60 protein-coding genes and 3 pseudogenes (2 of these 63 only partly in view) are annotated in these 54112 nt (G+C 58.5%); 37 read left to right on the top strand and 26 right to left on the bottom strand.

Annotated elements, in window-relative coordinates:
- Both ACA072_RS17375 and ACA072_RS17370 read right to left on the bottom strand, forming a co-directional pair.
- Nucleotides 1-22, bottom strand: partial view of a carbohydrate kinase family protein gene (locus ACA072_RS17375; protein WP_497625007.1) — the 5' portion only. It extends 875 nt beyond the left edge of the window; 22 of the gene's 897 nt are visible here — the first part of the coding sequence; it begins with the start codon at nt 20-22; its stop codon lies off the left edge, out of view.
- Between the two features lie 50 nt (nt 23-72).
- Nucleotides 73-1023: a cupin domain-containing protein gene (locus ACA072_RS17370; RefSeq protein WP_497619333.1), complete on the bottom strand. Its 951-nt coding sequence runs from the start codon at nt 1021-1023 to the stop codon at nt 73-75.
- A 294-nt stretch (nt 1024-1317) separates the two neighbouring features.
- Between ACA072_RS17370 and ACA072_RS17365 the strand changes: the two genes are divergently transcribed.
- The 5 genes from ACA072_RS17365 (at nt 1318) to ACA072_RS17345 (ending at nt 6730) form a co-directional block, all read left to right on the top strand.
- Nucleotides 1318-2625, top strand: coding sequence for an ABC transporter substrate-binding protein (locus ACA072_RS17365; protein ID WP_497619331.1), 1308 nt, complete (start codon nt 1318-1320; stop codon nt 2623-2625).
- Between the two features lie 226 nt (nt 2626-2851).
- Nucleotides 2852-3778, top strand: a complete 927-nt coding sequence (locus tag ACA072_RS17360; RefSeq protein ID WP_497619329.1) for a carbohydrate ABC transporter permease — start codon at nt 2852-2854, stop codon at nt 3776-3778.
- A 10-nt stretch (nt 3779-3788) separates the two neighbouring features.
- Entirely contained in the window at nt 3789-4619 is an 831-nt protein-coding gene (locus ACA072_RS17355) for a carbohydrate ABC transporter permease (RefSeq protein WP_007936731.1), read from the top strand.
- A gap of 177 nt (nt 4620-4796) precedes the next feature.
- A complete protein-coding gene (locus tag ACA072_RS17350; RefSeq protein ID WP_497619327.1) occupies nt 4797-5894 on the top strand; it encodes an ABC transporter ATP-binding protein in 1098 nt (365 codons plus the stop codon).
- 62 nt (nt 5895-5956) lie between these two features.
- Nucleotides 5957-6730, top strand: coding sequence for an L-iditol 2-dehydrogenase (locus ACA072_RS17345; protein WP_497619325.1), 774 nt, complete (start codon nt 5957-5959; stop codon nt 6728-6730).
- Nucleotides 6731-7001: 271 nt separating this feature from the next.
- Here ACA072_RS17345 and ACA072_RS17340 read toward each other — a convergent pair whose 3' ends face one another.
- Nucleotides 7002-7364, bottom strand: a complete 363-nt coding sequence (locus ACA072_RS17340; RefSeq protein ID WP_497619323.1) for a winged helix-turn-helix transcriptional regulator — start codon at nt 7362-7364, stop codon at nt 7002-7004.
- Nucleotides 7365-7477: 113 nt separating this feature from the next.
- Between ACA072_RS17340 and ACA072_RS17335 the strand changes: the two genes are divergently transcribed.
- The 5 genes and pseudogenes from ACA072_RS17335 (at nt 7478) to ACA072_RS17315 (ending at nt 9857) form a co-directional block, all read left to right on the top strand.
- Complete coding sequence (locus tag ACA072_RS17335; RefSeq protein ID WP_497619321.1) at nt 7478-8212, top strand: SDR family NAD(P)-dependent oxidoreductase; 735 nt, start codon at nt 7478-7480, stop codon at nt 8210-8212.
- Between the two features lie 70 nt (nt 8213-8282).
- Nucleotides 8283-8494 (top strand): annotated as a pseudogene (locus ACA072_RS17330) (NAD(P)-binding domain-containing protein); the annotation flags it as partial.
- A gap of 15 nt (nt 8495-8509) precedes the next feature.
- A complete protein-coding gene (locus tag ACA072_RS17325; protein ID WP_497625059.1) occupies nt 8510-8881 on the top strand; it encodes an NADPH-dependent F420 reductase in 372 nt (123 codons plus the stop codon).
- Between the two features lie 80 nt (nt 8882-8961).
- The gene (locus ACA072_RS17320; protein WP_497619319.1) at nt 8962-9393 is read left to right on the top strand and encodes a nuclear transport factor 2 family protein; all 432 of its coding nucleotides are present in this window, start codon (nt 8962-8964) and stop codon (nt 9391-9393) included.
- Between the two features lie 47 nt (nt 9394-9440).
- Nucleotides 9441-9857, top strand: coding sequence for a nuclear transport factor 2 family protein (locus ACA072_RS17315; protein WP_497619317.1), 417 nt, complete (start codon nt 9441-9443; stop codon nt 9855-9857).
- 59 nt (nt 9858-9916) lie between these two features.
- Here the strand turns inward: ACA072_RS17315 and ACA072_RS17310 are convergent, their stop codons facing one another.
- On the bottom strand, nt 9917-10369 hold the full coding sequence (locus ACA072_RS17310) for a winged helix-turn-helix transcriptional regulator (RefSeq protein ID WP_497619315.1): 453 nt from the start codon (nt 10367-10369) through the stop codon (nt 9917-9919).
- A 146-nt stretch (nt 10370-10515) separates the two neighbouring features.
- Here ACA072_RS17310 and ACA072_RS17305 point away from each other — a divergent pair, with 146 nt between their 5' ends.
- The 5 genes from ACA072_RS17305 to ACA072_RS17285 all read left to right on the top strand — a co-directional run bounded on the left by ACA072_RS17305 (nt 10516) and on the right by ACA072_RS17285 (nt 13140).
- Complete coding sequence (locus tag ACA072_RS17305) at nt 10516-11073, top strand: NmrA family NAD(P)-binding protein (RefSeq protein ID WP_497619313.1); 558 nt, start codon at nt 10516-10518, stop codon at nt 11071-11073.
- Entirely contained in the window at nt 11031-11459 is a 429-nt protein-coding gene (locus tag ACA072_RS17300; RefSeq protein WP_497619311.1) for a Rossmann-fold NAD(P)-binding domain-containing protein, read from the top strand. The genes ACA072_RS17305 and ACA072_RS17300 overlap by 43 nt, the downstream gene beginning before the upstream one ends.
- A gap of 92 nt (nt 11460-11551) precedes the next feature.
- Entirely contained in the window at nt 11552-12172 is a 621-nt protein-coding gene (locus tag ACA072_RS17295) for an NADPH-dependent F420 reductase (RefSeq protein ID WP_497619309.1), read from the top strand.
- Nucleotides 12173-12262: 90 nt separating this feature from the next.
- Nucleotides 12263-12679, top strand: coding sequence for a nuclear transport factor 2 family protein (locus ACA072_RS17290; protein WP_497619307.1), 417 nt, complete (start codon nt 12263-12265; stop codon nt 12677-12679).
- A gap of 32 nt (nt 12680-12711) precedes the next feature.
- A complete protein-coding gene (locus tag ACA072_RS17285; protein ID WP_497619305.1) occupies nt 12712-13140 on the top strand; it encodes an ester cyclase in 429 nt (142 codons plus the stop codon).
- Between the two features lie 130 nt (nt 13141-13270).
- On the opposite strand, the gene ACA072_RS17280 is transcribed toward ACA072_RS17285, so the two are convergent.
- Nucleotides 13271-13633 (bottom strand): DUF6124 family protein, encoded by a 363-nt coding sequence (locus tag ACA072_RS17280; protein ID WP_497619303.1) that lies wholly within the window; start codon nt 13631-13633, stop codon nt 13271-13273.
- A 487-nt stretch (nt 13634-14120) separates the two neighbouring features.
- On the opposite strand from ACA072_RS17280, the gene ACA072_RS17275 reads away from it, so the two are divergent.
- The 3 genes from ACA072_RS17275 (at nt 14121) to ACA072_RS17265 (ending at nt 16003) form a co-directional block, all read left to right on the top strand.
- A complete protein-coding gene (locus tag ACA072_RS17275) occupies nt 14121-14423 on the top strand; it encodes an ArsR/SmtB family transcription factor (protein ID WP_109632588.1) in 303 nt (100 codons plus the stop codon).
- A gap of 204 nt (nt 14424-14627) precedes the next feature.
- Nucleotides 14628-15590, top strand: coding sequence for a zinc-dependent alcohol dehydrogenase family protein (locus tag ACA072_RS17270; RefSeq protein WP_497619301.1), 963 nt, complete (start codon nt 14628-14630; stop codon nt 15588-15590).
- 53 nt (nt 15591-15643) lie between these two features.
- On the top strand, nt 15644-16003 hold the full coding sequence (locus tag ACA072_RS17265) for an antibiotic biosynthesis monooxygenase family protein (RefSeq protein ID WP_497619299.1): 360 nt from the start codon (nt 15644-15646) through the stop codon (nt 16001-16003).
- 97 nt (nt 16004-16100) lie between these two features.
- Here the strand turns inward: ACA072_RS17265 and ACA072_RS17260 are convergent, their stop codons facing one another.
- On the bottom strand, nt 16101-16262 hold the full coding sequence (locus ACA072_RS17260) for a DUF2986 domain-containing protein (protein ID WP_497619298.1): 162 nt from the start codon (nt 16260-16262) through the stop codon (nt 16101-16103).
- Nucleotides 16263-16345: 83 nt separating this feature from the next.
- The gene (locus ACA072_RS17255; RefSeq protein ID WP_497619296.1) at nt 16346-17041 is read right to left on the bottom strand and encodes a tRNA (adenine(22)-N(1))-methyltransferase; all 696 of its coding nucleotides are present in this window, start codon (nt 17039-17041) and stop codon (nt 16346-16348) included.
- A gap of 222 nt (nt 17042-17263) precedes the next feature.
- Here ACA072_RS17255 and ACA072_RS17250 point away from each other — a divergent pair, with 222 nt between their 5' ends.
- Nucleotides 17264-17758, top strand: coding sequence for a cupin domain-containing protein (locus tag ACA072_RS17250; protein WP_497619294.1), 495 nt, complete (start codon nt 17264-17266; stop codon nt 17756-17758).
- Nucleotides 17759-17772: 14 nt separating this feature from the next.
- On the opposite strand, the gene ACA072_RS17245 is transcribed toward ACA072_RS17250, so the two are convergent.
- Nucleotides 17773-18690, bottom strand: coding sequence for a LysR substrate-binding domain-containing protein (locus ACA072_RS17245; protein WP_497619293.1), 918 nt, complete (start codon nt 18688-18690; stop codon nt 17773-17775).
- Nucleotides 18691-19044: 354 nt separating this feature from the next.
- Here ACA072_RS17245 and ACA072_RS17240 point away from each other — a divergent pair, with 354 nt between their 5' ends.
- The 3 genes from ACA072_RS17240 (at nt 19045) to ACA072_RS17230 (ending at nt 21659) form a co-directional block, all read left to right on the top strand.
- Nucleotides 19045-19497, top strand: coding sequence for an Ohr family peroxiredoxin (locus ACA072_RS17240; RefSeq protein WP_497619291.1), 453 nt, complete (start codon nt 19045-19047; stop codon nt 19495-19497).
- A gap of 257 nt (nt 19498-19754) precedes the next feature.
- Complete coding sequence (locus ACA072_RS17235; RefSeq protein ID WP_497619289.1) at nt 19755-20960, top strand: epoxide hydrolase family protein; 1206 nt, start codon at nt 19755-19757, stop codon at nt 20958-20960.
- Nucleotides 20961-21200: 240 nt separating this feature from the next.
- The gene (locus ACA072_RS17230) at nt 21201-21659 is read left to right on the top strand and encodes a MarR family winged helix-turn-helix transcriptional regulator (protein WP_497619287.1); all 459 of its coding nucleotides are present in this window, start codon (nt 21201-21203) and stop codon (nt 21657-21659) included.
- 82 nt (nt 21660-21741) lie between these two features.
- On the opposite strand, the gene ACA072_RS17225 is transcribed toward ACA072_RS17230, so the two are convergent.
- From ACA072_RS17225 to ACA072_RS17205, 5 genes are all read right to left on the bottom strand, one after another.
- On the bottom strand, nt 21742-22194 hold the full coding sequence (locus tag ACA072_RS17225; RefSeq protein WP_497619285.1) for a hypothetical protein: 453 nt from the start codon (nt 22192-22194) through the stop codon (nt 21742-21744).
- A gap of 147 nt (nt 22195-22341) precedes the next feature.
- Nucleotides 22342-23373, bottom strand: a complete 1032-nt coding sequence (gene ahr, locus ACA072_RS17220; RefSeq protein ID WP_497619283.1) for an NADPH-dependent aldehyde reductase Ahr — start codon at nt 23371-23373, stop codon at nt 22342-22344.
- Nucleotides 23374-23591: 218 nt separating this feature from the next.
- Nucleotides 23592-24020, bottom strand: coding sequence for a nuclear transport factor 2 family protein (locus tag ACA072_RS17215; RefSeq protein WP_497619281.1), 429 nt, complete (start codon nt 24018-24020; stop codon nt 23592-23594).
- 199 nt (nt 24021-24219) lie between these two features.
- Nucleotides 24220-24621: a hypothetical protein gene (locus ACA072_RS17210; protein WP_497619279.1), complete on the bottom strand. Its 402-nt coding sequence runs from the start codon at nt 24619-24621 to the stop codon at nt 24220-24222.
- Between the two features lie 131 nt (nt 24622-24752).
- Complete coding sequence (locus ACA072_RS17205) at nt 24753-25325, bottom strand: chorismate mutase (RefSeq protein WP_497619277.1); 573 nt, start codon at nt 25323-25325, stop codon at nt 24753-24755.
- A gap of 191 nt (nt 25326-25516) precedes the next feature.
- Here ACA072_RS17205 and ACA072_RS17200 point away from each other — a divergent pair, with 191 nt between their 5' ends.
- Nucleotides 25517-26422 carry a LysR family transcriptional regulator gene (locus tag ACA072_RS17200; RefSeq protein ID WP_497619274.1) on the top strand — a complete coding sequence of 302 codons (906 nt, stop codon included), beginning with the start codon at nt 25517-25519 and terminating at the stop codon, nt 26420-26422.
- A 3-nt stretch (nt 26423-26425) separates the two neighbouring features.
- Here ACA072_RS17200 and ACA072_RS17195 read toward each other — a convergent pair whose 3' ends face one another.
- Nucleotides 26426-26827 carry a RidA family protein gene (locus tag ACA072_RS17195; protein WP_497619272.1) on the bottom strand — a complete coding sequence of 134 codons (402 nt, stop codon included), beginning with the start codon at nt 26825-26827 and terminating at the stop codon, nt 26426-26428.
- Nucleotides 26828-27027: 200 nt separating this feature from the next.
- Nucleotides 27028-27309 (bottom strand): annotated as a pseudogene (locus tag ACA072_RS17190) (phage infection protein); the annotation flags it as partial.
- 219 nt (nt 27310-27528) lie between these two features.
- Here ACA072_RS17190 and ACA072_RS17185 point away from each other — a divergent pair.
- The 4 genes from ACA072_RS17185 to ACA072_RS17170 all read left to right on the top strand — a co-directional run bounded on the left by ACA072_RS17185 (nt 27529) and on the right by ACA072_RS17170 (nt 32739).
- A complete protein-coding gene (locus ACA072_RS17185) occupies nt 27529-29079 on the top strand; it encodes a T6SS phospholipase effector Tle1-like catalytic domain-containing protein (RefSeq protein WP_497625006.1) in 1551 nt (516 codons plus the stop codon).
- Nucleotides 29079-29735: a DUF2931 family protein gene (locus ACA072_RS17180; RefSeq protein WP_497619270.1), complete on the top strand. Its 657-nt coding sequence runs from the start codon at nt 29079-29081 to the stop codon at nt 29733-29735. The genes ACA072_RS17185 and ACA072_RS17180 overlap by 1 nt, the downstream gene beginning before the upstream one ends.
- Nucleotides 29736-29972: 237 nt before the next feature.
- Complete coding sequence (locus ACA072_RS17175; RefSeq protein ID WP_497619268.1) at nt 29973-31646, top strand: tetratricopeptide repeat protein; 1674 nt, start codon at nt 29973-29975, stop codon at nt 31644-31646.
- A 247-nt stretch (nt 31647-31893) separates the two neighbouring features.
- On the top strand, nt 31894-32739 hold the full coding sequence (locus ACA072_RS17170; RefSeq protein WP_497619266.1) for a helix-turn-helix transcriptional regulator: 846 nt from the start codon (nt 31894-31896) through the stop codon (nt 32737-32739).
- A gap of 46 nt (nt 32740-32785) precedes the next feature.
- Here ACA072_RS17170 and ACA072_RS17165 read toward each other — a convergent pair whose 3' ends face one another.
- The 4 genes from ACA072_RS17165 to ACA072_RS17150 all read right to left on the bottom strand — a co-directional run bounded on the left by ACA072_RS17165 (nt 32786) and on the right by ACA072_RS17150 (nt 35468).
- Complete coding sequence (locus ACA072_RS17165; RefSeq protein WP_497619264.1) at nt 32786-33295, bottom strand: YkgB family protein; 510 nt, start codon at nt 33293-33295, stop codon at nt 32786-32788.
- 208 nt (nt 33296-33503) lie between these two features.
- The gene (locus ACA072_RS17160) at nt 33504-34085 is read right to left on the bottom strand and encodes a hypothetical protein (protein WP_497619262.1); all 582 of its coding nucleotides are present in this window, start codon (nt 34083-34085) and stop codon (nt 33504-33506) included.
- A 285-nt stretch (nt 34086-34370) separates the two neighbouring features.
- Nucleotides 34371-34673: a hypothetical protein gene (locus tag ACA072_RS17155; protein WP_497619260.1), complete on the bottom strand. Its 303-nt coding sequence runs from the start codon at nt 34671-34673 to the stop codon at nt 34371-34373.
- A 120-nt stretch (nt 34674-34793) separates the two neighbouring features.
- Nucleotides 34794-35468, bottom strand: coding sequence for an NADPH-dependent F420 reductase (locus ACA072_RS17150; protein ID WP_497619258.1), 675 nt, complete (start codon nt 35466-35468; stop codon nt 34794-34796).
- A 319-nt stretch (nt 35469-35787) separates the two neighbouring features.
- Here ACA072_RS17150 and ACA072_RS17145 point away from each other — a divergent pair, with 319 nt between their 5' ends.
- Nucleotides 35788-36384, top strand: coding sequence for an eCIS core domain-containing protein (locus ACA072_RS17145; protein WP_497619256.1), 597 nt, complete (start codon nt 35788-35790; stop codon nt 36382-36384).
- 584 nt (nt 36385-36968) lie between these two features.
- A pseudogene (locus ACA072_RS17140) lies at nt 36969-37070 on the top strand (YdeI/OmpD-associated family protein); the annotation flags it as partial.
- A gap of 180 nt (nt 37071-37250) precedes the next feature.
- Here ACA072_RS17140 and ACA072_RS17135 read toward each other — a convergent pair.
- Nucleotides 37251-38303: an alpha/beta hydrolase family protein gene (locus ACA072_RS17135; RefSeq protein WP_497619254.1), complete on the bottom strand. Its 1053-nt coding sequence runs from the start codon at nt 38301-38303 to the stop codon at nt 37251-37253.
- 360 nt (nt 38304-38663) lie between these two features.
- Here ACA072_RS17135 and ACA072_RS17130 point away from each other — a divergent pair, with 360 nt between their 5' ends.
- Nucleotides 38664-39329, top strand: coding sequence for a TIGR02466 family protein (locus ACA072_RS17130; RefSeq protein WP_497619252.1), 666 nt, complete (start codon nt 38664-38666; stop codon nt 39327-39329).
- 77 nt (nt 39330-39406) lie between these two features.
- Here ACA072_RS17130 and ACA072_RS17125 read toward each other — a convergent pair whose 3' ends face one another.
- Both ACA072_RS17125 and ACA072_RS17120 read right to left on the bottom strand, forming a co-directional pair.
- The gene (locus ACA072_RS17125) at nt 39407-39901 is read right to left on the bottom strand and encodes a PaaI family thioesterase (protein WP_497619250.1); all 495 of its coding nucleotides are present in this window, start codon (nt 39899-39901) and stop codon (nt 39407-39409) included.
- Between the two features lie 64 nt (nt 39902-39965).
- On the bottom strand, nt 39966-41546 hold the full coding sequence (locus ACA072_RS17120; RefSeq protein ID WP_497625005.1) for a winged helix-turn-helix domain-containing protein: 1581 nt from the start codon (nt 41544-41546) through the stop codon (nt 39966-39968).
- Between the two features lie 257 nt (nt 41547-41803).
- Here ACA072_RS17120 and ACA072_RS17115 point away from each other — a divergent pair, with 257 nt between their 5' ends.
- The 4 genes from ACA072_RS17115 (at nt 41804) to ACA072_RS17100 (ending at nt 45800) form a co-directional block, all read left to right on the top strand.
- A complete protein-coding gene (locus tag ACA072_RS17115) occupies nt 41804-42565 on the top strand; it encodes an SDR family oxidoreductase (protein ID WP_497619248.1) in 762 nt (253 codons plus the stop codon).
- Nucleotides 42566-42634: 69 nt separating this feature from the next.
- The gene (locus ACA072_RS17110; RefSeq protein WP_497619246.1) at nt 42635-43045 is read left to right on the top strand and encodes a cupin domain-containing protein; all 411 of its coding nucleotides are present in this window, start codon (nt 42635-42637) and stop codon (nt 43043-43045) included.
- Between the two features lie 92 nt (nt 43046-43137).
- Nucleotides 43138-44220, top strand: coding sequence for an HlyD family secretion protein (locus ACA072_RS17105; protein ID WP_497619245.1), 1083 nt, complete (start codon nt 43138-43140; stop codon nt 44218-44220).
- On the top strand, nt 44217-45800 hold the full coding sequence (locus tag ACA072_RS17100) for a DHA2 family efflux MFS transporter permease subunit (RefSeq protein ID WP_497619243.1): 1584 nt from the start codon (nt 44217-44219) through the stop codon (nt 45798-45800). The genes ACA072_RS17105 and ACA072_RS17100 overlap by 4 nt, the downstream gene beginning before the upstream one ends.
- A gap of 10 nt (nt 45801-45810) precedes the next feature.
- Here the strand turns inward: ACA072_RS17100 and ACA072_RS17095 are convergent, their stop codons facing one another.
- Nucleotides 45811-47973: an ATP-binding protein gene (locus ACA072_RS17095; protein WP_497619241.1), complete on the bottom strand. Its 2163-nt coding sequence runs from the start codon at nt 47971-47973 to the stop codon at nt 45811-45813.
- A gap of 121 nt (nt 47974-48094) precedes the next feature.
- Nucleotides 48095-49099, bottom strand: a complete 1005-nt coding sequence (locus ACA072_RS17090) for a LacI family DNA-binding transcriptional regulator (protein ID WP_497625004.1) — start codon at nt 49097-49099, stop codon at nt 48095-48097.
- A gap of 227 nt (nt 49100-49326) precedes the next feature.
- Here ACA072_RS17090 and ACA072_RS17085 point away from each other — a divergent pair, with 227 nt between their 5' ends.
- From ACA072_RS17085 to ACA072_RS17075, 3 genes are read left to right on the top strand one after another with little or no spacing between them, the layout of a single operon-like run.
- Complete coding sequence (locus tag ACA072_RS17085; protein WP_497625003.1) at nt 49327-50466, top strand: Gfo/Idh/MocA family protein; 1140 nt, start codon at nt 49327-49329, stop codon at nt 50464-50466.
- Nucleotides 50463-51560 (top strand): sugar phosphate isomerase/epimerase family protein, encoded by a 1098-nt coding sequence (locus tag ACA072_RS17080; protein WP_497625002.1) that lies wholly within the window; start codon nt 50463-50465, stop codon nt 51558-51560. The genes ACA072_RS17085 and ACA072_RS17080 overlap by 4 nt, the downstream gene beginning before the upstream one ends.
- A gap of 56 nt (nt 51561-51616) precedes the next feature.
- A complete protein-coding gene (locus ACA072_RS17075; protein WP_497619239.1) occupies nt 51617-52849 on the top strand; it encodes a nucleoside permease in 1233 nt (410 codons plus the stop codon).
- An 18-nt stretch (nt 52850-52867) separates the two neighbouring features.
- Here the strand turns inward: ACA072_RS17075 and ACA072_RS17070 are convergent, their stop codons facing one another.
- Nucleotides 52868-53539, bottom strand: coding sequence for a class I SAM-dependent methyltransferase (locus ACA072_RS17070; protein WP_497619237.1), 672 nt, complete (start codon nt 53537-53539; stop codon nt 52868-52870).
- A 99-nt stretch (nt 53540-53638) separates the two neighbouring features.
- A protein-coding gene (locus ACA072_RS17065) for a cytochrome c3 family protein (protein WP_497619235.1) crosses the window boundary here: on the bottom strand, nt 53639-54112 show its 3' portion. 123 nt of this gene lie beyond the right edge of the window; the window shows 474 of its 597 coding nt (coding positions 124-597); the start codon falls outside the window, past its right edge; it ends in the stop codon at nt 53639-53641.

Here is a 54112-nt window from a genome sequence, read left to right as displayed (position 1 = left end):
CGACTGCGCGAGGCAATACCATCGTCATTTCCTCTTTATTGTTGATCTTGCTGAGTGACCCGCGTCGCTCATTCAATGGGCTTTGGTGAACGGCAGGGAGGAGTGCGGACCGTTGCGATTGAACAGGGTCATCGCCGTACCGCGACGGTATTCGCTCGGGGTCTGGTCCATTTCGATACGGAAGTGCCGGTTGAAGTTGGACAGGTTTTCATAGCCCACTTCAAAACAGATGTCCGCCACTGACATCTCGGTTTGCAGCAGTAGCCGGCAGGCGCGCTGAACCCTGAGCTTGCGCATCAGATCGATGAAGCCGTGACCGGTCACTCGCTTGAAGAAACGCGAGAAACCGGGCTCGCTCATGTCCAGGCGCTGGGCAATCACTGATAGGCGAATGTCGCCTGTGAGCTCGGTCAACAGGTAGTCAAAGGCCTTGTGGATGCGCTCGGAGGCGCGGGCGTCCAAGGTCGGCGCGTAGCAGGCGCTGGCGAGCAAATGGACGTCCTGCGACGGCGCTTTCATCAGCGCATTGATCAGTTGCAGAAACAGGATCAGGCGTTCGAGCCCTTGTGCCGGACCAATGTCTTCCAGCAGCTGTGCGGCCCGCGCAGCCGTTGCGCCGGTGAACTCCAGGCCTCGGCGCGCACGTTCAAACAAGTGCTGAAGTTCGCTCAGTTCGGGCATCGTGCCGCGCAAGGCCAGAATCGCCGCGCCGTCGAATTGCAGCACTACGTCGCGTCCGGCCAGGAACTCACCGGGCGCCAGATCGCCTATCCAGTCATGGGGCAGGTCAGGGCCTATCAGCGCGACATGACCGGCGCCGAATGCGCCGATGTAATCGCCCGCAACCAGCTTGCCGCTGCCTTGGCGGATCAGGTGGATTTCGAATTCCGGGTGGTGGTTCCAGCGAGCCAGGGAGTAGGGGTAGTCGTGTTCATACCAGCGAAAACAATGATCGGGCTCGGGAAGGATGACCTCCAGTTCGGCGGGGCGCTGTTCAAACAGCGCTGCTCGGCTATCAGGCATGGCAGGTCTCTTTCTTTGTTATTTGTTGTTCGTATGCAAGCAACATACGCCTTCATGCCCGGCGCTTGCTAGCTCAGGGATTGCCTGGCACTGATACTTTTTTGATCGGCGGGCTGTTTCGCTGCGGTGGTTAAAAAAGTATCGGTTTGCCGTCCTCTGTGCGTTTGTCCCGGGTTTTCCAAGCTGTTGTAATCAAGCCGTCCACCATGGCTGCGCAGTTGTATTTGCCCAGCAGTGGTTAACAACAAAAATAATAGCTCCCGTCGTCCAAGGCGCGGAGCGGAGAGCACTACGATGAACATCCCGAAAGCGCTTGTCCTTTCCGCCGGCCTGTCCTTTGCCCTCGTCAGTCACGCTGCCGAAACGGTCACCATTGCCACTGTGAACAACGGCGACATGATCCGGATGCAGCGGCTCTCCAAGATTTTTGAACAGCAGCACCCTGATGTGAAACTCAACTGGGTGGTGCTGGAAGAAAACGTCCTGCGTCAGCGTCTGACCACTGATATTGCGACTCAGGGTGGCCAATTCGACGTGCTGACAATTGGTACCTATGAAACGCCGCTGTGGGGCGCCAAGCATTGGCTTGAACCGATCACGGCGCTGCCGCCGGCCTACGATCTGGAAGATATCTTCCCGTCGGTACGCCAAGGCCTGTCGGTCGACAACACGCTTTATGCCTTGCCTTTCTACGGCGAAAGCACGATCACCTATTACCGCACCGACCTGTTCAAGGGCGCCGGGTTGACCATGCCGGAGCATCCGACCTGGACCCAGCTCGGCGAGTTTGCCTCCAGGCTGAACGAACCTGATAAAGGGCAGTACGGCATGTGCCTGCGGGGCAAGGCAGGGTGGGGCGAGAACATCGCGTTGTTGAGCACCATGGCCAACGCCTTTGGTGCCCGCTGGTTCGATGAAAAGTGGCAGCCTGAACTTGCCAGCCCGGAGTGGACGGCTGCGGCGCATTTCTACGTGGATACCTTGAAGAAGTACGGGCCGCCCGGCGTATCAAGCAATGGCTTCAACGAGACCCTCGCGCTGTTCAACAGCGGCAAGTGCGCGATCTGGGTGGATGCGAGCGTTGCGGGATCTTTCACGACGGACAAGGAGCAGAGCAAAGTCGTCGACAGCGTGGGCTTTGCCCCGGCACCGACGGAGGTGACCGACAAGGGGTCTTCGTGGCTGTACGCGTGGTCGCTGGCGATACCGGCCACCTCCAAGCATAAAGAGACTGCCAAGGCGTTCATCACGTGGGCTACGTCGAAAGAATACATTCAGCTGGTCGCTGAAAAAGACGGCATCGCCAACGTACCGCCAGGCACGCGTCAATCCACGTACAACGAGGCCTACTTGCAAGCGGCGCCTTTCGCGCAGGTGACTTTGCAGATGATGCAACACGCCGACCCTGCACACCCCTCGATCAAGCCGGTTCCTTACGTCGGCATCCAGTACGTGACCATTCCCGAGTTCCAGGCGATAGGCACCTCCGTGGGGAAACTGTTTTCCGCTGCGCTGACGGGGCAGATGTCGGTCGATCAAGCACTCGCCGCTGCACAGACCTCCACCGAACGCGAGATGAAGCGCGCCGGTTATCCCAAGTAGCTAACGGCGCGGTGGGTGCAACGGTCCTGGCTTGTCTTGATACCGGGTTGCCGCCATCGCGGGCAAGCCACGCTCCCACAGGTACGACGACATCATTGTGGGAGCGGGCTTGCTCGCGAAGAGGCCGGGACATCCGATGCCTCTTCAGCGACTGGAACACCGCTTTCGCGAGCAAGCCCGCTCCCACAGTGGATCTTCACAGGTCTGCATGAATCGGTTAAATGCCATGAATATTTCAACTGCCAAAGCTCACATGGACATCCCCCAGCCGGTGCGTAAAAGCCGGCTGGCCAATCCCGGCTGGTTTCTGGTCAGCCCCTCGGTAGCGCTGTTGCTGCTGTGGATGATTGTGCCGCTGGGCATGACCGTTTACTTCTCGATGATCCGCTACAACCTGCTGTACCCCGGCGAAAACCAATTTGTCGGGCTGGAGAACTTCACGTACTTCCTGACTGACTCCGGGTTCATGCCCGGCGCCACCAACACCCTGTTGCTGGTCGGCAGCGTGCTGCTGATCAGCGTGGTGCTGGGCGTGCTGATCAGCGCCTTGCTGGAGGCCAGTGAGTTTCTCGGTCGCGGCATCGTCCGGGTAATGCTGATCTCGCCGTTTTTCATCATGCCCACCGTCGGCGCGCTGATCTGGAAGAACCTGATTTTCCACCCGGTCTCGGGGATTCTCGCCTACGTCTGGAAACTGTTCGGCGCGCAACCGGTGGACTGGCTGGCGCATTACCCGCTGCTGTCGATCATCATCATCGTGTCCTGGCAATGGCTGCCCTTCGCGATCCTGATCCTGATGACCGCCATGCAGTCCCTCGACCAGGAACAGAAAGAAGCCGCGCGCCTCGATGGTGCCGGGCCGATCGCGATTTTCTGGCACCTGACCCTGCCGCACCTTGCCCGGCCAATTGCGGTGGTGGTGATGATCGAAACCATCTTCCTGCTGTCGGTGTTCGCCGAAATCTTCACCACCACCAACGGTGGTCCCGGCTATGCCTCGACCAACCTCGCGTACCTGATCTACAACCAGGCGCTGGTGCAGTTCGACGTCGGCATGGCGTCCGCCGGCGGCCTGATCGCGGTGGTGATCGCCAACATCGCGGCCATCGTGCTGGTGCGCATGATCGGCAAAAACCTGACCGACAAGACCTGAGGCCTGCGCCATGACCCTTCAACAATCCCGCCGCCTGCAAAGCCTGCTGCTCGGCACCCTGGCCTGGGCCATCGCGATCCTGATCTTCTTCCCGATCTTCTGGATGGTGCTGACCAGTTTCAAAACCGAAATCGATGCGTTCGCCACGCCGCCGCAATTCATCTTCACGCCGACGCTGGAGAACTACCTGCACATCAACGAGCGCAGCGACTACTTCAGCTTCGCCTGGAACTCGGTGGTGATTTCCTTCAGCGCCACGGCCCTGTGCCTGCTGATCGCGGTGCCGGCGGCCTACTCGATGGCGTTCTACGAGACCCAGCGCACCAAAGGCACGCTGCTGTGGATGCTCTCGACCAAAATGCTGCCGCCGGTGGGCGTGCTGATGCCGATCTACCTGCTGGCCAAGAGTTTCGGCCTGCTCGACACACGTATCGCACTGATCGTGATCTACACCCTGATCAACCTGCCGATCGTGGTCTGGATGATTTACACCTACTTCAAGGACATCCCCAAAGACATCCTCGAAGCCGCACGCCTCGACGGCGCCACGCTGTGGCAGGAAATGGTCCGGGTGCTGCTGCCGATCGCCAAGGGCGGACTGGCTTCCACCGTTTTGCTGTCGCTGATCCTGTGCTGGAACGAGGCGTTCTGGTCGCTGAACCTGACCTCATCGAAAGCCGCACCACTGACCGCGTTGATCGCCTCCTACTCAAGTCCCGAAGGCCTGTTCTGGGCCAAGTTGTCGGCGGTGTCGACGCTGGCCTGTGCGCCGATCCTGATCTTCGGCTGGATCAGCCAGAAACAACTGGTCCGCGGCCTGTCGTTCGGCGCCGTGAAATGAAGATCGCCAACCCAACGCGATCCCCTGTGGGAGCGGGCTTGCTCGCGAAAGCGGCGGGTCAGCTTGCATTGATGTTGTATGTGCCGACGTCTTCGTCGGAATGCCGCCCAGAGCAAGCCCGCTCCCACAAAAGCCCGCCCGGCTCAACTGAATAACAACACGCGGAGGCCCATCATCATGGCCAACCTGAAAATCAAGAATCTGCAAAAAGGCTTCGAAGGCTTTTCCATCATCAAAGGCATCGACCTGGAAGTGAACGACAAGGAATTCGTGGTCTTCGTCGGCCCGTCGGGCTGCGGTAAATCCACGTTGCTGCGCCTGATTGCCGGACTGGAAGAAGTCAGCGGCGGCACCATCGAACTGGATGGCCGTGACATTACTGAAGTCAGCCCGGCCAAGCGCGACCTGGCGATGGTGTTCCAGACCTACGCCCTGTACCCGCACATGAGCGTGCGCAAAAACATGTCGTTCGCCCTCGACCTGGCCGGCGTGCCGAAAGCCGAAGTCGAGAAAAAAGTCGGCGAAGCAGCGCGCATCCTTGAACTGGGGCCGATGCTCGAGCGCAAACCGAAGCAGCTGTCCGGCGGCCAGCGTCAACGCGTAGCCATCGGCCGCGCCATCGTGCGCAACCCGAAAATCTTCCTGTTCGACGAACCGCTGTCCAACCTCGACGCCGCGCTACGGGTGCAGATGCGCCTGGAACTGTCGCGCCTGCACAAAGAGCTGCAGGCGACGATGATCTACGTGACTCACGACCAGGTCGAAGCCATGACACTCGCCACCAAAGTGGTGGTGTTGAACGGCGGTCGGATCGAGCAGATCGGCTCGCCACTGGAGCTCTATCACCAGCCTGCCAACCTGTTCGTGGCAGGCTTCCTGGGCACCCCAAAAATGGGTTTTCTCAAGGCCTCCGTGACGTCCAACAGTCATCAGGGTGTCGAGGTCGAGCTGGCCTCCGGTCGACGTCTGCTCATCCCTCGTGATGCAAGCACCTTGGTGGTAGGTAGCGAAGTCACCGTCGGTATACGCCCCGAACACCTGCGTCTGGACGAGCAAGGACAGTTGCCAATCATCACCGACGTCACCGAACGCCTGGGCAGCGACACGTTCTGCCACGTCGTCGCGACCTCTGGTGAGGCACTCACGGTCCGCGTGAATGGTGACTGCGAGGTCGCTTATGGCGAACCGCGCCGGGTTGCGCTGGACGTGCTGCATTGCCACTTGTTCGACGAGCACGGCAAAGCGCTGGCTCCACTGATGCGTCTCGCCGCCTGACCTCTACGCCAACCATGCCCTCGATCGGGCGAACCGAATTTCAGAAAACGGATGAACCATCAATGAAACGACTAGAAGGTAAAAGCGCGCTCGTCACCGGATCTGCCCGAGGCATTGGCCGGTCTTTTGCCCAGGCTTACATTCGCGAGGGGGCGACGGTCGCTATCGCGGACATCAACCTGGAGCGCGCTCAAGCCACGGCCACCGAGCTGGGGCCAAACGCCTACGCTGTCGAGATGGACGTTACCCGCCAGGCGTCCATCGATGCGGCCATTGCCGCTGTCATCGCGCAGACAGGCAAGCTGGATATCTTGATTAACAACGCCGCACTGTTCGACCTTGCGCCCATCATCGATATCACCCGCGACAGCTTCGAGCGCCTGTTTTCGATCAATGTCGCAGGAACGCTTTTCACCCTCCAGGCAGCGGCGCGTCAGATGATCAGTCAGGGCCACGGCGGCAAGATCATCAACATGGCCAGCCAGGCGGGACGAAGAGGGGAGGCCCTCGTGGGTGTGTATTGCGCGACCAAGGCGGCCGTGATCAGCCTTACCCAATCCGCAGGCCTGGACCTGATCAAGCATGGGATCAACGTGAACGCCATCGCGCCAGGCGTCGTCGATGGTGAACATTGGGACGGCGTCGATGCAATGTTTGCCCGCTATGAGAATCGGCCATTGGGTGAAAAGAAAAAGCTCGTGGGTCAGGAAGTGCCCTTTGGGCGGATGGGCACCGCTGACGACCTGACGGGCATGGCGATTTTCCTCGCATCGTCCGAGAGCGAATACGTGGTGGCTCAGACCTACAATGTCGACGGTGGTAACTGGATGAGCTGACATCGCAGCGTTCAGCGCCGGCGTGGCGAAGGTGCAATGCCTTCGCTACGCCGGGTGTAGTGATTACGTCGGTGGTGGGCCGATATCGACCCATAGCTGTCGGTCAGCACCGGCAGAAATCGGCCATATGGACCTTCGACTATCGTTTCAACACAAACATGGGCCAGAGCGCCAAAATCGCGCATCCTGACGCTCAGATCGGAGGAATTCGACCTGCCGACCTCCCACGAATGCGCAGGGTCCTCGGACTCAACAGGTCTTCAGCATCCTGCTAGGGCAACGAGTCGCGCTTGGCGAAGATGCTTGCCATTTCCGCCGCGTTCTCGGTTCCCCAAGTGCACAGCGGGACGATCGCGTCAGACAGGCTGCGACCGAGCAGGGTCAGCGTGTAGTCCACGCGCGGGGGCACTTCTTTGTAGTCGGTCCGCGCCAGCACGTGGTCGGCTTCCAGATCCTTTAATTGCTGGATCAGCACCTTATCGCTAACGCCCGGGATCAAACGCTTGAGCTCGCCGTAGCGCTTCGGGCCGTCACGCAGGAAAAACAAGACCAGCGGTTTCCACTTGCCCGAGATGATGCGCAGCGTGGCGTTGAGCCCGCAACCGGTACCGCAGATTTCAGAAGTCGTCGTCATTTTTTGATACTTACCTAAAGGTGCATACTTGTCCTTAGGTTATCAGAGCTGCATCCTCGTCCTCAAGCAAGCAATTTCCTGCTTGGGTACGAATCCAACGAAGGATGCACGACATGACCAGACTGAATGGAAAGACCGCCGTGATCACCGGCGGCGCTACCGGCATCGGCCGCGCTGCGGCAAAGCGCTTCATCGAGGAGGGCGCCTTTGTCTTCATCTTCGGCCGTCGGCAGGAAGCGCTCGACGCCGCTGTAGCCGAACTCGGGCCCAATGCCCGCGCGGTGAAGGGCTCTGTCTCCGATCTGGCCGACCTCGACCGACTTTACGCGGCGGTGAAGGCCGAGCGCGGAACCCTCGACATCGTCTTCGCCAATGCCGGGGCGGGAAGCCAGCTTGCGCTCGGGAAAATCACCGCCGAGCACATTGACGAAATCTTCGAAACCAACGTGAAGGGTTTGATCTTCACGGTTCAGAAGGCGCTACCTCTGATGGGGCAGGGCGGTTCGATCATTCTGACCGGATCGAGCGCCGGCACCACGGGCGCCCCGGCATTCAGCGTCTACAGCGCAAGCAAGGCGGCAGTGCGCAACCTCGCGCGGACCTGGGCCGAGGACCTGAAGGGTACCGGCATCCGGGTAAACGTTTTGTCGCCCGGACCGACTGCGACCGAGCTTGCGAAGGAAGCGCTAGGCGAGGAAGGCATGAAGGTCTTCGCCTCGATGAATCCGCTTCAGCGCATGGCCGATCCGTCGGAGATCGGAGCGGCGGCCGCGTTTCTCGCATCGCAGGACAGCAGCTTCATGACCGCAAGTGAGGTCGCCGTCGACGGCGGCCTGGCGCAAATCTGACTCGCCACGCCCGCTGGTCACTCCATCGATATTTGGAACCCGCAGGGCGTGGAAAGCCCAAGGAGAATTTATGAACTATGCAATTATCGGCTTCGGCAATATCGGCCAGGCCCTGGCCAAGGCGTTTGCCCGCCATGGCATCGAAGTGTCCGTTGCAACCACGCGCGACCCGCAAAGCTTTGCATCCACTGCGCCGCTATCGGACCCCAGATCATTCCCAAAACACTGGCGCACGCGGTCAAGGCGGACGTCGTCTTTCTGGCTGTCCGTTTCGAGTCGCACCCGGATGTCGCGAAGGTGCTGCCGACCTGGAAGGGAAAGACCATCATCGATGTGACCAATGCCTACGGAGTGTCCCCTGAGGAACTGGGAGGAGAGCCTTCTTCCAGAGTCGTCGCGCAGGCCTTCGCAGGTGGACGACTGGTCAAGGGCTTCAACCATTTGGGCGCCGCCGTCCTTGGCCAGGATCCGACCGTGAAGGGTGGCAGGAGAGTCGTGTTTCTGGCGAGCGACGATGACGGCGCCGCTGCGGAGATTGGTGCGCTGGCGGAAAACCTCGGTTTCTCGCCGATCAACCTGGGCGGGCTTTCGGAAGGTGGGTTGCTTGTGCAGGCGCGCGGAAATAGCTGGGGTCAATTGATCTTCAAGGACTTGGTCAAGTTCGACTGATGAATCGCTATCGCAAATGTTGATGCGGTCCTGGCCACAACTTATGTGACCAGGTAAGTGCTCAATAATGAAGGAGAGGAATGATGATGCTTGATAATGAAAGAATAATCAGAGATCTCTGCGCCGCCGCAGAAGGGCAAGGAACGGACATCGAGAAGTTTGTTTCCATGTTCTCGGAGGAAGGATACATGTGGGATATGGCATCCGGCATGAAGTTTCGCGGGAAAGCCATTGGTGAGTCTATCGCGGGTATGGTCAGTGCGTTCCCCGATGTCCACCGTGAGATATTTAACATCCATGTCGCGGGAGATGTCGTCGTTGTCGAACTCGCGATTCGGGGAACGCACAAAGGTGATCTGCCTCTTGCTTCAGGGACTCTGGCTCCCACGGGCAAGACGATAGATGTCCCGTCCTGCGATGTTTTCCACCTCGAAGGTGGGAAGGTCATCTCTTTCCATTGCTACAACGAGGCTTCCGCGATGCAGCACCAACTTGGCCTTGTACCCGGCTGAATGACCGACACTACGCGATCCAATGTGAACGCAATGGAGACGTCTTTATGAGCATTCAAAAGAATATCCAGATTGTGAAAGACTTTTTTGCAGCAATGGGCGGAGGCGACAGGCAAGGTCTGCTGGCGATGTCTGCCGAAGATATCGAGTGGATCATTCCGGGAGAGGGCTGGCCGCTGGCCGGCACGCACCGAGGGCACGCGGGATTGACACACGTGCTTCAGAAGGCTGCCGCTGAGATGGAAATTTCATCCCCGAAGCCCCCTGAGTTCGTGGCGCAGGGAGACCGGGTACTGGTCGTCGGCTTCGCTACGGGGAAAGTCAAAGCTACGAACCGGACGTTTGAGGACTCTTTTGTCTTCGCCATCACTGTTCGCAATGGCAAGCTGACGAACATCCGGGAGTATGTCGACACCCAAGCAATGGCGCGTGCATCAGAAATGGTCGCGAGCCCTCGGACCTGAGTCATCGGAACCGATACCCACTCATTTACGCGCCGTGACAGGGCGCGTTCGCCGCCTGCTCATCCCCCGCTCTCAGGAAAGATGCACCCACCATTGCGGACCAGCGCCTTCACTTCCTCGCTCACCTGCGTGGGGTTTTGACTGAATCGAGCCACTAAATCCTCGTGGCGCCGCACGTACGACTTTGAATCATGCTTCGCGCTCCAGAGCACAATGTTGATCACAATGGGAATGAGGTCCAGGCCCTTCTCGGTCAACGTGTAAAAGTCCTTGCGCCTGTCGTCGGGGCTGGGCGCCTTCGAGAGAACGCCTTGTTCCTCAAGAAAGGCAAGTCGGGAAGCAAGAACATTGGTCGCGATTCCCTCTTCCGATTTCAGAAACTGGCCGTACGTCTTCTTTCCAACAAAAACGATGTCGCGAATGATCAAGAGGGACCACCGGTCGCCGAAAATCTCCACGCCGTAGTTCACCGCGCAATGGGATCGAAAGTCTTCTTTAAGAGTTGTCTTCATGGTTGGATCTTAGCATCGCTTGCATGTCGCAAGTAAAACCCTGTTGATCACTTGCATTTTGCAAGTAAAGCGACCAGCATGGATCGTACGTTGAGTGCACCCGTGGCGCCATTTCTCGCGTCACTTCACTCACAAGGAGCATTAACATGCACGTTTTCGTCACTGGAGGGACCGGCCATTCCGGTCCGTATATCATTTCCGACCTCATTGCCGCCGGTCACCAGGTCACTGCGCTTGCCCGGTCGGACAAGTCCGCAGAGGCGGTGTCTGCGCTTGGCGCCAAGGTGCGTCGCGGCGACCTCGATGATCTCGACGGGTTAAAAGCGGCGGCAGTGGATTCCGACGGTGTCATTCACGTCGCGCACAGGCAAGACCTGCTTCCCACCGGAGGCCTCGACGCGGTGGCTGCCGCGGAGCAGGCGATCATGCTCGCATACGGCGAGGCACTGAAGGGGACCGGAAAGCCGCTGGTCACGTCTGGAAGTATCGGCTCGCCGGGTTGGGAACATCTTGGCCGTCCAGCAACCGAGGAGGATCCCACCCTTTTTCTGGCGGCGAGAAGTTCAAGGGCACCTTGCGAGTTCGTAACATCGTCGAAACGACCGTACTCGGTCTCGCCAAGCAAGGCGTGCGGTCCTCGGTCGTGCGGATTCCTACCATCATGCACAGCACGACCGACAACGCCGGCTTCCTCCCGATACTGATCGGACTTGCGAAGGAGAAGGGCGTCGTAGGCTATCCCGGTGACGGTAAGAATAACTGGTCGGCCGTGCACGCCCGCGACCTCGCCGCCGTGTTTCGTCTGGCGCTGGAGAAGGGCCCTGCCGGCAAAAATTGGCACGCGGTTGCGGACGAGGCTATTTCGTTCCGCGAGATCGCCGAGGCCATTGGCAGCCGTCTGGGCGTGCCGGCCGTGAGCATTCCAGCGGACGTCCTGATGCTGCCGGGATACTTTGGGTTCCTCGCGAATCTGGTCACGCTGGACCTTCCGGCGTCCAACCTCATCACCCGTCAAATCCTCGGATGGAAGCCTGCTCAACCCGGCCTGCTCGAGGACATGGATAACGGCCATTATTTCCCTGCCGACTGAGTTGAATTGAGTTGAGCAGGCAGCCGGGTCGCAACGGGTCCGGCGGCCCATTGGAGCAACGGAAAACACCCTGATTCACGAGGAAACTGTACATGAGCACTATCAGTATTATCGGTTCAGGAGGCATGGCCGCAGCGATCGCCGGTCGTACCGTCAAAGCTGGACATACCGTTGAAGTGATCAGCCGCGACCCCGCCAAGGCGCAGGCACTGGCCGACAAGCTCGCAGACGGAGCGACCACAGGGACGTACGGGGCCGCGCCGGCCGGCGACATCGTCATCCTCGCCGTGCCGTACACCGGTGCGGCGGCGGTGGTGGCTGATTACGGGGACGCGCTCGACGGCAAGGTGATCATCGACATCACCAACACGGCCTCTCCGGACCTCACGGGCCTCGTCTCTCCCGCCGGCAGTTCTGGTGCGCAGGAGATCGCCAGGATCTTGCCTGCCGGTGCGCATGTCGTGAAGGCGTTCAACACCCTCTTCGGCCACGTCCTTGCCAAGGGTGGGCGCCTCGACGCGTTCATCGCCGCCGACGATCCGGAGGCCAAGGCGCGCGTCTCGACGTTTATCGAGAGTCTAGGGTTGCGTCCGTTGGATGTCGGCGGCCTGCACATGGCCCAGACGCTCGAGGCCCTAGGCCTGATGATGATCGGCCTGGCGAAAAACGGCGCCGGCACTTGGGACATCGCCTTGAATGTCGATATCGGCTGAATCGCCGACACCACGCCCCTCACCGGCAGGCCCACAAGGTATCTGATCAGAACGGACGCGATCAGATGCGAGAGAAACGGAGAGATTTCGATGAACACACAAAAGAATGTCCAGGCTGTTAAGGACTTCTTTACCGCTATGGGCGGCAGCGATAAGCGAGATCTACTGGCGCTGACTTCCGAAGATATTGAATGGATCATTCCGGGCGAGGACTGGCCGCTGGCTGGCACGTATCGCGGGCACGCGGGATTGGCAGATCTGCTTCAGAAGGCTTCCGAAAAGATGGAAACATCAGTCATGGAATTCCATGAATTCGTGGCGCAGGGAGACCGGGTTCTGGTCGTCGGCTTCGCCAAGGGAAAAATTAAAGCCACGAACAGGACGTGGGAGGACGATTGGGTCTTCGCCATTACTGTGCGAAATGGAAAGCTGACGCACATCCGGGAGTATATCGATACGCAAGCACTGGCGTGGGCCTGCGAGATGGACGCGAGCCCCTTGCCCTGAACCATTGAGCCACCCGAAACAATGGAGGATTGATGATGCTTAACAATAAAGAAATTATCAGAGAACTGTACGCCGCCGGGGAGGGAAGCGGGAAGGACATCGCGAAGTTTGTCTCCTTCTTCTCGGAAGAAGGATACATGTGCGACATTCCTACCGGATTGAAATTGCATGGGAAGGCTATTGGCGACGCTATCGACGCATTCGCAAGTGCATTTCCTGATGTTCACCGCGAGCTATTCAACCTCTATGTCGCGGAGAATGTCGTCGTTGTCGAGCTCGCAATTCGCGGGACGCATAAAGGTGAGCTGACACTTGCCTCAGGGACTGTCGCTCCAACGGGCAAGACAATAGATGTTCCGTGCTGTGACGTTTTTCACCTGGAGGGTGGCAAGGTCATATCCTTTAATTGCTACAACGCGGCTTCCGTAATGCAGCAGCAACTTGGCCTTGCCAGCAGCTGATGAGCGGCGCTGGGGACTGCATCCTTGCTTTCAGCGAATGGTAGCTTCTGGCGGAGAGCTGGGTTGTTGGCACAGCTTTCGGTACCGACATAGTGAAGGTGCAATGCCTTCACTATGCCGGTTTCAGTGATTACGTCGGTGGAACGAGGTTATCCAGCATCCGATTCACCGCCAGCTCCCCGAGCATGATGACCTGCTGAAGCGCCAGCAACGTATTGCGATGGGAGCCCTCCATCAACCCCGCGATGTCGCTGGCCATGACACTGGCCGACGCCATCGACTCACACGCTTGCACCAGCAAGGTTTCGTCGTCGACATCCGGGTCAATCATGAAAATGGTGCTGGGTTTGCGTGGTGTGTTGTTCATGAGCGCTGCCGGGTTGAGGTAGAAATTGAGCGCGCGTTCGGCGGCTTCGTGCAGTTTTCTTGAGTCGAGGGTTTCGTAGGGGGAGGCCGGATCGGTGTCCGGTGGATTGGGTGTAACTTTGAACATGATTTGGGTCCTTAAAGTGAGAGCTACCACCGCTTCTCTACTAATAAGGAGAGGTGGCAGCTGTGCGCAGGTTAGTAGACCGGGGACCCAAGGAGCCGGCGCGCCCGAGGGCGCCCTACGCACAGCCACCATAAAGTGCAGGGATGAGATACCTGACTGTCTGATGCGCTATGCGCCTTGGATAAACCACGGGCTACTAAACCCGATCACTGATAATCAGTGACGGGGATCAAGTTACCGAGGGGGTCCAAGACGCACAAGCCGGCGGATTCTGGCGTAACCGTAGGCAACGGCGCAAGGATTTGTAGCCTTTGGGAAGTAACGCGGAGTGTCGTTAAACAACGGCGTTAAACATGCAAGCGCTTGCTTTCAACGTCTGGACGCTGACGGTCTACAGGCACGGCCATCAACCCAAAGCGACCAGCCGTCTGTCATCCCGGCTGCATTCGCACATTGACATATCGGGAAATGCCGATATGATCGCGGCATGGAATTACTCGAAATATTCAAAGCTCTCTCGAACCGTACGCGCCTTGAAATCCTGAAAGGTTTGAAGGACCCAGCCAAGAACTTCCCTCCGCAGGATGAAGGGGACGTTCATACGGTGGGAGTCTGCGTCAGCAGTATTCAAGAAGGTGTCGGACTGTCGCAGTCAACGGTTTCTGATTATCTTGCGACTTTGCAACGGGTGGGCCTGGTCGACGTCACGCGCATCGGTCAGTGGACCTATTACAAGCGGAATGAAGCAACCATCCGTGTTCTAGCGGAGATCATAGGGAAAGAGCTGTAATTTTTTGTCACATTATATCGAAAAATCCCGATATCCCTTTTTGTCGAAATGAGGATTTGCAAATGAGATAGCACACGGAGCGGGTCACGTCCCAGTGCCCGCCGCAGCGGTGAGGATTCTCGCCGTTGAGAAAGAACTGATATTTTTTTGCCACGTCATATCGAAAAATACCGATATCCCTTTTTGTCGAAACGAGGATCAAAAATGAAAGCGTTGATACTTAACTCATTTGGCGGGCCGGAATCGTTCGAGCTGTGCGAGGTGCCCAAGCCAGTTCCCCGTGCGGGACAAGTCCTGGTGCGGGTACACGCAACCTCCATCAATCCGTTGGATTACCAGGTTCGACGTGGCGATTATCCCGACCTGGTGCAACTGCCGGCCATTACCGGACACGACGTATCGGGCGTTGTCGAAGCAGTCGGGCCGGGTGTGACGTCCTTCGTGCCTGGAGACGAAGTCTGGTACACACCGCAAATATTTGACGGGCCAGGAAGTTACGCCGAGTACCACGTTGCGGCCGAAAGCATTATCGGGAAAAAGCCACCATCACTGAGTCATCTTGAGGCGGCAAGCCTGACCCTGGTGGGTGGGACGGCGTGGGAAGCACTGGTCGTGCGTACAGCACTCAGAGTGGGGGAAAGCATCCTGGTACATGGCGGCGCGGGAGGCGTCGGTCATGTGGCGATCCAAATGGCAAAAGCCATGGGGGCAAAGGTGTTCACCACAGTGCGTGAAGCAAACGTTGAGTTCGCTCGAAGTCTGGGTGCCGACGTGATCATCGACTATGAAAAGGAAGATTATGTCGACGCGATCATGCGGGAAACGGGTGGCCGAGGAGTCGATGTCGTGTTCGACACCATCGGCGGCAATACATTGTCGCGCAGTCCCGACGCGCTCGCGCAGCTTGGCCGTGTGGTCTCGATTGTGGACATTGCACAGCCACAAAACGTCGTTCAGGCCTGGGGCAAGAACGCCAGCTATCACTTCGTTTTCACAAGACAAAACCGCGGCAAGCTTGATGAGTTGAGCGCACTGATAGAGCGCGGTCAGCTGCGGCCACATGTTGGCGCCGTCTATTCGCTTGCCGACATTGCGCTCGCCCATGCCCGGCTGGAGAGTCCCAACAACGGTATCCAGGGAAAAATCGCGATTGCAGTCGAGCCATAGGCTCATCCCGTTAGTGCGTATTTTGAACCGTTGAACTCACTTAAAGGCACGCCATGATTTATGAAATCGCTCTTCTCCCGGTACACAAAGAACGGATTGAAACGTTCAGATGTGCATTTGCCGAGGTCGCGCCTTTGCTCACCCGCGCAAAGGGCTACGGCGGCCACTTGCTCGCGCAAGGCATCGAAACCCCGCAGCTATTCAACCTGATCGTGCGCTGGGCTTCACTCGAGGATCACACGCCAGGCTTCGAAGAGAGTGAAGACCATCGGATGTTCATGATGGGCTTGCAGGAATATTTTTCGGAAGAACCGACGGTCTATCACATTGAGGGGGCCGCTTTTGCTACAGGCGAACATCATGAACCTGACAGTGCCGTTGGCATGAGTAATATCCGTACTAAAAGTTTGTAGCTTTGAAGCGACTGGGCCGTTTTCGGAAATGTGCAGTCTTGTTGTCGACTGATTTGTAGTGATCGGGAGCGGCCCGGTGGCGCTTACGGCAGTTCAATCAGCTCTCAGAGGCGACGATTGAGTCGTCACTGGATTCAGCCGCCAGTTTCAATCGGTCGGCTTTACTGATGTATTTGGTCTTGTTTGCCGGTGCCAATTTGGCACTGGCCTTTTTGGCGTGCGCCTTTAACAACTGCTTTATCTTTTTTTGACGATTCATGTTTTCCACTCAACTTGAAATTCTTGAATGATGCCTTGCCTGATCGACGCTCGGCGACTGTTCGTACAAACCCTGCAACCGGCTCACGCCAGCAGTTCGGTAATCCATCGGGCCTGCCGGGCGACGTCTTGCATCTTCTCTTCGGGAACGGCCTGCCGCGCTCGGGCGAAGTGGGTCAGGGTTTGCTGCTTGTGGCGCAGTATGCGCTGCCACTTGACCAGGAACGCCGGGCTGCGTGTCTGCATTTGCAGCGGGCCGAAGTACAGCTCTTCGGCGGTGTACATCACCGGTCCGGCGCGCTCGGCGACGATGATCTCGTAGAAGAAGCGGTTTTCCCGCAGCAGTTCCTCGCAGAGGATGCGGTAACCGTTGTCCATCAGCCATTGGCGCAGGGGTTGTTCGCCGCCGTTGGGCTGCAGGATCAGGCGTTCCTGGCCGCTCAGGTGCGCCTTGCCGCTGTCGAGGATGTCGCGGATCGTCTCGCCGCCCATGCCGCAGATGCTGATCGCCGTGATCCGGTCTTCCGGCTCGATGGCCGCCAGGCCATTGGCCAGGCGCACGGTGATGTGCGGGTCCAGGCCACTCTCGCGCACGGTGCGTTCGGCCGAGTGGAACGGCGTCAACGCCACTTCGCCGGCCACTGCCGACGCGATGGCGCCCCGGCGCATCAACGCCACCGGCAGGTAGCCGTGGTCCGAGCCAATATCGGCCAGGTGCGCACCGGCCGGCACATGCGCCGCCACGCGCTCCAGGCGCATGGACAATGTCTGTTCGTTCAACCGCAACCCCTTTTCACCACGAACGTCCGGCAGGTTGGCCGAATCGGGCCGCCATTCTGTCGAGCAATGCCGTGCATTTCAAATTCTTGCGACCGGGGCCATGGCTCGACCCGGCTATTGAACTGATTACATTGCGTATCAACTGAAATGCGCATCAGCGGCATTATCACAACAGGGGGCGACAACTACATTAGAGAGGACATTTTTTCTCAGGGGCCTCTCATGATTCAGAGCATGATGAAAACTGCTTGCCTGACCACTTTTCTTGTCGTGTGTGCAGCCATGCCGGTCGTTCAAGCACAACCCTTACCGCTCGGTAAAACCGGTGCCTTGTATAACGAAAACGTGGAGTGGCGTAGCTTTCCGGCGTTTCCGAAAGAAGTAAAACTGGCGGTCCTGGTCGGTGATCCTGGCAAGCCAGGCCCCTATGTTGTGCGAGTCAAAGTGCCGAACGGCACGAAATTAATGCCCCATACCCATCCTGAAGACCGTATCTACACCGTTATGTCCGGCGTGTTTTACATTGGTTTTGGGACTGTGTTTGATCCCGACAAGCTGGTCGCATATGGCCCGGGCAGTGTGGTGGTGCTCCCAGCCAAAACTCCGCATTTTCATTGGGCCAGATCGGGGGAATACATCTCTCAGGTTTATGGAACAGGTCCACTGGGGCTTGAGTACCTTGATAGCCGAGACGATCCACGTCATGCGTCAAAATAAATAAAACAAGCGGCTCATCCCTTGGCTCGGTGACGCAAGCGCGAGTACGAAATCAACATGCTGGTCAGTTCCTGCGTGACTTGGGTGAAGGGCGAAACCCGGCGGCTGATCAGGCACACCTCACGCGACTCCAACAGCTCCGGAATCGAAATGCTGATCAGCGACGAGGAAAACAGCTTCATGCCGGGAAGCATGCCGGGCTCTATGGTCAGGTATTCCGTCTCGGAAATGATGTGCAGGATTTCCAGCAGCGATTCGGTCGTGATCGCGATCTTCGGAGGCGGCAAGCCCTGGGCGTTGAACAGCTCGATCAGACGGCGCTCCGCGCTGCCGACGACTCCGGCCGGCCGGACGCTGATCCACTGGCAATCGGCCAAATCGCGCACTGATCGAGCACCCGCCAAGGGATGGCCCTTGCGCGCAATGACGCTGGTTTTCGAGCTGTAAAGACGTTCGATGTGCAGGTCGATATCGCAGACGTCGGGGTTCAGTGGACCCATCACAAAGTCGAGTCGGCCAGCGCGAATCATCTCGATCAGCGTCCGGGTTTTTCCGCTGGCGACGTGCAGCTGCACCTTTGGAAATCGGCGGGTAAAACTGCTGAAGACCGGCATCAGGCACGCGGCCATGGGTTCTGCGGTGACACCCAGGGCGATCTGGCCTTCGGGCGTTCCATTCCACTGCCGGACGTCTTGTACCGCACGATCGCAATCGAGAATGATCGAGCGTGCCCGGGTCAAGAAAACCTTGCCGGCCAGGGTCAGGCTGATGCCTTGATTGGAGCGCACCAACAAGGTGACCCCGAGCTCTCTTTCCAGACTTTGAACCGATTCCGTCAACGTGCTCTGGGCGGCGTCCAGTTCTCGTGCCGCCGAACGAAAGCTGCCCCTGTCGACGACTGAGCAGAACGCTCGCAGCTGGATCAGCTTCATGAAGCCGTGATCCAGTTGTTGCCGTTGTGGCCACGGGAAGCGTGAGGGGTATTGCTCAACTGGGTGTGGCTGCTTCCGGTGTTCATGGCTGGATCTCCAAACGGCAAAGTTGTGATGGTCAGTTATCGTAATCGATTAGATCGCATGCGATCTATAAATAATCTCCCAAAGACCCGGTGATGTCAAAGCGGACGTTGCGCTTTGGTGACGAACGGTGGTGGGCGGAAAAGCCGAAGGTGATCGCTTTTTCCGTTCTTCTCGACGTCTCGTTCGTACCTATAAAATCAATGCCATCAGATAGTTACGTGCTTTTATGCTATTTGATTCTCAATAAAAAATCTCAAGGAATCACCCATGAGCAACATTGAAAAAGTCCTGGTTACTGGCATTACCCACACCTCGCTGAGCAGCTCTGGCAACACTTCTCGCGGGCACAACGGCAACCTCGACATCGAGCTCTCTACGCCCGGGAGCGCCAAACCGGCCCATGTATTCGCCGCCACCCAACCGCACCCGACGGCCGAGCAGTTGTTTGCCGGGGCCTGGTCCGCCTGCTACATCGCCGCCGTTGGCCTGGCGGGCAAAACGTTGAAGGTGACGATTCCGGCCGACGTGTCCGTCGAGATCGAGGTCGATCTGGGGCAGACCGGCAACGCTTACCTCTTGCAGGCTCGGTTCAATGTGCGGCTGCCAGGTCTGCCGCATGAGGTCGCTTGCGCTGTCGCACATGCTGCGGACCAGATGTGCCCTTACTCGAAGGCGACACGCGGCAATATCGACGTTTCATTTAATGTGCAGTCGGCGTGATTGAACTTGCTGCTTAGTTAACCAGGCTAAAAAACACCGATCCAGGTTTGTGACAGCTCCCGCTGTAAATACCCATTTGTCGTTAGGGTCCCTTCAATCAAAGAGGGATCTGCGTATGGCTGCGCGCCTCAGGAGCCTGTATGTCAAGACACATCAAACAACTTTCCCTGACCAGACGTAACTTTTGCGGCGCTGTTGCAGTGGCATGTGCCACAGCACCGCTAGGGTTACTCGGCTTTTCAACCAGGACTGACGCTATGACTAATACTTCAACAAAAACCGATAGTGTTTCCGCTGAAATACGTCCCTTTCATTTCAGCGCCAAAGAGTCTGAACTTTCAGAGTTGCGTAGACGTATAGAAGCAACAAGATGGCCGGACAAGGAAACAGTCAATGATTCCTCTCAGGGTGTACAACTGGCGACGATCCAGAAGCTGGCCAGGCACTGGGCGACCCACTATGACTGGCGGGTAATCGAATCCAGAATAAACGCCGTTCCAAACTTCATCACGAATATTGATGGCCTGGATATCCACTTTATTCATGTCCGCTCAAAACACGAGAATGCGTTGCCCCTGTTGATGGCGCACGGCTGGCCTGGTTCGGTGATCGAGTTGATGAAAGTCATCGGGCCACTCACTGATCCTGAGGCGCACGGCGGCAGTGCCTCCGATGCGTTCAGCCTGGTGATTCCGTCGATGCCGGGTTACGGCTTTTCGGAGAAACCGACCGTGGCCGGCTGGAATCCCGATCGTATCGCCGATGCCTACATCGAGCTGATGAAGCGTCTCGGCTACACAACGTATGGCGCGCAAGGTGGTGACTGGGGTTCTATCGTTGTCGACCTGATGGGTGCAAAGGCGCCACCTGGCTTGATCGGTATTCATTCGAACATGCCCGGCGTCATCCCGCCTGAACTGGATGCGGCGTTGTTTCGCGGCGAGCCGGTACCCAGTGGACTTTCTGCGGAAGAGCAGCGAGCGGCTGATCAACTTGCCAATACGTACAAGCACATCGGCTACGCCATCATGATGGGGGATCGGCCTCAATCGCTGACAGGCCTCAATGATTCACCCGTTGGGCTGGCCGCCTTCATGCTGGATCACGATCCGAAAAGCTACGAGATGATTGCGCGATCCATTGACGGGCAACCGGAAGGCCTCACACCCGATGATGTCCTCGACAACATCACGCTGTTCTGGCTGACCCAAACGGCCGTTTCCTCGGGGCGGCTCTATTGGGAAAACAAATCAACATTCTTCGCCGTCAAAGGCGTCAACATCCCGGTCGCGGTGAGCGTGTTCCCTGATGAGCTGTATACGGCGCCGAAAAGTTGGTCGCACAAGGCCTATCCCAAACTGGTGCATTACAACGAACTTCCCAAAGGTGGGCACTTTGCTGCGTGGGAGCAGCCGGCGTTGTTTTCGCAGGAAGTACGGGCCGGGTTCAAGTCGCTGAGGTAAGTGACCAGCCTACGGGCATCCAGGAACTGATCTCGCAATGATCAGGGTGGCCCGGTTCGGGTCGTTGATCGTCTTGCGTGAAAGTGATCCGAACCGAGCAACCCGGGGGCATTCCGGTGAACCAGTCGTCGGCCATCACAGGTGTTGACGACGGCCAAGGCAATGGGCACTTCCGATACCATCGTATGCGATGTATAGTCTGGCTTTGCAGTCCATCCTCTTTGGCCACAGAGAATGCTCATGAAATCCACCAAAAAGACAGCTGCCCTCGACCTGAAGCTTTCCGACTTCCTGTGTTTTGCGGTCTATTCCTCTAACCTCGCGTTCGGCAAGGCTTACAAGCCGATGCTCGAACGGCTCGGGCTCACCTACACGCAATACATCACCCTTGTTGTGCTGTGGGAAGAAGACAACCAGACCGTGGGCAGCCTCGGCGAAAAGCTGTTCCTCGAATCCAACACCCTCACGCCGATCCTGAAGAAACTGGAAGCGATGGGTTATCTGCTGCGCCAGCGCGACCCGGAAGACGAGCGCCAGGTACGCATCAGCCTCACAAACGAGGGACGAAAACTGCGTGAAGGCCTTACGGAAGAAGGCTTCCCGCAAACCGGCCTTGATCCCGACGAATTCGTGCAAATGCAGCAAGCCATTGTGAAATTACGGGACAACCTGATCCGTACTACGAAAGACAGGGAGTAAGCCGTTTCGAATGCAGGGGATGCGGCGCACCCGACTGACTCAAAATAATGAATCTGTCCCGTTATCGCATTCTCTCCAGTGGCTACTTCACTGCGCCTCCCGGCCTGATATCTCCGCAAAAAATATCGACGTTGCCACTCTCCGGAGCCGTTCGCACGACGATGTAATACCCACCGGAAAGCAGATCCGGCAGGGCGATCGGTGCACTTCTTGAGAACGACCAGCCGCGTACGGCTTCGCGCTTGGTGTTGACCTTGTCGTTCATTGCAAAGGCCACTGGCCCGGGTTGCTGGCAACTGCCTTTATGAATGAAAGAGTAGAGACGCAAGGGCAGGGTGGCTCCGCTTGGCGCGCCACTGATGAAGAAGCTGAGCCCGGTTTGTTTGTCCCAGTTTGTCAGGGTTACATTGCCGATCTGCCCGGTGTTCTGCCGGGTGGCAACCAACGGGACAGACACGCCATGGTCGGTCGAAGTGGTACAGCCGAACAGGCTTGCGCTGATCATCAGGGTTGCAAGCGAATGTCTGAGGTTCATTGCCAACTCCTGCGTAAGAACTGCAATGGGTGATTAGCGGGTATAGCTCATTACAGTTTCGTTCGCCCGACAACCTGCTCTTGAGTCTCGACGGATAACGCGTTCCAGGGGCTCGGGTGTCTGGTTATCCATATCAGCGTTGGTCCTTCATTTGCTCGCATCCAGCACCACGCGGTAACGCGCTTTGCCGCTGCGCAGGTGATCGATGGCTTCGTTGACCCGGCTCATGGGAAAGAGCTCGACCTGCGGCAGGATCTGGTGACGTGCGCAGAATTCCAGCATGGTCGCCGTGGTACTCGGCGAGCCGACCGGCGAGGCGGACAGGGTCTTTTGCTGGGGGATCAGGTTGAACACATGCACGGGGATAGCGTCGGGCACGATGCCGACAAAGTGCAGGCGTCCCTTGCCGCGCAGGGTGGCGAGCATGGCCGCCCAGTCGAGGTTGGCGTTGGCGGTGACCAGCAGGAAATCCAGGGTGCCGGCAATGGCTTTCAGCGCATCACTGTCGGTCGAGGCGACGACGTTGTGCGCGCCGAGGCGCCGGGCTTCGTCGGTCTTGTTCAACGACGAGGTAAACGCCGTGACCTCGCAGCCCCAGGCGTTGAGAAAGCGCAGTGCCAGATGACCGAGGCCTCCAATGCCCACTACGCCGACCCGGTCAGTGGGTTTGACGCCGAACTCCACCAGCGGATTGAATACCGTGGAGCCAGCGCAAAACAGCGGACCGGCCATCGACGGGTCGAGTTCACCCGGTATAGCCAGCGCCCAGGCCCAGTGCGAACGCAGGCGATCGGCAAAGCCGCCGTTGCTGCCAATGATGGTGGGTTTGGCCGTGCCGCACAGATGGTGGGCGCCGCCGATACACGAAGAGCAATGCATACAGCTTCCCTTGTACCAGCCGATGCCCACCCGTTGTCCCACCTGGAGACCGCGGACTTGCGCCCCCACTCGCACAATGCTGCCGACCACCTCGTGGCCAGGGATGAAGGGGTAGCTGCTGACACCCCATTCGTTGTCGATCAGCGACTGGTCGGAGTGGCAGACGCCGCAATATTCCACCGCGACTTCCACCTCCTCATCCCCCAATGGGCCGGGGTCGTAGCTGTAACGCTCCAGGGGCGCGCGGGCGGCCATTGAGGCCCAGCCGGTGAAGGACGTGACTTCGGTACTATCGCTCATGGGAGACCTCCAGATCAGGAGACACAAGGGGGGCTGCTCAGGCGTCGCTGCGGAGCATGGGAAGTGCGGCGACCGCATAAAAGGATAGTCCGGGATCTGGAACCGAGGGCGCGGCCCGACAATCAGTTCTTCCGCGTTGCCATTGCGCCTTGATCGCGATCTGCACCCGCAAGCGAGGTGCCAAGCCGCAGCACCTCACTCTGAACGATGCAACACAATCAGGCTTTGCTGGCCGCCAGATAAGCGCCAAGGCGTTGTCCCATCTGCTCGCCCAAGGCTTGCAAGGCACTGAATGGACGGACCATCACCTCGAACTCGACGATTTTCCCTTGTTCATTGAACCGGATCATGTCGATGCCCTTGAGCTCTTTACCGCTGACTTTGGCGCTGAACTCCAGGACAACGCTCAAGCCATCGGCGGTCGACAGTTCGCGGTGGTAGGCAAAATCCTCAAACACCTTGACGACCGTGTTGAGAATCATCGAGACGACGGGCGCCCCCGGGTAAGGCTTGTGAGCCATTGGTGAGCGGAATATCGCTTGTGGGTCCAACAATTCGGGCAGGGCGCGCAAGTCACCCTTGCGGATCATGTCGTGCCATTGGCTCAGGGACTTTGCGGCGTTGGGATGCAGGTTCAGTTCAGACATGTTCAACTCCTGTATTTTTGTTGTTCTAATGAAACGCTTCATTGCTGCACATGCAGAGTTGCCCGATGGCTTGCTGCAGAACTTCAATAGTGCCGTGAGGATCGACTGGCGGCTATGCGAATTTATTAAAAGTAGCTCACGAAAAAGCCCGGCTGTTTAGGCCGGGCTTTTCGTTGAGTATTGCTGTGGAGCCATTCATTTATGCAACGCGGTTTTCGATCAGACGGTCAGAACCACCTTCGGCAACGCGGTTTTCGATCAGACGGTCGGAGCCACCCTCAGCAACGCGGTTTTCGATAAGACGGTCGGAGCCACCCTCAGCAACGCGGTTTTCGATCAGACGGTCGGAGCCACCTTCGGCAACGCGGTTTTCGATCAGACGGTCAGAGCCACCTTCGGCAACGCGGTTTTCGATCAGACGGTCGGAGCCACCTTCGGCAACGCGGTTTTCGATCAGACGGTCAGAGCCACCTTCGGCCACGCGGTGTTCGATCAGACGATCCGAGCCGCCTTCAGCGACAACCGGGAGAGCAGAAGAAGCGGCGAAAGCGTTAACTGCAAAAACCGAGAAAGCGATGCTGAGAAGGATTTGGCGTTTCATGATTTTGTGCTCCGGGGTGTAGTTGTTTGGTATGGAGGCGATGTTACGCCCCGGAGGTTTTAAGAGAACTTCATTGAGTTAATGGTGACTATTGATGCAGTCAATGGCTGACCGAAACGGGTGTCGCCCTGTCACTGATCAGCGACACACAATTCCCCGGTAGCGCGGATCAATGCCTGACCATGCAGTTGATCCTTGATCAGGCCGGCTCGCGCTTCACCCAACCAGTCCGGGCAGTTCGGGTCTTTGCGATAGGGCGCGAAGTCGGCGTATTGCTGAAGCAGGCGACTTTGCAGCTCATCCAGCTGTGGCCTGATCTGCTTGGCGAGGTCCGGCCGTGGTGTGTCAGGCGCCTTGCCGGCCGCTCGCCAATTGGCGAGCAGCCCGTACTGCACCAGCTTGTTGGCTTCAATCTGTGCGGCGATCAACTCAGCGATCTGTTCCGGGTCCAGTTTTCGTTTAACGGCCATTTTCCTGGCATTGGCAATGACTTGTGCTTCGCGGACACTGTCCTGGATCGCTTTGCCACTGTCCCACTTGGTCAGCGCCACCAGATCAGCAATGTTCAGGCGCTCGTTCATCGTCACCAGCAGCGGTTGCAAACTGTCGGGCACCGGGGAGGGCGTGCTTGCCTGTGCGCCGCCAGCGAGTAAACCGATCAGGGCGCAGGTCAGCAGCTGCGGGATGCGTGGGGAGCGGGGCATAAGCAAAACCTCTTTAGAACTCGGGATTTTCAATCAGGTGACGTGTATCACAGGTGGACGCCAAGCATACAACGCTTGGAGCGCCTGCTGAGTTAGACTCAAACGCAGAACAAACCTACTGGTTTCAGTCAACACTGTGCAGATTCATGGACAGTAGGGCTGGATGTTCATCATCAAGCGGGTAGACCACAGTGAATCAACTTTTAGCAATGCGTGCATTTGTACGTGTTGTGGAAACAGGCTCTTTCAGCCGGGCTGCCGACCAACTGGCGCTTCCGCGTTCGACAGTCAGCAAGTTGATCAGCGACCTCGAAAAGCACCTTGGCATCAAGCTGATGCACCGAACTACCCGCGCGGTCGCCGCCACGTCGGACGGGCTGGAATATTACAGTCATGCGGCGCGCCTGATGGCCGAACTGGACTCCGTGGACACCGCCGCGCGCGGTAAAAAGCTCAAGCCCGGCGGACACCTGAGGGTCGATGCGCCGGCTTCATTCGCCAATTGCCTGTTGATACCCGCGTTGCCTGATTTTCATCGCGAGTATCCCGATATCACCGTCGCTTTAGGTATCAGCGACCGGCCAGTCAATATCGTTGGCGAGGGCGTGGATTGCGTGATTCGTGCGGGTGAACTGGAGGACATGACGATGATCGGGCGCAAGCTGGTCGACCTTCACTACGTCACCTGCGCGACCCCGGTCTATCTTGAACGCATGGGCATGCCTTTTTCTCCCATGGATCTCAGGACAAACCATGTTCAGGCCGGCTACTTTTTTGCCGCGACGGGCAAACCGGAACCCTTGATTTTCGAGAACGGCACTCATCGATATGAGGTCGGAGACTGCGAATTCTCGACGAATGACGGTAACGGTCTTAAAGAAATGATGCTCGCGGGCTTGGGCATCGGGCAGCACTTCAAGCGCATCGTTCAGCCTTATCTGGACACTGGCGAGTTAGTTGCGGTTTTGGAAGACTGGTCTCGACCCGCCATGTCGTTCCATGTCCTCTATCCACCCAATCGACATCAAAATGCCCGGCTGAAGGTTTTTATCGATTGGGTGATTCAGACATTCCGAGAGGCGTCGCCTGCCCATTGAAACTCAAGGAACAATGGCGGTAACGCGGATTTCAATGCGCATCGTTGGAAGTCCAAGTGACGCGACTCCGAGTTGCGTCCAGACGGGAGCGTGGTTGGGCATGTAATGCCGATACAGCCTGGCCATCGTCTCGTTAACGATCGGGGGGAAACCTCCGACATGGTAAGAATTGACGTGGACCACATGCTCCCAACGGGCACCCGCCGTTGCCAGGGTTCGCTCCAGGTTTTGAAACGCCTGGGCAATCTCGTCCTCGATTGAATCGGGAATCTGCAGGTCGTCATCCCAACCGCCTTGGCCTGATGTCTCCACGCGATCGCCAATTTTTACCGCTTGCGAGTAGTGCAAGGCATTGAGCAGGGTTTCCCCATAACCGGGGGTAACAAAAAACTCGGGCTTGTTCATTGTGTTCCTCTGTTCAGTTTGATGGCCGGTAGAGGCTTCTACCTGTTACTGATGCTAATAGACTGAAAAGAGGATCAATAGCCGCTAAAGCTGACATGACTATCCATCTGCATGGATAGTTGGATTGACGTCGTGCACGAAAAAGCCCGGCTGATGAGGCCGGGCTTTTCGTTGAGTATTGCGGTGAAACCATGCATTTATGCAGCGCGGCTTTCGATCAGACGGTCGGAACCACCTTCGGCAACGCGGTTTTCGATCAAACGGTCAGAGCCACCTTCGGCAACGCGGTTCTCGATCAAACGGTCGGAGCCACCTTCGGCAACGCGGTTTTCAATCAAACGATCCGAACCACCTTCCGCCACACGACTTTCAAACAGACGATCCGAGCCGCCTTCAGCGACAACCGGGTGAGCAGAAGAAGCGGCGAAAGCGTTAACTGCAAAAACCGAGAAAGCGATGCTGAGAAGGATTTGGCGTTTCATGATTTTGTGCTCCGGGGTGTAGTTGTTTGGTATGGAGCCGATCTTACGCCGCGGATTTTTTATGAGAACTTCATTGAGTTGATGGTGACTATCGACGTCGGCAATGGATGGACGACGTTAAAATTCCCTTGGGTGATGGCCTCTGGCTACTCGTTGCTTGATTGGATCCACAGTGGCACCCTCAGCGCCCGCTGTACCAAGGAGCCAGGTGATCAAGGAATGAGTGGATACGTCCCCAACCCCCCGAAAAACTACCGATACGACGAAGCCAAACCCGTCGACATCCATGCCCAACGCTGGGCGGAATACGAGAAACACGGCAAGGCACCGGCGCCTGCGAAAGAAAAAGTCCGGGTCGGGCTACGCATTGGGGTTTTCTTTGACGGGACGCTGAACAATGCCGGCAACTCGGCCTCAGGACTGCTTTGCGGCGCGCATCATCCGATCCAGCCAGCGGATGTTGATGCGAGCTGCAAGCCGTATATGGCGGATCCCGAGGGGAGTTATGGGAATGATATGAGTAACGTTTCCAAGTTGTTTGATCTCTACCCCGCAGCGAAAGACGTCGAGGGTGAAGGTACCGTCAGACTCTCCTTACGCAGCCTCTACGTTGAGGGCATTGGTACGACCGGAGGAGCAGAAGATAAGTTATTGAATGCAGCCACCGGACGTGGTGACACCGGTGTAGCGGCCAAAGTCCAGCAAGCATTTTCCGACCTGAATGACTTGATAAAAGAACTCGTTGATAAGAGTCCTGGTTGCGAAATCACCTCGCTGACCTTCGACACCTTTGGCTTCAGTCGGGGTGCCGCGGCGGCCCGGCACTTTGCGAATGAGATAGTGCGTTGCAAGCAAGGACCGTTAGGGGAAGTGCTACGTAGAAACCCCAAAGGATTCAGTTCCAGCTTTGGCAATCAGTTCAACACTGAAATCATCATGGGCTTTGTCGGTTTATTCGACACCGTACCTTCCGTGGCGGGACTGACGAATTTTGGAAATATCCAAAGCCCGGTTGCTCCTGGGATCAAACTGTATCTGGATCGCCGATACTTTACCGATGTGGTCCAACTTGTCGCACGTGACGAACACCGAGCGAATTTCGCATTGAGTACAGTTGTTCCCGCTCATCTGGAAATACCTTTACCCGGCGTGCATTCAGATTTAGGTGGTGGCTATCGCGAAGTCGTGGAGGAGTGTGTGCTGGTTAATCCAATGCAAGCGCTTACGGTGCCGCATGGTACGGATATCTGCTCCACTTCCATTTACCTGGATGTCCAACAACAGAAAGCAAGCATGGTGGCCAAGGGGTGGCCCGAATTTATGCTGGAAATTGTGACCCCGACGCCAAGCGTCGCGCCTGATTGGGAGCAGGAGAAGTCAGGACCGAAAAAGTTGAGGGTGTATGCAGGCTTGCAGCTCAAGCGGACGGTCAGTAGCAAACTGGCTGTAATTTACCTGCGTTTGATGCATAAATTGGCCAAGGAGAAAGGTGTGCAGTTTGAGGTGATCGACGAGAATGACCCTGCTTATAGCGTGCCTCCTGAACTTCAGCCTTTCTGTGACAGAGTACTCGCTGGTGAGTACAAGCCAGAACCCGATGAAGAAGAACTATTGAAACTCAAATACGTGCATATGTCCGCCAACTGGAACAACCCCATTGGTGGAACCCGTGAGCAGGGCATAACTCTCCGATACGCAAATGCACCCACCGACGACGGCTTACGGGTGCGTCATCCTCACGTAGCTGATTCCCTTTGGAGAACATTTTGATGCGCGCATTGGTTTTTTTGCTGGGCGCACTTCTGATCTCCGCTTGTCAGGCCGCAGCACCGCCTTCTGGTAAAAACGACCCGAAGAATCAATGGTGGAGCCTCAGTTTTGTCGAGCCCACTTATATGAAGGTCTGGGTCGAAGACACGGCAGTTGAAGACATCAACGGGAAGCTGTTTCGCCGTACCGGTGGCGGTACAGCAGCAAGTGATGAGCCCGCAGGTGACGCTGAGTTTGCTCGCGGCTGGGGCGAAAAAATCAGCAGTAGCACTCGCGGTGTAGTCGGTGCGGATTTGCCCAAACGTATTTATGTTCGTTGGCAGTCGGTAGTCGAGCCGCAAACTTATCGAGCATGGGTCGACATTCCTGAAGAGGCTCGACAAATCTTGCATGCCTCAGTGAATGAACGTTGTCCATCCAGTTCTGAGGAGACGGCCAACTACAGAGCCAAGGTTTATCTTGGGCTCGCGCCTGGAGGCATCGTGCAGGTGTGGGTACTGGACAAATGTATGAAATCTATCAAAGTTGCCCACGCCCAAGCGGAGATTGAGCCTTTGGGGCCTCACCTTGGGAAATCTGGGGGCAAATATTATCCGCTATCCGAAAAGTCAAAAAACTACGTCAAGAAGTACGGCATCCCTTACGGCAGTTGGTAAGACCCAACACACCAATAAAAAAACGGGCGCCTCCTTGGAGCCCGTTTCATTTACTCCACAAACCCGGAATATCAGCCGTCGCAAACCTGTCGTCGGCTACACCGCTCACCCACGATCGCAGGGCTATGCTTTACCTCCTCAGCTATCAACGGTCTCCAGGAAATCAGCCCGCTTCATCCGTCCCCGCCTACAAGCATTTCCTGCGAGGTTTCATGCTCTGGTCGAGAGGATAAACCGATGCATGACTATTACGATCTGGGCACCTACAGCCGTCCGATAACGACCCATTCGCCCCAGGCCCAGCTCTGGTTCGGCCGCGGTCTGATCTGGTGCTACGGCTACAACCACGACGAATCCATCCGCTGTTTCCACCAGGCCATCGAACACGACAGCGATTGCGCGATGGCCTACTGGGGCATCGCCTACGCCTCCGGCCCCAACTACAACAAGCGCTGGGATGCATTCATCGAACAAGAGTTGAAAGAAGCCGTGGCCCGTGCCCGGCTGGCGACGCACACCGCGCTGGCGCATCTCGACAGGGCAAAACCGGTGGAGCAGGCACTGATCCGGGCGCTGGAAAAACGCTACCAGGCTGATGAGGCGACCAGCCTTGAGCAACTCTTCGCCTGGAATGACGCCTATGCGGCGGCCATGCGCGATGTCTACAAAACCTTCCCTGATGATCCCGACGTCGTGGCGCTGTTTGCCGAAGCGTTGATCGACCGCACGCCCTGGCAATTATGGGACCTGAAAACCGGCACGCCGGCACCGGATGCCGACACGCTTGAGGCGGTGGCCGTGCTGGAGACAGCGCTGCGGCGGATGGAGCAGCACGGCGATGCGCCGCATCCAGGCGTGCTGCATATGTACGTGCACACGATGGAAATGTCGCCTTACCCGGAGCGGGCGTTGCGCGCCGGCGATGTCCTGCGCGACCTGGTGCCGGACGCCGGGCATTTGCGCCACATGCCGTCGCACATTGATGTGCTGTGTGGCGATTACCGTGGGGCCCTGATCACCAACAGCCGGGCGATCCAGGCGGACAGCAAGTACCTGCAACACGAAGGGCCCATCAATTTCTACACCCTGTACCGAAGCCACAACTACCACTTCAAACTCTATTCGGCGATGTTCCTCGGGCAGTACCAACCGGCCCTGGACGCTGCCGATCAATTGATCGCGACCATCAAGGAAGAACTGCTGCGCGTGGAGCAGCCCCCCATGGCTGACTGGCTGGAGGGCTTCGTGTCGATGAAGGTCCACGTGCAGATCCGCTTCGGCAAATGGCAGGACATACTCGCTACGCCGCTGCCGAACGACCAGGCACTGTACTGCGTGACCACGGCGATGCTGCATTACGCCAGAGGCGTGGCGCACGCGGCCTGCGGGCATGTCGCCGCGGCAGAAACCGAGCAGCAACTCTTCATTAACGCCCTGACCCGAGTGCCGCCAACACGCTACATCTTCAACAACACCTGCCTCGATATCCTGGCGGTAGCCGGCGCCATGTTGCGCGGCGAAATCGAGTACCGCAAAGGCAACCACGACAGCGCATTCGCCCACCTGCGGGAGGCGCTGGCACTGGACGACAACCTGCCTTATGACGAGCCGTGGGGCTGGATGCAACCGGTCCGGCACGCACTGGGTGCGCTGCTTCTGGAACAGGGCAGGGTAGAAGATGCCTTGCAGGCCTATCGGGCCGATCTCGGGCTGGATAACACACTCAGCCGCGCGTCCTGGCATCTGGACAATGTGTGGAGCCTCCACGGGTATGTGGAATGCCTGAAACGCCTGGGGCGGGACGCTGAAGCCGCGGCTGCCAAGACTCGGCTCGACCTGGCCATGGCACGGGCTGATGTGGAAATTACGGCATCGTGTTTTTGCCGGGTAGGTGAGCGGTGTTGCAAGTGATGCACAGGAGCCCGGCGGGTCAGGCCGAAACACTGTGCACTTAAGACAATCTTCAGGCGAGCAAGAAACCTGTGGCGAGGGGGCAAGCCCCCTCGCCACAAAATGTAGGTGCCAGCGCTTAAGTGGACAGCATTAAATGAGTCAGGCCGAGCGTTTCATTGAACGCCCAATGGAAAATGAGCCCAATCGGACCGCAAACCGTCGGTGATATGCTGCTTCGTGTCTACACATCGCCCAGAGATCGCCCATGGATCGCTTGTCTACCTTGTTGTCGCAGTTCGGCGTACGCGCAAACCTGTTTTACAACGGCAAGCTGTGCGGCATGGCGGCATACGATGGCGCTGACCAGCGCGGTCATATTCATCTGCTTCAGGCCGGTGCCGTCACGTTGCTGGGGCTCGATCGCAAGGACGTGCGGCTGACCCGGCCCAGTCTGATTTTTTTGCCACGCCCGCGCCGCCATCAACTGTTCGCCGGTGAGCCTGAAGGGGCTCAACTTCTGTGTGCATCGATGGAGTTTGAGGGCGGTATTGATAATCCTCTGTCGGCTTCATTGCCCGATGTGCTGGTGCTGTCCCTGGATGAGCTACCGCTGCTGGCCGATACGCTGAAATGGATGTTCGTCGAGGCGGCCGGTGGACATTGCGGCAGGGAAGCCGCGCTGGATCGCTTGTTCGAATTGCTGATCATCTTGCTGTTTCGGCATCTGCTCGACCACCACCAACTACGTACCGGAATGATGGCCGGGCTGGCCGATTCGCGCCTGGCTCGCTCGCTGGTCCAGATACACAACGCCCCTCATCGTCCTTGGTCGATTGCCGAGCTTGCGAGCGAGTCGAACATGTCGCGCGCGGCCTATGCCGTGCATTTCCGGGCCGTCATCGGACAGAAACCGGCAGATTATTTGTTGAGTTGGCGTATCAGTATGGCGCAGAAGCGTTTGCGTGAAGGGCGACCGATTACCCTGATTGCCGCCGAGGTCGGTTATGAAAGCCCTTCGGCGCTTGCCCGCGCGTTTCGGCGCAAGACGGGCTACAGCCCCCGGGACTGGATGAAGGATTCGGCAGGAGAGGGTGATGGGGAAATGGCCTGAAAACATCGAGTGGTTTCAGGCCATTTCTGGAGGAGACACCATCGTTTTATCGGCTTTCCAGCGCAGTCAGGGAATGTCCGGCCACGAACACAGAGGCGGCAAGCAACCCGATGTCTTTCAGGAGAAACTGACCAGGCGCGACCGAAATGGCCGGGAAACCGAGGCCGGGTTCAATCACGCCGGGTGTCGAGAACATGAAGCTCAAGGTGGTGAAAAACAGCCCGGCAGACAACGCACCACCGACCAACGACAGCTTGGGTGACAGCAGGCGGCCAGCGATCAACACACCGATCGAGACTTCCAGGATGCCGAGCAGACTGGAGAACGTATCGACACTGAAAATGTTATAGACCCAACCCAGGAAAGGACTGTTGCTCACCAGCGGCACCAGGCCCTCGGCTTCGTAGTGTGTAAATTTCATGCCGCCGAACCAGAAGTAAATGAGGGCCAGTGCAGCGTAAGCGCCGTAGGTGCCGATCGCCGTGGTTCTAGCCCCGAGCGATACTTTTGGAGCGACGCCGTTCGTTCTGTCGTTCTCAATGTTCAAGGTAGTCATGATTCAGGCTTCCAATAGTGTGGGGATTCAAACCCAGCGCGGTTTACGTTGGGAGTGGACACAGTGTTGCCTTTGATCCCACGCTCGTGGCTTCTGAACGTATTGAGAACTGTGCAGATCGTCTTGACTCGGTTCTCCTGAGGCCACGCCTGCCAACTGAGGTACTTGGCGGTGCTTTCACCGCTCGGCTACGTCCCGTGTGTCTATGCTAAGTCAGCTCAAATCGCTCTAACGAATAATCCTTGCCTGCCAAGGTAAGCTCAAAAGTGGTGGCACCGAACGTACCCCGTGTCACTTTTTGCTTCACAAGTCGTTTAGCTTGGAGTTGTTTGAGGCCGGCTTCTACTTCTAGTGTGCTGAGTGAGACAAGTTTGCAAACCGAGTTTAAGTTTGCAATTTTTCTGAAGTTCGCATGATAGGCCAACGCTTCCATTAGTAACGTTTGGTTATCTGTCAACTGTGGAAACTGAGGGTTGTTCATTTTGTAAATTTTTCGCTCTATCTCATGCAGCTCGCCGTAAGCTCCCTCAGTGTTGCGGGCGTAGTAAATCGCTAGAGACACGGTGCTGATTGAAATCGCGATAATCATCAGCAGCGACCAATTCGGCATGGGCGTTTCCGTCAAAAGCCAATCCCGAAAATGTAGCAACCCGTTCGTGGTAGCTGCCATCAATGTCAGGTCGAAGTACGTGTCGAGCAGCTTTATGGCAGCCCAGGCGACAAGGAAAATTCCAGCCGAGCAGGCCATAGCCTTGAACATGAGCGGGGGGCGCGTACCGTGTGCTGCCATGCTTCTCGTCTCTAGTGAAGAAACAGATGCTATCAGCATAGCAGTGGAAAAGTGGCTGTCTGGCAGCCGACCTGCAAGGTCAGCTATTGGCCGATTTAAGCCTGTCAGCAAGCGCCATTTCGGTTCTTGCACAATGGCATTGCGGGCAAAGCTGCACTACCGTGTAGGTGTAAGCCGTCGTGCCGCAGTCCTAGAGAGGTGGGTTTCATGAACAACATCATCTACATCGTCGGGTTAGTGGTAGTCGTCGTGGTGATCCTGTCTTTCCTCGGATTTGCATAGGTTTCAATTCCTGCACTCCGCCAATACCACTTGGCAGGTGTTCGGCGTGCCACCGGATCGGCCGGCATAGCGAATGCAATTATCCATGGATTTTTTGCGCGCCATGCTCAAGGTGGTGCCCCAGGCCAGGCCGCCTTCCCCGGCGGTAGGGAGCGCTTTTGCGTAGCAGGCCGAGCCTACGTTCGAGGCCGAATAGCGAGCAGCGGAAGTTTTGCCTGAACATCCCGCGATCAGCGCCAGGCTGATGAGCAGCAGCAGGGAAGGGATGAGCCATGACGAACATTGGCGTGCTGCTTTAACGGTCATCCCGTTTCCCCTGTATCAAGAGGCGTGTTTGGGTCCTGCTCTATACAGATTAGACGGTGTCGGGCCTGGGCTTGTATCAGTTTCAATACTTGGCGAGTTTCAGTACTCCGGCATTGCGCGCTAACGCCCGAGTTTTTGCTTGAGATCGGCTTCACTCCAGACGCCACTGAGCGGACCGCCCGGCAAACCTTCATTGGCTCGCGCCAGCGGGAAAATCACCGGCACAAATCCGGCATCTCGCACTAACCGGGCACCGACATCCCGGGCCTGGGCATCGTCGACGAAAACGGGAATGGCCTTGTCCTTTCCCGACAGGTCTTTCATTGATGCGAAGCCAATGGCGTTGAACGCCCGCGCCAGGTGCACGCCGGGCAGGTATTGCTGGTCTGCCGAGGCGACGCCCAGATCCAGCGCCTTGCGCCCGATGTCTCCGTCTCGACCGCTGAAGGGGTTGCTGGTGCTGAACAGTACTTTGCCGTCCAGCTTGCCTTTCAACTGTTCGGACAGCACCGGCATTGCGCCGTAGGGAACGCTCAACACGATCACATCGCCCCATGCTGCGGCATCGCCGACCGTGCCCGCCCGAGCGTTGGGGCCGGCCGCCTTGACCAGGTCCCTCAGCTCCTCGGGGTGGCGTGACGAAAACATTACCGAGTGCCCGGCCTTAACCCATAACGTGCCAAGCGTACCGCCAACCTTACCGGCGCCAATCACGCTGATCTTGAGAGTGTCCGCCATCGCCTGACTGGCGCAGAGGATCAGGACGGCGAACATCAGAGAGAAGATTCTGGACATGCACTGCGCTCCTCGGTTGCAAAGCGGTCGTGGAATAACCGTAGTAGAGCCAGCGTATAAACGATGCGGTCGGGCAGGGATATTTGATGAACGGAGAGATGCAGGTTCAGCAGGGGCAGCTATTGTCTAGGTGTTCACCTCGCCAGTTGCCGCCCAACCAGCTCGTCCCTGAGGCGGCTGGCGGGGTGGACTCTCTTTGGAGCTTTCAAATAGTGCTGGCTGCACCGCGGCTGTGGCATGGGGAACGGACTACCCCTAAGGGGGCTGCTCGGGACTACGCTGAAACTATGTCGTGCAGCGTTCTTCCCTGGAGCGCCCAATGCCGCCCATCACCACGCGCCTGGTGGCGCTGTTCGTGCTTTGCCTGACGCTCGAAGTGCCAGCCCAGGACAGCGCCTGCCCTGCTGGCGAGAAGCAAGTGTGCCTGGACGAATGCATCTGCCTGCCAGACCTGGGACCGCTGCTCGGCCCCCTGCCTGATGACATCTACCAGATCGCGTCACCGGCCCTGGCGCTGTGGCTGACCCAGGCCCGCGCTGATGCGGCCGTCAACGGAACCCAACCCATTCCACCGCACCTCCGGGAGAAACTGCTGCGCTGGTACGACCCCGGCGTCCTTGATGCCGCCCGCTACAAAGTCAGCGACAACGGTCAATTCAACGCCGCCACCGCCATGCTGCAAAATCCCGATGTCGGCGCCGTGACGCTGATCGACATCATCCTCTTCCGGGATGCGCAAACCGCAGAAGAGAGCATCGCGCTCTGGGCCCACGAACTCAAGCATGTGCAGCAGTATCAGGAGTGGGGGGTAGAAGGGTTTGCCCAGCGATATACGCAAGATTTCAATGCGGTGGAGGCACCGGCTTATGCCATACAGGCAGAAGTCAGGCGGTGGGTGCGAGACGGGACGCTCTGAAGGGGCGTGGATGCGTTATGGAGCATGCTCAGGAGCGCCTTTACAGCTGACGGCTTCTGGCTGATGGTGACGAAGGGTCGCAATCGACCCAAAGCTGTTCTCAGAGCGCTAAAACTGAGGTTGTCACTCGTCAAACAGAATCCAGCCATGGCAAATGCGGTCAACGTCTTTTGCCGTAAAAATAATTCGAGTTCCTCTGGGTCAAATTTTTGTACAGCCAGTGTCCAGGAACAGGGCCTCTCGTTATCACGTATTCCAAGCGGTACTTTCGAACAGCGAATTTGAAAGGCGAGGCGCGCCGGCTGCTGACCAGTACATTGCTTATCAGCGCTTCATCAGCGCTACGGTGAATGTTTCGCTTGCCCGGGAAAGCCAGTTGGCGTTTCACTATTTCAGCGGGCAAGCAGGCTCTCTGCCCGGAATCAAGGAGAACACCTCACGTAAAAAGATGGCCATTTTGCAGCTAAAGAAATGTCCATCCAACACACCGTGCCGCGTATGTCGCCAACTAGTAGTTAGGCGTATGAGTTGGAGGAGTTGCCATGACAACAATCGATGTGAAATCCCGATTCGAAGCAAAGCTTGCCTGCGATATGCTTGCATCCGGCAAGAAGCAGGTTTGCTGTTTCGACCCGTCTGGCTACTGCGGTAAAGCCTTCCGTGCGCCCGAGGCCGAAAATTTTTAATGGAACATTCCGTTGAATGCGCTCGACAAGGCGCTCAACACTGCTCGCTTCGCTCACCGGGACCGGCTAAAGCCGGCTCTTTAGCGCTCATTCCCGGACAACCGTTCTGACAGCTTGCGCGGGTGCTGGAACTGCTCCAGCGATTTTTTGTTGAGCTGCAGCAGTTCCCATACCACGATTTTACAAACTGCCTACTTTGTAGATAGAGGACTGAAGAAACTCGTCGATCAGCGATGCAACCTGTTGTTGGATCACCCCACGTGGGCGAGCGCCGTCGCCATCCCGGCAAATGATGCCATCGCCTGGAACATCTTCTTCGAGCAGTGCCTCCGCACCCGGTTTGCACACTGACAAGAAGCTGAAGTGGCTTGCGTCGCTGATCTCGACGTAACGGCTTGACGCCGGCGGCAGTCGTTTGGCCAGGTTGGCAGATTCCAACTCGGCGGGAAGGTCGCGCGACGGTACGCCGGCAGCGATCACCAGTGTTGGTACAGTAAGCCCGGCCAGGCTTTCGTCGGTCATGCCCCGTGAAAGCCCCAGGTCCAATGTCACCACGGCAGTGACGCGTTTATCGCGCCAATCGGCGGTCAACGCGGCCTTTGATTCTGCGGTGCTTGCGGGGTTTATCTTTCCGTAGACCGTGCAACTTGCTAGTTGCGGGTGGGCTTTGCAGTCACGGACGAAGCGGTCTGGATCGAAGCGAGAACCGGCGATCTCCAGGGCGGTCCAGCCGCCGAGTGAATGGCCCACCACTGCAATTCGGCCATCTGTGACCACGCCGAATTTCTCAGGTTGAGTCGTGACGCTATCAATGGCTCGAGTCAAATCAACGGGCCGCTGCCACAACTGTGCCGCTGCTTGAGGGCTGCGGTCATGAGTGGTGGTGCCAGGGTGATTGATGGCGGCGACGATGTAACCCTTTTGAGCCAGAGCACTGGCAAGCCAGATCTGGTTGCTCCAGTTACCCCTGTACCCGTGGGAGAGCACCAACAATGGATGCTTGCCAGCAGCGGGCGGTGCGTCACGAACGGCAGAAGCCCCGACGAACACCACATCATCGCCAATCAGTTGCGTGGCGGCGGTCGTTGCACTGGGGTACCAGACGACCATCTCCAGTGCGCGGTCATTCTGCGGGTCTTCCAGTGTGGAGGAGTGGAAGCCGACAGGGTTCTCGTCAGCGAGTGCGATAGTCGTCAGCCAGGTCAACAGCAGGGCGGTAAAAGCTATTTTCAATGTCGTTTCTTCCTTGATTAGACGAGTGCATGGCAACCTGAATCCGCCCTCAGCGCATCCACTTTCGTAGGGCGTCGAGGCGAGTGGCTGCATATAAGCACAGACATTAAAGCCCACACTCGAACGGCTGCGCATAACTTTTATCGTCAGCTCTGTTCGCGGTGTTTAGTGAGATGGCTGAGCGTCCTGTCCGCGATGGACCTTCACTGGTTGAATCCACAGACGAGTGCTAACGGTCACTCTTTAGAGTCGCTCGGCTGCGTTCAAGTATAACTACACCGTTTTTCACAAAGGTTTACATCAGTCCTCAATTTCAATCGGTATAGTTTTTTGCAACTTGCGCAACCTGGAAAAGACGCAATGCAGTCGAGCAACACTCTAATAGATCCTGAACTGATAAAGATTCGACGACTGTTCGCAACCCCCCTCGCGAGTATCCAATACCCCGACGCAGAAAGGCTCAATGCTGAATTGAAAGCTATCGTCACACGTCGTATGGCGCAAGATCGCAGCGGTGCCCAGCGTAGCAATGACGGCGGCTGGCAGTCCGCGAACGATTTCCCTGAATGGGGAGGGGAGGCTTGCGATGCTTTGGTTAAGTTTGCTACAGAGTTCGCCATTCAACTGACGGCGGTTCATAGCGAACAATATGGATTAACCGAGCCCGGTTTCGATTGGAAACTCAACGCCTGGGCAAATGTGAATGAGGCAGGCCACAGCAATTCACTCCATGGGCACCCTGGTGCGTTTTGGTCAGGAGTCTACTGGGTCGATGCCGGCGGCCGAGAGGACGATCCCGCGGTGGGAGGTGATCTGGAATTTGTAGACCCGCGCGGTATGGTGGCATCGACCTACAATCCGGCCCTGCGAATGAGAGTCGAAGATTGCCTGACAGCCGGGTTTAGTTGTACGTGTGCCGCCAGAAGTGGAACGTTCATCATGTTTCCGTCATGGCTGATGCATTCAGTGCGACGTTTCGAAGGAACGAGACCGCGAATCTCCATAGCGTTTAACTTTGGTGTTTAAGGCGATTCGATTGACTTGAATCGCCAGGAGGAATAAAGACAGCGCCGGGCTGACTGTCTCCAGAGCCTGGAAACAAACTACCGACTGTGCGCCGCAGCCGCCAATTGCCCGGTATCCACGCGCACAAAAACAGAGTCGCCAACCGCCGTGAGCACGTCCCCGGCGTAGACCTCGCAGATCACACGGGTTTTGCGCCCGACGTCTCCTTCCACTCGGGCACGTAGCGTCAACGGTACGCCCATCGGTGTCGGTTTGATGAACTTGATGCCAAGGTTGCCGGTGACGCAATTGATGCGGGGAAGGCTGGCGGTTTCGCGGTTTTCCGTCCGGTAGTGATACGCCATCGCCGTCCAGTTTGAATGGCAGTCGACCAGCATCGCGATCAAGCCACCGTACACCAGATCCGGCCAGCCACAATACATGGGATCAGGCATGTGTTCGGCCAAGACATGCACGCCGTCTTCATCCCAGAAGCTCTTGATGTGGAGCCCGTGCGGATTGCTGCTGCCGCAGCCATAGCAAACGCCATCAGGCGCGGCGTTGTCTTGCAGGGAGGTGTCGAGACTGGACATAACGGGGTCTTCCTCAAACAGGGGAACCAAACCTGGCGGATTTTAACGCTGCAGCGGGCCGCGGTCACTCGGGCAATCCGGCCAGTAGCAGTCCATCGGCGAACCGCGCAAGATCTTCGGGCCGCTGGATGGGCAGCCATTCCTTCAGCTTCGAGACGCGCAACGCTGGATCAAGTTCGCGCAGGCGCTGCATGGCCTGGCTGGCTTTGTCCATGCGTCCGCTGAGCGCATGACTGGCCGCCAACAGGGCCACCGTTGGCAGGAGGCTGGGCAGGTTTCCCAGCGCCTTTTCCGCCCAGGACGACGCAACGTCGTAGCGCCCGGCGAAGAAATGCGCGAGGGCCATCCCCACCTGCATCCGGAACATTTCCGGATCCAGCGGACTCAAGCGCACGGCATGGGTCAAATGCTCAATCGCATCTTCTGTTTCACCGTGCAGGGCGCGCAGGATGCCGCCCAGATACCAGGCCGGGGCGAGGTTGGGGTTGAGCAAACGTGCCCTGTCGAGCAGCGCGATGCCGCCATCGATATCGCCGGCGAGATGGGCCAGTGCATGTCCGCCGCGCGTCAGCGCCACCGCATCATCCCGGCCGAGCGCCACCGCCAGGCGCGCGAGTCGCGTGCCCTCGGCGATTTCTTGTGTTCGATCGGTCATCCAGCCATTCAACTTGCGCCAGAAATGGCACCAGGCAGCCATGCCATAGGCCGATGCAAATTCCGCATCGAGCTCGATCGCGGTATAGAACAACGGCAGCGCTTCCTCGATGGCTTCCCGGGTGCCACTGTGCAGTTTCGCCATGCCGCGCAGGTAGTAATCGTAGGCGTCCAGGCTGTCGGTCGGCTTGCGCTTGGCGCGCTCGATTTCCGCCCGTTCCAGCTGTGGCGCGATGGCGCCGACGACGCTTTCGGCGATCTGGTCCTGCAGTTCAAAAATGTCGTCGAGCAGGCCTTCGAAGCGTTCCGCCCAGATATGCGTCCCGCTCGTCACATCGATGAGCTGCCCGGTGATGCGTACCTTGTTCCCGGATTTGCGTACGCTGCCTTCCAGCACGTAGCGCACGCCGAGTTCCTGGCCAACGCCTTTGACGTCCACCGCGCGGCCCTTGTAGGTAAAGCTCGAATTGCGTGCGATGACGAACAGCCAACGGATCCGCGAGAGGGCGGCGATGATGTCCTCGACCATGCCGTCGGCGAAATAATCCTGCTCCGGATCGCCGCTCAGATTGTGAAAGGGCAAGACGGTGATGGAGGGTTTTTCCGGCAGGACGAGCGGGGCGCCAGGCAATGGTTTTTGGTCAACAAGCGGGCGTTCGTCGAGGCCTGCTTCGCCGGTCTCGGCGACCTTGATCTCACCGACGAAGCGGTAACCCTTGCGGGCGACCGTGCGCACCAGGCGCTGTTCTTCGCCGGTATCGCCAATGGCCTTGCGCACGGCATTGATGTGGCTGGTGATCGTCGATTCCGAAACGATCCGGCCGCTCCAGACTGCGTTGAGCAGGTCGTCCTTGCTGACGACGCGATCACGGTTGACGACGAGTTGCAGCAAGAGATCGAAGACCTGGGGCCCGATGGCCACGACTTGCCCGCCCAAGGTCAGTTCCCGGCGCTCCTGGTCGAGCACGTAGTCTTCAAACACGAATGGCAAGGTGAGCATCCCCTGGTCGAGCGCCCTCGACTCCGTGTCCGAGCTGGCGATTGATACGTGGTGTCGATCATACGGCAGCTCGAAATTCGCTGCACCGTCCAGCAGGGGAACCCGTCCCGCTGTTGCGCATTTGGACGAAAAACCAAGGGTGTCCAAAGGCAAACTCAAGGCCGGCACAAGGACTTCCCACGCGCGCGCCGTCACTCTTCTCTCCATCGACCGCAATGGTTGCCGTCGAAAGCGGAGGGAGAGAACCCATGAAGATTGTCGTCATCGGAGGCACCGGCCTCATCGGATCGAAACTTGTGAAACGCCTCCGCGAACGCGGCCATGACGTACTCGCCGCGTCCCCCAGCACGGGGGTGAACGCCGTCACCCGCGAAGGCCTGGCCGCCGCGATGGATGGCACCGAGGTGGTCGTCGACGTGGCCAACGCACCGTCGTGGGAGGATAAGGCCGTCCTCGAATTCTTCGAAACGTCCAGCCGTAACCTGCTGGCGGCCGAAGCGGCCGCGGGTGTTCGTCATCACGTAGCCCTATCGGTTGTCGGCAGCGAACGGCTCCCTGACAGCGGCTATTTCGTGGCCAAGATCGCCCAGGAAGACCTCATCAAGGCGTCCGGCATTCCTTACACCATCCTGCGAGCCACGCAGTTTTTCGAGTTTGTCAGCGGCATCGCGCAGGCAGCCACCGAGGGTGAGCAGATTTGCCTGTCGCCGGCGCTGATTCAGCCGATGGCGTCTGACGACGTGGCGGCGGCGCTCGTCGATGTGGCGCTGGCAGCGCCGGTCAATGGCACGGTTGAAGTCGCCGGGCCCGAGGCCATGCCGCTCGCCGAACTGATCCGGCGCTTTCTGCGCGCCACCCAGGATAACCGCAAGGTCGTGCCGGATGTGCACGCGCGCTATTTCGGCTCCGTACTCGACGATCAATCGCTGACCCCCGGCAAAAAACCGCGCCTGGGCACGATCCGTTTCGAGGACTGGATCGCTCAGTCGACGAGCGAAGCGGGGCGCTGAAGCTTGCGCGAAAGCGTTGACCCGCCATTGGGTCGCGTCCTCATGAATCTACACAGCAGGAGAATTGCCATGTTCAGCCGAATCATCCTGGCCGCGGCCTTCGCCGTGTTCTCGCTCACCGCGTCGGCCGCCGACAAGCCCGCGGGCAAGGTAACGGTGGTGTTCGACCGGCCCATTCCCAACATCCCTGGTAAAAGCATGAGGGGCGTGCTGGTCGAGTACGGGCCGGGTGCCGGGTCGCCGGCGCACCTGCACCCCAAATCGGCCTTCATCTATGCAACGGTCCTTGAAGGGGCGATCCGCAGTCAGGTCAACGGCGCGCCGGAGAAGGTCTACACGGCCGGTGAAAACTTCGTGGAAGAGCCAGGCTCGCATCACCAGGTCAGCGCCAACGCCAGCGACACCCAACCTGCACGTCTGCTGGCGGTGTTCGTTCTCGACACCCGTGAAAAGGAACTCGTCATACCCACCGGGAAGTGAGCCCGTCAACGCGCTCATCGACGCTCGATAGCCGGGTGGCAGGGGACTGCTGCCCGGCTGAAGGTCCTAGGCATCAAACAGGAAATGACAACATGAACTCGCACGCAACCGCCGACGCAAGCACCGAACCCCCTGTAGTCGTGGTGCGGCCAGGCAATAAAAAGAGGGTCGGCATCCTGCTGTGCATCGGCGCCGTGGTGGTCCTGGCGGCCGGATGGGCCATGGCGGTGTCGAGCGGCTCGACCTCGACCGACAACGCGTATGTGCGCGGCGACGTCACCTCGCTCGCCGCCAAGGTCGCCGGTTATGTCATGGCGGTCGAAGTCGAGGACAACCAGGCCGTCCGGGCCGGTGAGGTGTTGTTCCGTATCGATGATCGGGACTACCGCGCGCGGCTGGCGCAAGCCGTGGCCAATGTCAGTGCTGCCCAGGCACGCCTGAGCCATGTCGATGCGCAAACCCATCTCCAGCGCTCCCTGATTCGACAGGCCGAAGCCCAACGACGATCGGCCGCTGCCGAGATGAACCTGGCGACCAAGACCCACGATCGCAGCCGCAAACTGATCATCAGCAACGCTGTCAGCCAGGCCCTGGTCGATGAAACCGGGGCGGCACGCTCGAAAACCGAGGCGTCGGTCTCCGCCGCGTCGGCCACGGTGGAGGCTCAACAGCAACGCATCGCCGTGCTAGTGGCCCAGCGCGAAGCGGCCGTCGCGGCGGTGACCCAGGCGCAGGCCGCGCGCGACCTCGCCCAGATCGATCTCGACAGCACCGTGGTGCACGCGCCGGTGGATGGCGTGGTCGGCAACCGTCAGGTGCGCGTCGGCCGGTTCGTGACGCCGGGCGTGGCCTTGCTCGATATCGTGCCGGTGCATGACGTGTGGGTCGTGGCGAATTTCAAGGAAACCCAGCTCGAACATATCCGCCCCGGCCAACGCGTGCGCATCACGGTGGATGGCTACCCCGACGGGGTACTTGATGGCGTGGTCGACAGCTTCGCGCCGGGGAGCGGATCGGCGTTCAGCTTGCTGCCCACCGACAACGCGACCGGGAACTTTGTGCGGGTGGTGCAGCGCGTTCCGGTGAAGATCCGCCTTGCGCATAACCCGTTGCCGGGCCGCATCGTGCCGGGCCTGTCGGCGCGTGTCGAGGTTGAGAGCGGGAGCGGGTCATGAAACCGGTAGCCACCGCCACGCCGGGCAACGCCAGCACGACGTCTGGCGTCTTGCTCATGCTGGGTATCGTGTTGGCCGTGCTGACGGAAGCGATTGCCAGCACCGTGCTGTCCCTCGGCCGCAGCGACATCATCGGTGACACTTACGCAACGCCTGATGAGTTTGCCTGGCTGGACGTCGGTTACACCGCGCTCAAGTTGATCGGCTTCATGACATCCCCTTGGCTGCTGAGCCGTTTTGATCCGCGTCAGGTGATGATCGGCGCACTCACGGCGATGGGCCTGGCGTGTGCTATTGCCATCATCACCGCTCAACTGGACGTGCTGGTGGTGCTGCGGATGATTCAAGGCTTCGCGGGAGGTACGCTGCTGGTCGGGGGCCAGGCGATCATATTTCGCGGCTATCGCCGCGCCCATCAACCCATCCTTCAAGCCGTGTTTGCCATGGGCGCCGTGGTTGCGCCCGCGACGATTGCTCCAGCCCTGCAAGGGTGGTTGATCGACAGCCAATCCTGGATCTGGATCTTCTTCAGTGTCGTGCCGCTTGCCTTGGCGGCCATCGGACTGTTGCTGATCGCAGACCGCCCGACGCCGGCCAAAAACCGGCAGCGTCCGTTTGACTGGATCGGCTTTGTGCTGGCCTCGGCCTCGCTGTTCTGTCTCACCTACGTGCTCAGCCAGGGCAGCCGCTGGGACTGGTTCGAGGAACCGCGCATTGTGTGGCTGAGTGTGATCGGCATCGCTGCTTTGTTGGCTTTTCTCGGCCAGCAACTGTTGATCAAAGGCCAAGGGTTGCTCGACTTCACGCTGTTCAAATCCAGCGATTTTTCCTTCGCTTTTATCGTCAGTTTTGTCGCTGGCGCCGCGCTGTTCGGGAGCGCGTTCCTGATTCCGGCGTTCGCCTTGTCGGTCCTCGCGTTCACGCCGACCGATGCCGGCCTGCTGCTGTTGCCCAGTGGCGGGTTTTTTATCGGTGCGCTGCTGATTGCCGCCTGGCTCATGCAGGCCCGCCAGGTTGCGCCGTTTGCCACGGTGCCCTTTGGCATCCTGATGATCATGGTTGCGATGTGGATGCTGTCCGGTTCGACCAGCGAAAGCGGCAGCGACGACATGATGGCCGCCATCCTGTTGCGCGGCCTGGGCCTTGGCTTTCTGTTTCTGTCGATCACCCTGATCGCATTCAGCGACCTCAACCGTCGCAACCTCGCCTGCGGCATAGGTCTGTTCAATACCGGGCGCCAATTGGGGGGGCTGATGGGCGTTGCGGGTCTTCAGACGTTGATCGAGCACAACGTGGTCAGCAATGCCGTGGTCCTCGGCACCAGCGTCACGCCAGGAGGCGCCGCAGTGATTGAACGGCTGTCGACCACCACCGCCATGCTGATGGCGAAAGGGATGGATGCAGTGGCCGCCGGCCGCGCGGCGACTAACCTTTTGGGGCGAGTCGTTTCAGGGCAATCAACCGTGATTGCCTTCGACTCAGCGTTCCTCGCTGTGACCCTGCTGTTTGCCGTCGCCGCGCCCGTGCTGGTGGGCATCAAGATCGCATTCGCGCGACACGCGAAAGGGCATGCTGGGTGACCCCGGCCCTTCATGAGCCTGCGCTGACCAGCGAGCGCACGCGCTGGCCGAGGTCGTTCAGGCTGAACGGCTTGGTCAATAGCCGGGTCGTCGAATCAACGGAAACCAGGTTCGAACCTCCGGCAAAACCAGTGATGAACAGCACTTTGAGTTGTGGGTATTTCCCCTTGAATTCCGCCGCCAGGGCGACCCCGTTCATCCCTCCAGGCAAGCCGATGTCTGTCAGCAGCAGGTCGATGTGTTCCAGCTTTTCCGCTTGTCTGAGGGCAGAGACGCTGTCGACCGCTTCAATGACCCGATAGCCCATGTCAGACAAAAACTCCGAGGCCATTTGCCGAATGGCCGTTTCATCGTCCACCAGCAGGATGGTTTCGTTTTGACCGAACGGCTCCGCTGATTGAGTCTCGTCCGGATCGGGAATGTTCTGGGCGGGTTGCGAATTGTCCACTGGAAAGAACATCGTCACGGTGGTGCCCACACCCAGGCTGCTGTGAACCCTGACCTGCCCACCGGATTGCTGGGTGAAGCCGTAAATCATCGAGAGACCCAGGCCCGTGCCTTCCCCAATCTTTTTGGTGGTGAAGAACGGGTCAAAAATGCGCGATAAATTCTCCGCGCTGATGCCCGTGCCTGAGTCCGTCACCGATATCGTGACATAGGACCCTGAAGGCACCATTTTCTCGGTAGACGATGCCTGATCGATGACGCATCGATCGACCCCCAGATTCAGGGTGCCGCCATTGGGCATGGCATCCCGGGCATTGATCGCGAGGTTGAGCAGCGCGTTTTCCAGCTGGTTGAGGTCACACCTGATGCGGTCGTTTGCGCGAAAGGAGCATTCGACGATGATGCTGGGGCCGACCGAGCGCCGGATCATTTCATCCAGGCCTGCCACCACATTTCGGGGTTCGAGCAGTTCAGGCTGGAGTGATTGCTGTCTCGAAAACGCCAGCAGACGCTGGGTCAAGGCAGCGGCCCGTGAGGCTGAGGTCATCGCCACGCAGGCATAGCGAGTCAGCTCATCGAAACGCCCCGCATCGATGCGTCGTTGCAACAGCTCCAGGCTGCCGATGATGCCCGCCAGCAAGTTGTTGAAGTCATGGGCGATGCCGCCAGTCAGTTGGCCAACCGCTTCCATTTTCTGACTTTGCCGAAGCTTGGATTCGGTCATGGCGCGTTCTTGCTGTTCGGATTCAAGCTGAGCCGTGCGCTGGGCAATACGGTCCTCAAGCAAGTCGTTCCATTCTCGAAGCGCGCCCTCCAACTGCACGCGCGTGTCGATATCCTCGAGGGTTCCGTACCACTGTTCACTTTGTCCGGCAGCGTCGAAGCTGCGCAGTGCCCGGGTTCTGAACCAGCGATATTCCCCGGTGTTTTTTTGCAGCCGCACTTGCGTGTCGAACGGCTCCAGGGTGGCCAGGGATCGACTCCAGAGGTTCTCCAGGGATTCCCGGTCCTCAGTGTGAGCCGCTTTGGCCCATTGATGCCCTAATGTCTCTGCCGGGGTCATCCCGGTGTATTCGAACCAGCGCTGATCGATAGACGTCAGTGTGCCGGCCTTGTCCGCCGTCCAGGGCCAAAGCGGATTGAGTTCCGCCGCGATCCGGTAGTGCCTTTCGCTTTCACGCAATCGCTCTTCCGTCGAACGCATGGCCTGCAGGGTATTGGAGCGCTTTAACACCGCGCCGAGCAGGTTGCTGTAGACACGAAGAAAATCGATATCGCTGTCCGTAAACCGGCGAGGGCTTCGACTGTCGACTTCGAAGATGCCGAATGGGCGATTCTCAGTGGCCCCGTACACCAGAACGTTGACGAAGGCTTTTACCCCGTTTTTCTTTTGAAAGTCGTGATAGCGGAAGCGAGTTTCTGTCGAAATATCCGTCGAAATCACCGGGGCGTCGGTGGCCAGTGAAAACCGCTCCGGGCTTCCTTCGCAGGCTTGAACCCGGACCTTTCCGACTACATCCGGGGTCCAGCCAACGCCGTTTCGCACCACGAACGTGACGCCGTCCTCCTGCAACAGCATGAACTTGGCCAGATGAGTCTCAAGCGCATCCCCGACCAAACGACAGGCTTCGTCGAGGATATGTTCAAGATCGTCTGACACCAGCGCCAGCTCGCCAAACTCGGCAAGCACCTTGCGTTGGCGCAGTAACGTCGCCTCGATTGCCATGTTCTCACCTACGCAGATTTATATATCCGAGGCTGGCCCTCCGACTAGGTTCCACCGGTATGACCGAATGCGTGAGGTTTCTTTGTTTTGAGCGTGTGGCGGCGCTTTAATCGAGCGGATGTCAGCGCTCCCTGACCGTCGCTGTGCTGTTGCGCAAGGTCAATTTGAACGGCAACACCACATGCCGTTGTGCGATCGGTTTCTTTTCGATCAGCGCAATCAACATCTCCACGGCTTTCTGGCCGAAGGTTTCGGCCGGTTGCGAGATGGTCGTCAGGGGCGGATCGCAGTACGCGGCGAAAGGGATGTCGTCGAAACCCACCAATGAAATGTCCTCGGGCACTCGCAGGCCCTGTTGCTTGATGCGTTTCAACGCACCGATGGCCATTTCATCGTTTTCGCAAAACAGCGCCGTGGGGCGGTCGGGTAATTCCAGCATCGCGGCGGCGCCGTCATGACCGGCCTTCAGGCTGAAGTCACCGTGGCAGATCAGCGCGGGATCTGACGCGATGCCGGCCTGATGCAAGGCGTCCTGATAACCGGCCACGCGATCTCGGGTCAGCGGGCTGCTTTTCGGGCCTTTGATCAGGCCGATACGGCGGTGGCCGAGTTCGATCAAATGCTCGGTCATGGCCTTGGCGGCGGCGCGGTTGTCGAGGCTGATGGTGGGATGACGGCCGCCCTGAATCACCTCGCAGGCGTTGACGATCGGCGGTAGTTCGGCGCTGGGGAAGGGCGCTTCGAAAGGGTCGTAGGCGCGCAACTGGATCACGCCATCGGCTTGATGGGCGTACACCAATTCGGCAAATTCCCGTTCGATTTCCTCGCGGCCCTGGGTGTCGCACAGCAACAGCCGATAACCGGCGAGCTGGGCCGCTTGTTGCGCGCCGCTGATCACCTTGGCGAAAAAGGTGTTGGCGACGGTCGGCACCAGAATTACCAGGTTGCCGGTTCTGCGCGAACGAAATTGCACCGCCATCAGGTTCGGTCGATAACCGGCTTTTTCCACGGCGGCGTTGACCTTGTCGCGCGTGTCGGGGAGCACGCGCTCAGGCGACTTCAGCGTTCGGGACACCGTGGCGACGGAGACGCCTGCCAGCCGGGCTACTTCGCGAATATTGGACAAGACCACCTCGTTATCGAACTGTGCAGCGGCGAGCTTAGCGCAGGTCGACGCCACCCCGAAATTTTCCTGGCGATTCATTCTGGGTTTGACACCTCGTCAAACAGGGCCTAAATTTCCGCCATGATGTAACCGGTTACATCGGCTTGAGGATGGATGCCTTTAAAGCCGTCTGAAGCCACCTCAAACAGAGAAGAATTGCTATGACTGTTCCATTGGCAAAAATAAGAATGGGCTTTGTCGGTGGCGGAGAGGGTGCCTTCATCGGTCAGGCCCACCGTCAGGCTGCGGGGCTCGAGGGTCGTTTTGAATTGGTGTGCGGCGCGTTCAGTCGCGACGCCCGCAACAATCAAGACACCGGTGCCGCGTTGGGTTTGTCCGCTTCGCGTTGCTACAGCGACTGGCGGCAGATGCTTGAGGCCGAGCGCGCGTTGCCCGCCGATCAGCGCATGGAACTGCTGATCATCGTCACGCCCAATCACCTGCACGCGCCGATTGCCAGCCAGGCGCTGAGCGCGGGGTTTCATGTGTTCAGCGAGAAACCGGCGGCGTTGAATCTGGCCGAGTTGCTGCCACTCAAGGCCGTCCTTGAGCGCAGTGATCGCCTCTATGGCCTGGCCCACACGTACCTGGGTTATCCGATGGTCTGGCAGGCGCGGCAGATGGTTCGCGACGGCGTGATCGGCACCGTGCGCAAGGTGATCGTCGAATACCCCCAGGGCTGGCTGAGCGAGGATGTGGCGGGGCAGGGCAACAAGCAGGCCGGCTGGCGCGATCTGCCTGAGCAGTCCGGGTTGGGCGGCTGCGTCGGCGATATCGGCACCCATGCCTTTTCATTGGCCGAATTCGTCGCGGACCAACCCATCCAGCACCTGTGCGCGATGTTGAATACCCACATCGCCAGTCGGCAACTCGACGACGACGCCGCGATGCTGTTCAGGATGGCCGACGGCGCCAGCGGTGTGTTGATTGCCAGCCAGGTCTGTGCTGGTGAAGAGAATCCGTTGAAGATCCGCATCTACGGCGACAAGGGCGGCCTGGAATGGCGTCAGGAAGAACCGGCGAGCCTGATCCATCGTTCCCTGGATCAACCCATGCGCGTGCTGCGCTCCGGTGTCGGCCAACCCTGGTTGTGCGACGCCGCGACCCGGCGCATGCGTCTGCCGGCGGGGCATCCCGAGGGCTATCTGGAAGCCATGGCCAACCTCTACGGCGATTTCGCCAACGCGATCCGCAGCAACGTTGTCGACAATGCAGCCCCCGGCGTGCCGGGCATCGATGTCGGGATGCGTGGCATGGCTTTCATCGAAGCCGTGATCGCCAATCATCGCGGCGACACGAAATGGACCGAACTGGTCTGCCCTCAATGACCCCGGAGCACACACCCGTGAACCCTACTTCTCAAGCAGGCCTGCGCGGCCCGGGAATTTTCCTCGCGCAGTTCATGTCCGCCGAAGCGCCCTTCGACACACTGGCCAATATCGCCCAGTGGGCGGCGTCCCAAGGCTACAAGGCCATTCAGTTGCCGACCCTGGGCACGCAGTATATCGACCTGGCGCGCGCCGCCGACAGCCAGGATTACTGCGACGAATTGAAAGCTGTTTGCGCTAAAGCGGGCGTCGAGATCAGCGAGTTGTCGACGCACCTGCAAGGCCAGTTGGTGGCGGTGCATCCGGCTTTCGACACCTTGTTCGACGACTTTGCCCCGGCGCATTTACGCGGCCAGCCCCAGGCGCGCACCGAGTGGGCGATCGAGCAATTGAAACTCGCCGCCCGCGCCAGTCAGCGCTTGGGGTTGAAGGCCCACGCGACCTTCTCCGGCGCGCTGCTGTGGCCTTATGTCTACCCATGGCCGCAACGCCCAAGCGGGTTGGTCGAACAAGGCTTTGCCGAACTGGCGAAACGCTGGTTGCCGATTCTTGATTGCTTCGAGGAGGCCGGCGTCGACCTGTGCTACGAAATCCACCCCGGCGAAGACCTGCATGACGGCGCCTCGTTCGAGCGTTTTCTGGAGGCGGTGGATCACCATTCACGCGCCGCGATCTTGTATGACCCCAGCCATCTGCTGCTGCAGCAAATGGACTACCTCGGTTTCATCGATCGTTACCACGCGCGCATCCGCATGTTCCACGTCAAAGACGCCGAGTTCCGGCCCGATGCGCGCTCGGGCGTATACGGCGGTTACCAGGGTTGGGTCGAGCGGCCGGGGCGTTTCCGTTCGCTGGGCGATGGCCAGATCGACTTCAAATCGATCTTCAGCAAATTGACCCAATACAACTTCAGCGGCTGGGCCGTGCTCGAGTGGGAGTGTTGCCTCAAGGATTCCGCTCAGGGCGCCGCGCAAGGGGCGGCGTTCATCGAGCAGCACATGATCACCAAGACGCAGAAGGCGTTCGATGACTTTGCCAGCGTGCAGTCGGACGAAGGTTTCAATAGGCGGTTGCTGGGCTTGCCCGACGCCTGATCACAACGTTGTTCGCTCCTCTCTACAACAAGAAAAACAATAAGACGGTGACTGTTATGTCCACGATGACCGCGCGATTGAGCGCCATGATGTTCCTGCAATTCTTTATCTGGGGCGGATGGTTCGTCACCCTCGGTACGTTCCTCGCCAGTAACCTGGGCGCCACCGGCGGGCAGATCGGCATGGCGTTCTCGACCCAGTCCTGGGGCGCGATCATCGCGCCCTTTGTGATCGGCTTGATTGCCGACCGCTTCTTCAATGCCGAACGCATCCTCGCGGTGCTGCACCTGGTCGGCGCCGTGTTGCTGTATCAGCTGTATCGAGCGCCGGACTTCAGCACGTTTTACCCCTACGTGCTGGCGTACATGATGATCTACATGCCGACCCTGGCACTGGTGAACTCAGTCGCGTTCCGGCAGATGCGCGACCCGGCCCTCGAGTTCTCGCGCATCCGCGTGTGGGGGACCATCGGCTGGATCGTGGCCGGTGTGGTGATCAGCTTCGTGTTTGCCTGGGATTCCCAGGCCATGATTTCGTCAGGCGGGTTGCGCAATACCTTCCTGATGTCGGCAGTTGCCTCTCTGGTGCTCGGCCTCTACAGCTTCACATTGCCGCGTACCGCACCTCTGAAGCCTGAAGTGGGTCGCAGCGGCCTCAAGCAAATGCTCGGGCTCGATGCCCTGAGCTTGCTGAAGGACCGCAGTTATCTGGTGTTCTTCATCGCCTCCATTTTGATCTGCATTCCCCTGGCGTTTTATTACCAGAATGCCAACCCGTTTTTGGCGGAGATCGGCGTGACCAACCCGACGGCGAAGATGGCCATCGGGCAGGTTTCCGAAGTGCTGTTCATGTTGCTTCTACCGCTGTTCATTCACCGCTTCGGGATCAAGATTGCGCTCTTGGTTGGCATGCTGGCGTGGGCCTTGCGCTATTTGCTGTTTGCCTACGGTAACAATGGCGACCTGGCGTTCATGCTGTTTACCGGCATCGCCTTGCACGGCATCTGCTACGACTTCTTCTTCGTGTCCGGCCAGATCTACACCGATGCCAAAGCACCGGAACGCTTCAGAAGCTCGGCGCAAGGCCTGATTACTTTGGCAACTTACGGCTTGGGCATGCTGATCGGATTCTGGGTCGCAGGGCAGGTGACCGACCACTTTGCGCTGACGGGCAGCCATGACTGGAAGAGCATCTGGTTGTTCCCTGCCGGGTTCGCACTGGCGATATTTTTCTGCTTTGCGCTGGCGTTCAAGGGGCGGCAGGCCGCAGGTGTTCAATCGACGGTCTGAACGACGCGTAGCCCACACTCACCGCCGCGGTTCGGCCACCAACAGCAACGACTGCGGCACCTGGCTTTGCGGGTGCTGCGGCTCCTGCAGGCCGGCCAGCCGAAACCCGGCCATGTCCAGCGCATTCAGCCAACTGGACAAGGTGCGGAAATACCACGGCATCGGTTGCCACTGGCCCTTGAACCCGTCGAAGGTCTCTTCCCGCCAACCATCCTGATAGTCGCCCGCCGCCACGGCCCACGGATGCAGCGTCTGGATCACCAACGCGCCGCCTGGGGCGAGCAGCGTGTTCATGGCGGCGAGCAGCGGGATGATGTCCTGGTGCAGCAACGCGAAGTTGGCGCAGATCAGGTCGTAATCGCGACCGATGTCCACCTTCGCCTCCACCAACGCTTTATAGCTCGCCAGATGCACCGATGAAGAGCCTGCCGCCCGCGCCGCCTCGACCAGCGTCCCATCGCCATCCACACCAACCGCCGTGATGCCCCGTTTAGCCAGCGCACGCAACAGCCAGCCTTCGCCGCAACCCAGGTCGAGCACGCACTCCGGCTGGCGACCCAGCACCGCCAGCAGGATGGCCTGGTCGGTGACCGTGAGGCGGCTTTCGATGGCGCCGCTGCGGATGGCTTCGATCCAGGCGTGGGCGTTGTGGTGCCAGCTGTCGAGGAGGGTGGATTCGGGGGTGGGCATGTCGAAGTCCGGCGTTGTGGGTTGGTTGGAAGGATAGGACAAGTGTCAGGATTGACTGGCTTATGCAGGTCGTGAATCGTTAGCCGACTTGCCGCCTTCTTACCAGCCTTTCACTCCGCTCATATCGGGCAGCTTGTGAGCAATGCCTTTGTGGCAGTCGATGCAGGTGGCCTCACCGTTGGCCAGGGACGTCGAATGCATGGCAGAAGCGCGCTTGCCCTGGCGCGTGAAGTCCATGAACTCGAAGTTATGGCAGTTGCGACATTCGCGAGAGTCGTTGGCCTTGAGCCTGGCCCACTCATGTTCGGCCAGTTCGCGGCGCAGGGTGAGGAACTTGTCGCGGGTATCGATGGTGCCGAAAATCTTGCCCCACACCTCCTTTGAAGCCTGCATCTTGCGCGCGATCTTATGCGTCCATTCGTGGGGCACGTGGCAGTCAGGGCAACTGGCGCGTACGCCGGAACGGTTGGTGTAGTGAATCGTATCCTTGAGCTCGACGAATACGTTGTCGCGCATTTCGTGGCAGGAAATGCAGAACTTTTCGGTATTGCTCAGCTCGAGCGCGGTGTTGAA

Source organism: Pseudomonas sp. LBUM1656, from assembly GCF_059716065.1.
This window is presented reverse-complemented; position numbering and strand designations above follow the sequence as displayed.

Bases quoted from the DNA above. Each gene is read 5' to 3' on its own strand.
- ACA072_RS17370 (WP_497619333.1), bottom strand. From the start codon at position 1,023: ATGCCTGATAGCCGAGCAGCGCTGTTTGAACAGCGCCCCGCCGAACTG.
- ACA072_RS17365 (WP_497619331.1), top strand. From the start codon at position 1,318: ATGAACATCCCGAAAGCGCTTGTCCTTTCCGCCGGCCTGTCCTTTGCC.
- ACA072_RS17360 (WP_497619329.1), top strand. From the start codon at position 2,852: ATGAATATTTCAACTGCCAAAGCTCACATGGACATCCCCCAGCCGGTG.
- ACA072_RS17355 (WP_007936731.1), top strand. From the start codon at position 3,789: ATGACCCTTCAACAATCCCGCCGCCTGCAAAGCCTGCTGCTCGGCACC.
- ACA072_RS17350 (WP_497619327.1), top strand. From the start codon at position 4,797: ATGGCCAACCTGAAAATCAAGAATCTGCAAAAAGGCTTCGAAGGCTTT.
- ACA072_RS17345 (WP_497619325.1), top strand. From the start codon at position 5,957: ATGAAACGACTAGAAGGTAAAAGCGCGCTCGTCACCGGATCTGCCCGA.
- ACA072_RS17340 (WP_497619323.1), bottom strand. From the start codon at position 7,364: ATGACGACGACTTCTGAAATCTGCGGTACCGGTTGCGGGCTCAACGCC.
- ACA072_RS17335 (WP_497619321.1), top strand. From the start codon at position 7,478: ATGACCAGACTGAATGGAAAGACCGCCGTGATCACCGGCGGCGCTACC.
- ACA072_RS17320 (WP_497619319.1), top strand. From the start codon at position 8,962: ATGATGATGCTTGATAATGAAAGAATAATCAGAGATCTCTGCGCCGCC.
- ACA072_RS17315 (WP_497619317.1), top strand. From the start codon at position 9,441: ATGAGCATTCAAAAGAATATCCAGATTGTGAAAGACTTTTTTGCAGCA.
- ACA072_RS17310 (WP_497619315.1), bottom strand. From the start codon at position 10,369: ATGAAGACAACTCTTAAAGAAGACTTTCGATCCCATTGCGCGGTGAAC.
- ACA072_RS17305 (WP_497619313.1), top strand. From the start codon at position 10,516: ATGCACGTTTTCGTCACTGGAGGGACCGGCCATTCCGGTCCGTATATC.
- ACA072_RS17300 (WP_497619311.1), top strand. From the start codon at position 11,031: ATGCACAGCACGACCGACAACGCCGGCTTCCTCCCGATACTGATCGGA.
- ACA072_RS17295 (WP_497619309.1), top strand. From the start codon at position 11,552: ATGAGCACTATCAGTATTATCGGTTCAGGAGGCATGGCCGCAGCGATC.
- ACA072_RS17290 (WP_497619307.1), top strand. From the start codon at position 12,263: ATGAACACACAAAAGAATGTCCAGGCTGTTAAGGACTTCTTTACCGCT.
- ACA072_RS17285 (WP_497619305.1), top strand. From the start codon at position 12,712: ATGATGCTTAACAATAAAGAAATTATCAGAGAACTGTACGCCGCCGGG.
- ACA072_RS17280 (WP_497619303.1), bottom strand. From the start codon at position 13,633: ATGTTCAAAGTTACACCCAATCCACCGGACACCGATCCGGCCTCCCCC.
- ACA072_RS17275 (WP_109632588.1), top strand. From the start codon at position 14,121: ATGGAATTACTCGAAATATTCAAAGCTCTCTCGAACCGTACGCGCCTT.
- ACA072_RS17270 (WP_497619301.1), top strand. From the start codon at position 14,628: ATGAAAGCGTTGATACTTAACTCATTTGGCGGGCCGGAATCGTTCGAG.
- ACA072_RS17265 (WP_497619299.1), top strand. From the start codon at position 15,644: ATGATTTATGAAATCGCTCTTCTCCCGGTACACAAAGAACGGATTGAA.
- ACA072_RS17260 (WP_497619298.1), bottom strand. From the start codon at position 16,262: ATGAATCGTCAAAAAAAGATAAAGCAGTTGTTAAAGGCGCACGCCAAA.
- ACA072_RS17250 (WP_497619294.1), top strand. From the start codon at position 17,264: ATGATTCAGAGCATGATGAAAACTGCTTGCCTGACCACTTTTCTTGTC.
- ACA072_RS17245 (WP_497619293.1), bottom strand. From the start codon at position 18,690: ATGAAGCTGATCCAGCTGCGAGCGTTCTGCTCAGTCGTCGACAGGGGC.
- ACA072_RS17240 (WP_497619291.1), top strand. From the start codon at position 19,045: ATGAGCAACATTGAAAAAGTCCTGGTTACTGGCATTACCCACACCTCG.
- ACA072_RS17235 (WP_497619289.1), top strand. From the start codon at position 19,755: ATGACTAATACTTCAACAAAAACCGATAGTGTTTCCGCTGAAATACGT.
- ACA072_RS17230 (WP_497619287.1), top strand. From the start codon at position 21,201: ATGAAATCCACCAAAAAGACAGCTGCCCTCGACCTGAAGCTTTCCGAC.
- ACA072_RS17225 (WP_497619285.1), bottom strand. From the start codon at position 22,194: ATGAACCTCAGACATTCGCTTGCAACCCTGATGATCAGCGCAAGCCTG.
- ahr (WP_497619283.1), bottom strand. From the start codon at position 23,373: ATGAGCGATAGTACCGAAGTCACGTCCTTCACCGGCTGGGCCTCAATG.
- ACA072_RS17215 (WP_497619281.1), bottom strand. From the start codon at position 24,020: ATGTCTGAACTGAACCTGCATCCCAACGCCGCAAAGTCCCTGAGCCAA.
- ACA072_RS17210 (WP_497619279.1), bottom strand. From the start codon at position 24,621: ATGAAACGCCAAATCCTTCTCAGCATCGCTTTCTCGGTTTTTGCAGTT.
- ACA072_RS17205 (WP_497619277.1), bottom strand. From the start codon at position 25,325: ATGCCCCGCTCCCCACGCATCCCGCAGCTGCTGACCTGCGCCCTGATC.
- ACA072_RS17195 (WP_497619272.1), bottom strand. From the start codon at position 26,827: ATGAACAAGCCCGAGTTTTTTGTTACCCCCGGTTATGGGGAAACCCTG.
- ACA072_RS17185 (WP_497625006.1), top strand. From the start codon at position 27,529: ATGAGTGGATACGTCCCCAACCCCCCGAAAAACTACCGATACGACGAA.
- ACA072_RS17180 (WP_497619270.1), top strand. From the start codon at position 29,079: ATGCGCGCATTGGTTTTTTTGCTGGGCGCACTTCTGATCTCCGCTTGT.
- ACA072_RS17175 (WP_497619268.1), top strand. From the start codon at position 29,973: ATGCATGACTATTACGATCTGGGCACCTACAGCCGTCCGATAACGACC.
- ACA072_RS17170 (WP_497619266.1), top strand. From the start codon at position 31,894: ATGGATCGCTTGTCTACCTTGTTGTCGCAGTTCGGCGTACGCGCAAAC.
- ACA072_RS17165 (WP_497619264.1), bottom strand. From the start codon at position 33,295: ATGACTACCTTGAACATTGAGAACGACAGAACGAACGGCGTCGCTCCA.
- ACA072_RS17160 (WP_497619262.1), bottom strand. From the start codon at position 34,085: ATGGCAGCACACGGTACGCGCCCCCCGCTCATGTTCAAGGCTATGGCC.
- ACA072_RS17155 (WP_497619260.1), bottom strand. From the start codon at position 34,673: ATGACCGTTAAAGCAGCACGCCAATGTTCGTCATGGCTCATCCCTTCC.
- ACA072_RS17150 (WP_497619258.1), bottom strand. From the start codon at position 35,468: ATGTCCAGAATCTTCTCTCTGATGTTCGCCGTCCTGATCCTCTGCGCC.
- ACA072_RS17145 (WP_497619256.1), top strand. From the start codon at position 35,788: ATGCCGCCCATCACCACGCGCCTGGTGGCGCTGTTCGTGCTTTGCCTG.
- ACA072_RS17130 (WP_497619252.1), top strand. From the start codon at position 38,664: ATGCAGTCGAGCAACACTCTAATAGATCCTGAACTGATAAAGATTCGA.
- ACA072_RS17125 (WP_497619250.1), bottom strand. From the start codon at position 39,901: ATGTCCAGTCTCGACACCTCCCTGCAAGACAACGCCGCGCCTGATGGC.
- ACA072_RS17115 (WP_497619248.1), top strand. From the start codon at position 41,804: ATGAAGATTGTCGTCATCGGAGGCACCGGCCTCATCGGATCGAAACTT.
- ACA072_RS17110 (WP_497619246.1), top strand. From the start codon at position 42,635: ATGTTCAGCCGAATCATCCTGGCCGCGGCCTTCGCCGTGTTCTCGCTC.
- ACA072_RS17105 (WP_497619245.1), top strand. From the start codon at position 43,138: ATGAACTCGCACGCAACCGCCGACGCAAGCACCGAACCCCCTGTAGTC.
- ACA072_RS17100 (WP_497619243.1), top strand. From the start codon at position 44,217: ATGAAACCGGTAGCCACCGCCACGCCGGGCAACGCCAGCACGACGTCT.
- ACA072_RS17095 (WP_497619241.1), bottom strand. From the start codon at position 47,973: ATGGCAATCGAGGCGACGTTACTGCGCCAACGCAAGGTGCTTGCCGAG.
- ACA072_RS17085 (WP_497625003.1), top strand. From the start codon at position 49,327: ATGGGCTTTGTCGGTGGCGGAGAGGGTGCCTTCATCGGTCAGGCCCAC.
- ACA072_RS17080 (WP_497625002.1), top strand. From the start codon at position 50,463: ATGACCCCGGAGCACACACCCGTGAACCCTACTTCTCAAGCAGGCCTG.
- ACA072_RS17075 (WP_497619239.1), top strand. From the start codon at position 51,617: ATGTCCACGATGACCGCGCGATTGAGCGCCATGATGTTCCTGCAATTC.
- ACA072_RS17070 (WP_497619237.1), bottom strand. From the start codon at position 53,539: ATGCCCACCCCCGAATCCACCCTCCTCGACAGCTGGCACCACAACGCC.